This is a genomic window from Brevibacillus sp. FW306-2-1A-C05A (genome assembly GCF_058781555.1).
This window is the reverse complement of sequence record NZ_JBYSWV010000002.1, coordinates 115,344-173,014: the sequence shown is the minus strand read 5'-3', so window position 1 is coordinate 173,014 and position 57,671 is coordinate 115,344. Positions and strand designations below refer to the sequence as shown.

Annotated in this window: 51 protein-coding genes, 2 pseudogenes and 1 riboswitch (2 of these 54 cut by a window edge); of the genes and pseudogenes, 21 read left to right on the top strand and 32 right to left on the bottom strand. The window is 53.6% G+C overall.

The annotated features are described in order from the left end of the window. The 7 genes and pseudogenes from AC3WJN_RS03720 to AC3WJN_RS03690 all read right to left on the bottom strand — a co-directional run. Nucleotides 1-660, bottom strand: partial view of a TRAP transporter substrate-binding protein gene (locus AC3WJN_RS03720; protein WP_005835150.1) — the 5' portion only. It extends 411 nt beyond the left edge of the window; only the first 660 of its 1,071 coding nucleotides appear in the window; it begins with the start codon at nucleotides 658-660; its stop codon lies beyond the left edge, outside the window. Nucleotides 661-738: 78 nt separating this feature from the next. Then, on the bottom strand, nucleotides 739-1,509 hold the full coding sequence (locus tag AC3WJN_RS03715) for an SDR family oxidoreductase (RefSeq protein WP_005835152.1): 771 nt from the start codon (nucleotides 1,507-1,509) through the stop codon (nucleotides 739-741). After that, on the bottom strand, nucleotides 1,506-2,930 hold the full coding sequence (locus tag AC3WJN_RS03710) for an aldehyde dehydrogenase family protein (protein WP_007779291.1): 1,425 nt from the start codon (nucleotides 2,928-2,930) through the stop codon (nucleotides 1,506-1,508). Before AC3WJN_RS03710 ends, AC3WJN_RS03715 begins: the two co-directional genes overlap by 4 nt. A gap of 21 nt (nucleotides 2,931-2,951) precedes the next feature. After that, nucleotides 2,952-4,028 (bottom strand): tartrate dehydrogenase, encoded by a 1,077-nt coding sequence (locus AC3WJN_RS03705; RefSeq protein WP_007779288.1) that lies wholly within the window; start codon nucleotides 4,026-4,028, stop codon nucleotides 2,952-2,954. A gap of 193 nt (nucleotides 4,029-4,221) precedes the next feature. Continuing rightward, on the bottom strand, nucleotides 4,222-6,084 hold the full coding sequence (locus AC3WJN_RS03700; RefSeq protein WP_005835155.1) for a sigma-54 interaction domain-containing protein: 1,863 nt from the start codon (nucleotides 6,082-6,084) through the stop codon (nucleotides 4,222-4,224). After that, the gene (locus AC3WJN_RS03695) at nucleotides 6,081-7,856 is read right to left on the bottom strand and encodes a sigma-54-dependent Fis family transcriptional regulator (protein ID WP_035316868.1); all 1,776 of its coding nucleotides are present in this window, start codon (nucleotides 7,854-7,856) and stop codon (nucleotides 6,081-6,083) included. The genes AC3WJN_RS03700 and AC3WJN_RS03695 overlap by 4 nt, the downstream gene beginning before the upstream one ends. A gap of 208 nt (nucleotides 7,857-8,064) precedes the next feature. Further along, a pseudogene (locus tag AC3WJN_RS03690) lies at nucleotides 8,065-8,421 on the bottom strand (RNA-guided endonuclease TnpB family protein); the annotation flags it as partial. Nucleotides 8,422-8,557: 136 nt separating this feature from the next. Between AC3WJN_RS03690 and AC3WJN_RS03685 the strand changes: the two are divergent. From AC3WJN_RS03685 to AC3WJN_RS03670, 4 genes are all read left to right on the top strand, one after another. Further along, nucleotides 8,558-8,944, top strand: coding sequence for a hypothetical protein (locus tag AC3WJN_RS03685; protein ID WP_005835158.1), 387 nt, complete (start codon nucleotides 8,558-8,560; stop codon nucleotides 8,942-8,944). Between the two features lie 413 nt (nucleotides 8,945-9,357). Then, complete coding sequence (locus tag AC3WJN_RS03680) at nucleotides 9,358-9,630, top strand: hypothetical protein (protein ID WP_005835159.1); 273 nt, start codon at nucleotides 9,358-9,360, stop codon at nucleotides 9,628-9,630. 740 nt (nucleotides 9,631-10,370) lie between these two features. Next, nucleotides 10,371-11,891: an aldehyde dehydrogenase gene (gene adh, locus AC3WJN_RS03675; protein WP_007779273.1), complete on the top strand. Its 1,521-nt coding sequence runs from the start codon at nucleotides 10,371-10,373 to the stop codon at nucleotides 11,889-11,891. A 3-nt stretch (nucleotides 11,892-11,894) separates the two neighbouring features. After that, complete coding sequence (locus AC3WJN_RS03670) at nucleotides 11,895-12,236, top strand: DUF779 domain-containing protein (RefSeq protein WP_005835162.1); 342 nt, start codon at nucleotides 11,895-11,897, stop codon at nucleotides 12,234-12,236. Nucleotides 12,237-12,308: 72 nt separating this feature from the next. On the opposite strand, the gene AC3WJN_RS03665 is transcribed toward AC3WJN_RS03670, so the two are convergent. Beyond that, nucleotides 12,309-13,931 (bottom strand): DEAD/DEAH box helicase, encoded by a 1,623-nt coding sequence (locus tag AC3WJN_RS03665; RefSeq protein WP_007778419.1) that lies wholly within the window; start codon nucleotides 13,929-13,931, stop codon nucleotides 12,309-12,311. A 27-nt stretch (nucleotides 13,932-13,958) separates the two neighbouring features. Next, nucleotides 13,959-14,582 (bottom strand): class I SAM-dependent methyltransferase, encoded by a 624-nt coding sequence (locus AC3WJN_RS03660; protein ID WP_005835165.1) that lies wholly within the window; start codon nucleotides 14,580-14,582, stop codon nucleotides 13,959-13,961. Nucleotides 14,583-14,735: 153 nt separating this feature from the next. On the opposite strand from AC3WJN_RS03660, the gene AC3WJN_RS03655 reads away from it, so the two are divergent. Continuing rightward, entirely contained in the window at nucleotides 14,736-15,428 is a 693-nt protein-coding gene (locus AC3WJN_RS03655) for a response regulator transcription factor (protein ID WP_005835167.1), read from the top strand. Beyond that, nucleotides 15,406-17,595 (top strand): sensor histidine kinase, encoded by a 2,190-nt coding sequence (locus AC3WJN_RS03650; RefSeq protein ID WP_448793031.1) that lies wholly within the window; start codon nucleotides 15,406-15,408, stop codon nucleotides 17,593-17,595. Before AC3WJN_RS03655 ends, AC3WJN_RS03650 begins: the two co-directional genes overlap by 23 nt. Before the next feature lie 148 nt (nucleotides 17,596-17,743). Here the strand turns inward: AC3WJN_RS03650 and AC3WJN_RS03645 are convergent, their stop codons facing one another. From AC3WJN_RS03645 to AC3WJN_RS03610, 8 genes and pseudogenes are all read right to left on the bottom strand, one after another. Then, nucleotides 17,744-18,007 carry an HPr family phosphocarrier protein gene (locus AC3WJN_RS03645; RefSeq protein WP_005835170.1) on the bottom strand — a complete coding sequence of 88 codons (264 nt, stop codon included), beginning with the start codon at nucleotides 18,005-18,007 and terminating at the stop codon, nucleotides 17,744-17,746. A 20-nt stretch (nucleotides 18,008-18,027) separates the two neighbouring features. Next, entirely contained in the window at nucleotides 18,028-18,405 is a 378-nt protein-coding gene (locus AC3WJN_RS03640; RefSeq protein ID WP_007778407.1) for an HAD-IIB family hydrolase, read from the bottom strand. Nucleotides 18,406-18,540: 135 nt separating this feature from the next. Next, complete coding sequence (locus AC3WJN_RS03635) at nucleotides 18,541-19,863, bottom strand: 6-phospho-beta-glucosidase (protein ID WP_007778404.1); 1,323 nt, start codon at nucleotides 19,861-19,863, stop codon at nucleotides 18,541-18,543. After that, on the bottom strand, nucleotides 19,860-20,186 hold the full coding sequence (locus tag AC3WJN_RS03630; RefSeq protein ID WP_005835173.1) for a PTS sugar transporter subunit IIA: 327 nt from the start codon (nucleotides 20,184-20,186) through the stop codon (nucleotides 19,860-19,862). The genes AC3WJN_RS03635 and AC3WJN_RS03630 overlap by 4 nt, the downstream gene beginning before the upstream one ends. A gap of 12 nt (nucleotides 20,187-20,198) precedes the next feature. After that, nucleotides 20,199-20,945 (bottom strand): chitin disaccharide deacetylase, encoded by a 747-nt coding sequence (gene chbG / locus AC3WJN_RS03625; protein WP_007778400.1) that lies wholly within the window; start codon nucleotides 20,943-20,945, stop codon nucleotides 20,199-20,201. A 22-nt stretch (nucleotides 20,946-20,967) separates the two neighbouring features. Continuing rightward, nucleotides 20,968-22,312: pseudogene (gene celB / locus AC3WJN_RS03620) on the bottom strand (PTS cellobiose transporter subunit IIC). A 12-nt stretch (nucleotides 22,313-22,324) separates the two neighbouring features. Next, nucleotides 22,325-22,627 (bottom strand): PTS sugar transporter subunit IIB, encoded by a 303-nt coding sequence (locus AC3WJN_RS03615; protein ID WP_005835177.1) that lies wholly within the window; start codon nucleotides 22,625-22,627, stop codon nucleotides 22,325-22,327. Nucleotides 22,628-22,832: 205 nt separating this feature from the next. Then, entirely contained in the window at nucleotides 22,833-25,511 is a 2,679-nt protein-coding gene (locus AC3WJN_RS03610) for a sigma-54-dependent transcriptional regulator (RefSeq protein ID WP_492329225.1), read from the bottom strand. A gap of 236 nt (nucleotides 25,512-25,747) precedes the next feature. On the opposite strand from AC3WJN_RS03610, the gene AC3WJN_RS03605 reads away from it, so the two are divergent. The 4 genes from AC3WJN_RS03605 (at nucleotide 25,748) to lplT (ending at nucleotide 31,192) form a co-directional block, all read left to right on the top strand. Further along, a complete protein-coding gene (locus tag AC3WJN_RS03605; protein ID WP_007778387.1) occupies nucleotides 25,748-27,142 on the top strand; it encodes a sensor histidine kinase in 1,395 nt (464 codons plus the stop codon). Between the two features lie 2 nt (nucleotides 27,143-27,144). Further along, nucleotides 27,145-27,783, top strand: coding sequence for a response regulator (locus AC3WJN_RS03600; protein ID WP_007778384.1), 639 nt, complete (start codon nucleotides 27,145-27,147; stop codon nucleotides 27,781-27,783). A gap of 108 nt (nucleotides 27,784-27,891) precedes the next feature. Beyond that, complete coding sequence (locus tag AC3WJN_RS03595) at nucleotides 27,892-30,000, top strand: AMP-binding protein (protein WP_007778380.1); 2,109 nt, start codon at nucleotides 27,892-27,894, stop codon at nucleotides 29,998-30,000. 1 nt (nucleotide 30,001) lies between these two features. Further along, on the top strand, nucleotides 30,002-31,192 hold the full coding sequence (gene lplT, locus AC3WJN_RS03590) for a lysophospholipid transporter LplT (protein ID WP_007778375.1): 1,191 nt from the start codon (nucleotides 30,002-30,004) through the stop codon (nucleotides 31,190-31,192). A 135-nt stretch (nucleotides 31,193-31,327) separates the two neighbouring features. Here the strand turns inward: lplT and recQ are convergent, their stop codons facing one another. The 8 genes from recQ to AC3WJN_RS03550 all read right to left on the bottom strand — a co-directional run bounded on the left by recQ (nucleotide 31,328) and on the right by AC3WJN_RS03550 (nucleotide 40,579). Further along, nucleotides 31,328-33,103, bottom strand: a complete 1,776-nt coding sequence (gene recQ / locus AC3WJN_RS03585; protein ID WP_007778371.1) for a DNA helicase RecQ — start codon at nucleotides 33,101-33,103, stop codon at nucleotides 31,328-31,330. Between the two features lie 309 nt (nucleotides 33,104-33,412). Next, nucleotides 33,413-34,081 carry an IS4 family transposase gene (locus AC3WJN_RS03580; protein WP_255344275.1) on the bottom strand — a complete coding sequence of 223 codons (669 nt, stop codon included), beginning with the start codon at nucleotides 34,079-34,081 and terminating at the stop codon, nucleotides 33,413-33,415. A 48-nt stretch (nucleotides 34,082-34,129) separates the two neighbouring features. Further along, nucleotides 34,130-34,423, bottom strand: coding sequence for a hypothetical protein (locus tag AC3WJN_RS03575; RefSeq protein ID WP_007778365.1), 294 nt, complete (start codon nucleotides 34,421-34,423; stop codon nucleotides 34,130-34,132). Between the two features lie 666 nt (nucleotides 34,424-35,089). Beyond that, nucleotides 35,090-35,626 (bottom strand): transposase, encoded by a 537-nt coding sequence (locus AC3WJN_RS03570; RefSeq protein WP_007778362.1) that lies wholly within the window; start codon nucleotides 35,624-35,626, stop codon nucleotides 35,090-35,092. Nucleotides 35,627-35,922: 296 nt separating this feature from the next. Beyond that, nucleotides 35,923-36,327, bottom strand: coding sequence for a hypothetical protein (locus AC3WJN_RS03565; protein ID WP_005830112.1), 405 nt, complete (start codon nucleotides 36,325-36,327; stop codon nucleotides 35,923-35,925). Between the two features lie 446 nt (nucleotides 36,328-36,773). Next, on the bottom strand, nucleotides 36,774-38,162 hold the full coding sequence (gene fumC, locus AC3WJN_RS03560; RefSeq protein ID WP_005830113.1) for a class II fumarate hydratase: 1,389 nt from the start codon (nucleotides 38,160-38,162) through the stop codon (nucleotides 36,774-36,776). A 192-nt stretch (nucleotides 38,163-38,354) separates the two neighbouring features. Then, nucleotides 38,355-39,032 carry an MgtC/SapB family protein gene (locus AC3WJN_RS03555; protein ID WP_007778358.1) on the bottom strand — a complete coding sequence of 226 codons (678 nt, stop codon included), beginning with the start codon at nucleotides 39,030-39,032 and terminating at the stop codon, nucleotides 38,355-38,357. A gap of 191 nt (nucleotides 39,033-39,223) precedes the next feature. Further along, nucleotides 39,224-40,579, bottom strand: coding sequence for an MATE family efflux transporter (locus AC3WJN_RS03550; protein WP_005830117.1), 1,356 nt, complete (start codon nucleotides 40,577-40,579; stop codon nucleotides 39,224-39,226). A 282-nt stretch (nucleotides 40,580-40,861) separates the two neighbouring features. Between AC3WJN_RS03550 and AC3WJN_RS03545 the strand changes: the two genes are divergently transcribed. The 6 genes from AC3WJN_RS03545 (at nucleotide 40,862) to AC3WJN_RS03520 (ending at nucleotide 46,519) form a co-directional block, all read left to right on the top strand. Beyond that, nucleotides 40,862-42,217 carry an LLM class flavin-dependent oxidoreductase gene (locus tag AC3WJN_RS03545; RefSeq protein ID WP_005830119.1) on the top strand — a complete coding sequence of 452 codons (1,356 nt, stop codon included), beginning with the start codon at nucleotides 40,862-40,864 and terminating at the stop codon, nucleotides 42,215-42,217. Nucleotides 42,218-42,301: 84 nt separating this feature from the next. Then, on the top strand, nucleotides 42,302-42,802 hold the full coding sequence (locus AC3WJN_RS03540; protein WP_005830121.1) for a GNAT family N-acetyltransferase: 501 nt from the start codon (nucleotides 42,302-42,304) through the stop codon (nucleotides 42,800-42,802). A gap of 52 nt (nucleotides 42,803-42,854) precedes the next feature. Further along, nucleotides 42,855-43,658 (top strand): amino acid ABC transporter substrate-binding protein, encoded by an 804-nt coding sequence (locus tag AC3WJN_RS03535; protein WP_007778352.1) that lies wholly within the window; start codon nucleotides 42,855-42,857, stop codon nucleotides 43,656-43,658. A 14-nt stretch (nucleotides 43,659-43,672) separates the two neighbouring features. Beyond that, nucleotides 43,673-44,344, top strand: a complete 672-nt coding sequence (locus AC3WJN_RS03530) for an amino acid ABC transporter permease (protein ID WP_007778349.1) — start codon at nucleotides 43,673-43,675, stop codon at nucleotides 44,342-44,344. 12 nt (nucleotides 44,345-44,356) lie between these two features. Further along, entirely contained in the window at nucleotides 44,357-45,109 is a 753-nt protein-coding gene (locus tag AC3WJN_RS03525; protein WP_005830126.1) for an amino acid ABC transporter ATP-binding protein, read from the top strand. Nucleotides 45,110-45,133: 24 nt separating this feature from the next. Further along, nucleotides 45,134-46,519 (top strand): MmgE/PrpD family protein, encoded by a 1,386-nt coding sequence (locus AC3WJN_RS03520; RefSeq protein ID WP_005830128.1) that lies wholly within the window; start codon nucleotides 45,134-45,136, stop codon nucleotides 46,517-46,519. An 81-nt stretch (nucleotides 46,520-46,600) separates the two neighbouring features. On the opposite strand, the gene AC3WJN_RS03515 is transcribed toward AC3WJN_RS03520, so the two are convergent. The 7 genes from AC3WJN_RS03515 to AC3WJN_RS03485 form a co-directional block, all read right to left on the bottom strand. After that, on the bottom strand, nucleotides 46,601-48,310 hold the full coding sequence (locus AC3WJN_RS03515; protein WP_005830130.1) for an adenine deaminase: 1,710 nt from the start codon (nucleotides 48,308-48,310) through the stop codon (nucleotides 46,601-46,603). A gap of 17 nt (nucleotides 48,311-48,327) precedes the next feature. After that, nucleotides 48,328-49,389, bottom strand: coding sequence for an ABC transporter ATP-binding protein (locus AC3WJN_RS03510; RefSeq protein ID WP_007778343.1), 1,062 nt, complete (start codon nucleotides 49,387-49,389; stop codon nucleotides 48,328-48,330). A gap of 16 nt (nucleotides 49,390-49,405) precedes the next feature. Further along, on the bottom strand, nucleotides 49,406-50,194 hold the full coding sequence (locus tag AC3WJN_RS03505) for an ABC transporter permease (protein WP_005830134.1): 789 nt from the start codon (nucleotides 50,192-50,194) through the stop codon (nucleotides 49,406-49,408). 5 nt (nucleotides 50,195-50,199) lie between these two features. Next, nucleotides 50,200-51,021 carry an ABC transporter permease gene (locus AC3WJN_RS03500; protein WP_005830136.1) on the bottom strand — a complete coding sequence of 274 codons (822 nt, stop codon included), beginning with the start codon at nucleotides 51,019-51,021 and terminating at the stop codon, nucleotides 50,200-50,202. A gap of 26 nt (nucleotides 51,022-51,047) precedes the next feature. Further along, on the bottom strand, nucleotides 51,048-51,980 hold the full coding sequence (locus AC3WJN_RS03495; protein ID WP_005830139.1) for a nucleoside hydrolase: 933 nt from the start codon (nucleotides 51,978-51,980) through the stop codon (nucleotides 51,048-51,050). Nucleotides 51,981-52,058: 78 nt separating this feature from the next. Further along, complete coding sequence (locus AC3WJN_RS03490) at nucleotides 52,059-53,132, bottom strand: ABC transporter substrate-binding protein (protein ID WP_007778336.1); 1,074 nt, start codon at nucleotides 53,130-53,132, stop codon at nucleotides 52,059-52,061. A gap of 321 nt (nucleotides 53,133-53,453) precedes the next feature. Beyond that, nucleotides 53,454-53,804 carry a hypothetical protein gene (locus tag AC3WJN_RS03485; protein ID WP_025848092.1) on the bottom strand — a complete coding sequence of 117 codons (351 nt, stop codon included), beginning with the start codon at nucleotides 53,802-53,804 and terminating at the stop codon, nucleotides 53,454-53,456. A gap of 219 nt (nucleotides 53,805-54,023) precedes the next feature. Then, a riboswitch (SAM riboswitch) is annotated at nucleotides 54,024-54,126 on the top strand. A gap of 122 nt (nucleotides 54,127-54,248) precedes the next feature. Between AC3WJN_RS03485 and AC3WJN_RS03480 the strand changes: the two genes are divergently transcribed. The 5 genes from AC3WJN_RS03480 to AC3WJN_RS03460 form a co-directional block, all read left to right on the top strand. After that, on the top strand, nucleotides 54,249-55,082 hold the full coding sequence (locus tag AC3WJN_RS03480; protein WP_005830145.1) for a MetQ/NlpA family ABC transporter substrate-binding protein: 834 nt from the start codon (nucleotides 54,249-54,251) through the stop codon (nucleotides 55,080-55,082). A 40-nt stretch (nucleotides 55,083-55,122) separates the two neighbouring features. Continuing rightward, on the top strand, nucleotides 55,123-56,181 hold the full coding sequence (locus AC3WJN_RS03475; RefSeq protein WP_005830147.1) for a methionine ABC transporter ATP-binding protein: 1,059 nt from the start codon (nucleotides 55,123-55,125) through the stop codon (nucleotides 56,179-56,181). Then, nucleotides 56,160-56,822, top strand: a complete 663-nt coding sequence (locus AC3WJN_RS03470) for a methionine ABC transporter permease (RefSeq protein ID WP_007778332.1) — start codon at nucleotides 56,160-56,162, stop codon at nucleotides 56,820-56,822. Before AC3WJN_RS03475 ends, AC3WJN_RS03470 begins: the two co-directional genes overlap by 22 nt. A 155-nt stretch (nucleotides 56,823-56,977) precedes the next feature. Beyond that, nucleotides 56,978-57,418 (top strand): hypothetical protein, encoded by a 441-nt coding sequence (locus AC3WJN_RS03465; RefSeq protein ID WP_005830151.1) that lies wholly within the window; start codon nucleotides 56,978-56,980, stop codon nucleotides 57,416-57,418. Further along, nucleotides 57,406-57,671 carry the 5' portion of a YxcD family protein gene (locus AC3WJN_RS03460; protein ID WP_005830153.1) on the top strand. 34 nt of this gene lie beyond the right edge of the window, so 266 of the gene's 300 nt are visible here — the first part of the coding sequence; the start codon lies at nucleotides 57,406-57,408; its stop codon lies beyond the right edge, outside the window. The genes AC3WJN_RS03465 and AC3WJN_RS03460 overlap by 13 nt, the downstream gene beginning before the upstream one ends.

Below are 57,671 nucleotides of genomic sequence, written 5' to 3'. Positions count from 1 at the left end.
CATCGGCGTCGGCTTGGCGCCCAGCGTCTCGAAGGCAGCGAGGTGAATCGGATTTTCCTGGGTGCGAATCTTCATGCCGGAGACGTCCTCCGGCTTCTTGATGTCTTTCGTTCCGTTCGTGATGTGGCGGAAACCGTTTTCAGCCCAAGCCAGGCCAACGAGGTTGGCGCTTTCCAAGTTTTTCAGCATCTCTTCTCCGACTTTTCCATCGAGCACCTTGTACGCTTGCTCGCGGCTCTCAAACAGGAAAGGCAGGTCGAGCACGCCCAGCTTGGCATAAAAATTCGTGACAGGCGCGGTTGACGTAATCGACATATCTGCCGTTCCAAACGTCAGTGCCTCTGTCAGCTCCCGCTCGGCCCCGAGTTGGCTCAATGGATACACCTCGATTTTCACTTTTCCGTTCGAACGCTTGTCTACATCCTCGGCCATCTTTTTCAGCGCCAGATGGTACGGGTGATCTTCGGTCAAGGAGTGCCCCGCCTTGAAGACATAGCTTTGCCCGTCGCTCGACGGCGCTCCCGTTTGCGCGGCTGGCTGTCCCCCGCCTTGTCCGGAAGGCTGGGCGGCCTGTTGACCGCCTCCGCCTCCGCATGCCGCCAGTAATAACGAAACAGACATGATGCCAGATAGCACGAAACTCCACTTCTTTCGAGACATATTGCAATACCCCCTATTTGTGTTTGTTTGTTTTTAATTTATTTAATAATATGAAAATTCCGCTCATTTGACTAGCTACTAGATTCCTCTTCCACCGTCCACATTCATGACCTCGCCCGTCACGATTTTCGACAGATCAGATGCCAGGTACAGGGCGGCTTGCGCGATATCCTCCGGCTGAATCAGCTCCCCCAGCGGAACGCTACTGATGAAAATATCTTTTTTCCCGGCTTCTACCTCTGCTTCGTCCCCGTTGATGAATTTGCCCAGCATCGGCGTCTCGGCCGGGCCCGGATTGATGACATTGACCCGGATGTGATGAGGGGCCAGCTCGATCGCCAAAGCCTTGCTCAGCATGATCGCCGCTCCTTTGGAGGCGCAGTAGGCGTTGAGGCCAGGCCGCGCGCGAATCCCGGCAATCGAGGCGATGTTGATGATGCTTCCTTTGTTTTTCGCTTTCATATGCGGAACCGCATGCCTGGTCGTCAAATAGATCGATTTGGTATTGACGGACATGATCCGATCCCATTGGGCGAGCGTCAGCTCCTCGATAGGGGTGAACGCCTGTGGCACTCCGGCGCAATTGACCAGCACATCGGGCGCTCCGTAGACATCGAGCGTTTCCCGGACGAGCGCGGCTACGCTCTCATCGTCAGCTACATCGGCTTGCACCGCGTGGCCGCTTCCTTCCGGCAATTCGGCGACCACCTGCAAAGCGGCTTCTTCGTTTAGATCAGCGAGGATGACATTGGCTCCTTCTGCGGCAAACAGCTTGGCGATCGCTTTTCCCATCCCTGACCCGGCACCTGTTACCAGCGCGGTTTTTCCTTGCAGCAGTTGTCCGTTCATAGATTAATCACCACCATTCTTTCGTCGGTCATTTCTTCTACGGCGTAGCGCGGGCCTTCCTTGCCCAGTCCGCTGTTTTTCACGCCGCCATACGGCATGACGTCGTTGCGGTAGGTCGAGACGTCGTTGATGACGACACCGCCGTATTCCAAGGTACGCGCCGCTTTCATCGCGACATTCAGATCGCGGGTGAAAATTCCCGCCTGCAAGCCGTACTCCGAATCGTTGGCCTGGGCAAAAGCGTCCTCCAGATCGCTGTACGGAATGATCGTCACGACAGGAGCAAACACTTCCCGGCACACGACCTTCATCTCCGGCTTCGTATTGACGAGCACCGCCGGATAGAAAAGAGCGCCTTCCCGTTTGACTGGCAAAAGCGACTGCGCCCCCTGGCTGATCGCTTCCTGCACCCATTCCTCCGTGCGTTTGGCTTCTTTTTCGCTAATCATCGGCCCTACGTCTGTTTCCGGGTCTTCCGGATTGCCTACTTTCAACTGCTTGACGTGCGCGATGTACAGCTCGCTGAACTTTTCCACCACGTCCTCGTGTACGTAAATGCGCTGCACGGCGATGCACGCCTGGCCTGCGTTATGAAAGCTGCGCGCGGCTGTCTGACGGGCCGCCAGCTCCAGGTCTGCATCGTGGTGTACGAGATTGGGCGAGTTGTTGCCAAGCTCCAGCGCCACTGGACGCATGCCGCTGCGCTCCTTGATATGGCGGCCCACCTCGCCCGACCCGGTGAAGGTGTACATGGCGATGCGTTCCTCATCCAGCAGCCATTCTCCCACCTCGCTGCCTGCGCCTGTCACGATGTTCACATACCCTTTGGGCAGGCCCGCTTCCTCCAATACGTCCAGCAAAAGAAAGGTCGCGATCGGCGTGACCGTCGCCGGCTTGACTACCAACGTATTTCCCGCGGCGAGCGCCGGAGCGATCTTGTGCGTGCTGAGCAAAAGCGGGTAGTTGAACGGAGTAATCGCTCCGATGACGCCTTTAGGTACGCGGATCGTAAAGCCCAGGCGATTTTCCGAGCCTTCCGTCGATTGCAGCGGAATCATTTCGCCGTGAATTTTTTTCGCTTCCTCCGCCGACAGGCGCAGCGTGTTGATCGTGCGATCCAGCTCGTTCTGCGCGTCCTTGCGCGTTTTCCCCACTTCGCGAATCAGCGACAGCTCCATTTCCTCGCGGCGCTCCTCCATCAGCGCGGAAGCCTTCAGCAAAATTTGATAGCGCTGAAACGGCGTCAGCTTATCCTGCTTGAACGTCTGCCAGGCCGCTTCTACCGCCGTCGTGACGTGCTGCTGTTCGGCGCGGGCGATATGCGCGATGCACTCGCCGCTGTATTTGTGAAAAACGGGAATGTAGCTCTCTGTTTTGATCCATTCTCCGCCGATGTACAGGTCATACGTTTTTGGTTCCATGCTCCTTTTCCTCCCTTGTTTTTATCTGGTTGCCAGGTAGATGTGCCGGACAAGCTCGTCTCCCACTTCCTTTGTCGTCGCCTTGCCCCCGAGGTCAGGCGTCAGCACCTTGCCCTCCTGCAGCACTTGTTCGATCGCGTTCATAATGACGGCGCTTGCATCCGGCAAGTCGAGGTGGTCCATCATCATGCTGAGGCTCCACACCTGTGCGATCGGGTTGGCGATGCCTTTTCCGGCGATATCGGGCGCAGAGCCATGAATCGGCTCAAACATGGACGGGTATTTGCGCTCGGGATTGATGTTCGCAGACGGTGCCAGCCCCAAGCCGCCGACAATCGCTGCCCCAAGGTCTGTCAAAATGTCTCCGAACAGGTTGCTGGCAACCACCACGTCAAACGTCTCCGGGCGCGTGATAAAGTAAGCGGCCAATGCGTCGATATGATACAGGTTGGTCTGAATGTCTGGGTGCTCCCGGCTGATTTCCTTGACGATCTCATCCCAGAAAGGCATGGAATGGTTGATGCCGTTGGACTTGGTCGCCGCCGTCACGCTCTTTTTCGGCCGCTTTTCCGCCAGCGCGTACGCGTATTTGAGAATGCGCTCGGTGCCGTAGCGAGTAAATACGTTGTTTTGCACCGCCATCTCGTACGGCGTCCCCTGGTGCATCCGCCCGCCCATGTTGGAATACTCGCCCTCTGTATTTTCCCGGACGACGACGAAGTCGAGATCGGCGTGCCCTTTGTAGCGCAGCGGGCTCTCCAACCCTTTGAGCAGCTTGACAGGCCGCAGGTTCACATACTGCTGGAAGGCACGGCGAATCGGCAAAATCAGCTCCCACACCGACACGTGATCCGGTACTTCCGGCGCCCCGACAGCTCCCAGCAAGATCAGATCGTAGTCCTTCAATGTATGTAGTCCATTTTCCGGCATCATCCTGCCATGCGTGAGGTAGTACTGGCAGTTCCAGTCCATGACGTCACGGGTAAAGCGAATCCCGCCGTGCGCTTCTTCCAGCGCCGCCAAAACCTTCAAGCCTTCGTCCATCACCTCTGGACCAATACCGTCTCCCGGAATGACTGCAATCGAATAGTGAAGCAATCGACTCCCCCCTAAATGATCTAAATTTTTTGACTATATGCACCAGATAGTAAATGCACGTTTGATGCCAAGCAGGCGCAATCGCGTTAACGCGGTAAAACGCTTACATTTTGTCTCGACTGTCCACGCCGTCTCGATGCTTCCTCCCTCATAAAACAACAAAGTGTTGCAACACAACGTTGCAACACTTTGCTCACTCCAGACGATACTGTTTCATTTTCCGCCACAGTGTAGTTCGATCCATGCCCAATGCCTTTGCCGCAAGAGTCTTGTTGTATCTCGTCTGCTGCAGCGCGCTGGCAATTTGCTGCGCTTCGGGGTTCCGCTCTGCTTCGCTTGCTTCCGGCGGCACGGGCAGCCTGCCGTCGTGCCCTCCCTTTTGCCTCGCGAACAAAAAGCCTGCGTCCTCCTTGCCGATTCTTCCCCCTTTTGCCAGCAGCACCATCCGCTCGACGACATTTCTCAGCTCCCGCACATTGCCGGGCCACGAGTAACTCTGAAACAGCGGGTAGATGTCTTCATCGACTTCCTTGATCTTTTTCTCGTGCTGCTCGTTCATCTCGCGAATCATGCTCTCGACCAGCAGCGGAATGTCGCTCAGGCGCTCCCGCAACGGAGGGACATCGAGCCTGAGCATGTTGATGCGGTAGTAGAGATCGGCGCGAAACTGCTCCTTCTCGATCTCCTTGGCCAGCTCGCGATTCGTCGCCGCGACAATCCGCACATCGACGGGAATCACTTTTTCGCCGCCGACGCGACGCACGCGCCTCTCCTGCAGGACGCGCAGCAAGAGCACCTGAATGCGCAGCGGCATCTCCCCGATCTCGTCCAAAAACAGCGTGCCTCCGTGCGCCAGCTCGAACAAGCCCGGCTTGCCGCCCTTTTTCGCCCCTGTAAAAGCGCCATCCTCGTAGCCGAACAGCTCGCTCTCCAGAAGCCCCTCCGGGAGCGCCGCACAGTTCACCGCCAAAAACGGCCCGACAGCTCGTCCGCTTTCCAGGTGGATGCCTTGGGCAAACAGCTCCTTGCCCGTTCCCGATTCCCCTGTAATCAGCACGGTCGCGTTCGTTTTCGCAAACAGCGCCGCCTGCTCCTTCGTTTCGAGGATGGCAGGCGAGGAGCCGACGATGCTGTCCAGGCGGTATCTGGCTGACAGTCCGTTGTCGTGCAGCTTTTTGCGCAGCGTCATCTCCATCTTCTGAATGTCGATGATTTCCTTGAAGTTGGACACCGCCCCCACAACCTGATCCTTGACGATCACCGGAATGCGATTGATGACGATGGAACGGTCGCGCACCGTCGCGATTTCGCCCAGCTCCTCCCTGCCCGTCTTCAGCACGCGCAGCATGTCAGAGTGCGGGATGTAGTCCGTGATCGGTTTGCCCAGCACATCTCCGGACAGCCCCAGCAGCATTTTGGCATGCTCGTTGACCAGCGTAATCTGGCTGTGCCGATCGACGGCGATCACCGCGTCATGAGCCGAGTTTACGACGGCTTCCATCTGATGCTTTTCGCGCAGCCGCTCCTTTGTGTAAGTGACCAGCGAGGCTGCCTGCTGCACCGCTTTGCGCAAGGTGGCGAGCGAAGGCTCGACGGGATGCCACTGCTGCGAGGCCGGGTGCAGCGCAAAAGCATGGCGGTTCCAGATCGGCACGAGATAGACAGCCTGCTCCTGCGGATACGCCAGCTCTTTTGCGCAGAGAAACGTGCAGTCTGGCTGCGGTTGCCCCTCTTCCAGAGCGTACTCCTGCTGCAACCAGCTTTTTTCTTTTTGCGTGGCGCACACCACGACGACCTTGTGGCCCCGCCCTTCATCCGGAAGCGTTGCGATAGCCCGGCGCACGTCATTCATGTCTATCGACAGGCTGACGACGGGCAACGAGAGCGCCTCCAGCTCCTCGCTGTATTTTTCTGTAGTGATGGCAACAAACGGGTTCATCATCTGGTCGAGAATGGATTTGATCGAGTAAAAATATCCGATGTTTTGCCCGCTGTTTTCCAGCAGCGCGGTCATTTTCCGCTCCAGCTCCTTATCCAGCCTGTACAGGGCGATCATGGTTCCTCCTGGTTGACGGGCGCTGTCAGATGGTATTCCGCCATTTTGCGGTACAAGGTGTTTCGCCCGATTTGCAGCAGCTTGGCGGCCCGGCTCACATTGCCTCCGCTCGAATCAAGCGCCCGCTTGATCGCCACAAGCTCGGTTTCCCGCAAGGATGGGACCGCATGCACAGGCTCCGCCTCTTCGGTCAAGCCTTCAAGCTGGATGTGCTCCTCGCCAATCTCCCCGCCGTCGGACAAAAAGGCAGCCTGCACCAGCACGCCCTGCAACTCGCGAACGTTGCCCGGCCAGGAGTAGGCGGCGAGCTTTGCTTTTGCCTCCGGGAGCAAGACGTATGGCTGTCCCATGGCGATTTGCTGCATCAAATGTTCGGCCAGTTGGACGATGTCGCTTCGCTTGCGCAGCGGCGGCAGGTGGATGGAGACGCTTTTGAGCCGGTAGTACAAATCCGCCCGAAAGCGCCCCGCCCTGATTTCCTCCGGCAAATTGCGGTGCGTGGCGGCGATGATCCGCGCATGAATCGGCCGCGACTGGTTGCTGCCTACAGGCGTGACGACCTTTTCCTGCAACACGCGCAGCAGAGCGGCCTGTCCGCGCAAAGACATGTCCCCGATCTCATCCAAAAAGATCGTCCCTTTCTTCGCCGCTTCAAACTTGCCGATTCTTCCTTCGCGATTGGCCCCGGTAAACGCCCCGCTTTCGTATCCGAACAATTCGCTTTCGATCAAATTTTCTGAAATCGCACTGCAGTTCACGGCGATAAAAGGCTCCTGCGCTCGCGGCCCTGTCTCGTGAACCATCTGTGCGAACAGCTCTTTTCCGGTGCCGCTCTCGCCGAGAATCAGCACGGGAAAATCAACCTGCGCCGCCTTTTGCCCGAGCATTTTCGCCTGCAAAAAGAGCGGGCACGATCCGGCGAGACGCGGAAACGGCTTGAGTGCAGGCATCGGCTTTTGGTTTGGGGCAGCCGCAGCGTTCCTGGAAGCACCGTCTGTTGCAGCTTGCGCCCCCCAGAAACGCTGGCGGTTATCCTGCACATCCCGTCCGGCGCGCTCCTGCTCCGGGGACAGCCGCGTTCCCAAAGCGTCTTTTCCCAGCCGCTGCTTGGCCAATTCGTTCAAGCCCACGATCCGCTCGTCCCTGTCGAGAGCTACGAGCGGCACTTTTCCCTGGCTGCTTTTCACGGCCGTGCTGCCGGGCAGGGCAATGACCCGCTCGGCGTTGGCATACAGAAAGCGATTTTGCAGGGCTTCCGCAATCATGCAGGCAATCGTCAAGGCAAACGGATGCGTGTACTCCTTGCGCGTGCTGATGTCGATGACGCCAAGCAGCTCGCCCGTCGGTGAAAAAATCGGCGCCGCCGAGCAGGAAAGAAAGCGGTTCTCCAAAAAGTAATGCTGGTCGCCCTGCACGGAGATCGGCTGCTGCGCGATCAGCGCCGTTCCTATCGCATTGGTTCCTTTGTAATCCTCCGTCCAGTTCGCCCCGATCTGCAGTTGCACCTTTTGCGCCTGATTGGCAAACACAGGGTCCCCGACGGTGTGAATGATATTGCCATCCCGATCCGACAGCAAAGCGATATGCTCTGTCGACAGCAAAAAAGGAGCAAGCTTGTTGAAGAGCGGGAGGCTTTCTTGAATCAGAGGGTGATTTTCCTGAATGATTTCTTTGATTCGTTTGCTGGAAATGATCTGGTCATTGGCTTTCTCCCAAGCTTTGAGGTTCGATTCCTGGCAGCGCTTCCAAGATTGCTGGACAATCGTTGACAACACTCTTCCCTCCCTCAAAAATCATTCTCTATCAGTATAGCATGATTGAGACTCCCACGGCTAAAGCCGCAAGCTGAAGCCTTTCGGTATCAGTGGGATTCTTGGGTGGATTCTTGGGTGGTAGTCGGAAGTACATTTCTGCTATCCGTAGTTCCCCCAAGTTCAGGGCTGTCTCATCAGCCCGTCCTAAGACAGTGCCTCTAGCATCTTAGGCTGACAGATTGTTACCATCTGTCACAGGTTGACGTATGATATTGATCGCTCCAACCCGATCACGATGCGTTTTGAATCCGCATGAACATTCGTATCTTCTGTCTTTCGCTTTATTCTTCTCCCCGCAGACAGGACAAGTTTGAGAAGTGTAGGCAGGATTGACCTCCACAACTTGTATGCCTACAAGGGTTGCTTTATTGGAGATGAATTGTTGAAGCTGATAGAACGTCCAACTATGCAGATTCTTGGCGTTTTTACGGCTTGTTCTTGCCGTCTTGCGAATATTCTCTAGTCGCTCAAGTTTGATGATCGACACGCCTTCCTGAATGGCTGTATGGACAATGTGACGACTAGCTAGTGATATGGTTGATGGATTATACAAATAATTCATATTAAACAGAACATAAAACAAAATATAAGAAAATATTTACAAATTTACCAATAAGCTATAATGTTGTTATATACCAAAAAATAGGAGTGATTGAACTGTGTTTAAGAAAAAATCAATTGCTATTTTATGCACATTAAGTCTACTGGCTATGTTGCCATCCCTTTCGTTTGCAAAAGAAGATTATAGTGAGTCACTGAAACTCCTTGGCGCCGAAGATCAAGAGGTCGTTGTAAACATCGCCGAAGAAGCCCAAGGCATGGTCACAAAAGAGCAAATCGAACAAATAGTAGAGCAAGCTGGAGATGCTAAAAGTATAACTATTCATAAAGTTGGTAAAAACACTGATGACAAAATAAAACCAATGTACCTATCTGATGTAGTTAAGCGGGTAGAAAGTTCCAATAACCCTACAGCAGCAGTGCAAATTATTTCTGTTCCAAAGGGAAGACAATTAAACTTACTACGACCCAAGCAAAGAAAGTAAATTCCTCAGCAAGAGTTAAAGCTAGTGTTTCTGTTGGGAATGGCCCAGCATCCGTCGGCGAAGAAGTAGAAAGCACTTTGACTACAGAGATATCGACAACATACACAACAGAAGAAACTTGGACTGGACCAGCCGAAAGTTCATCATATGTTTCAAGAATTTATTATTGGACAGGATTCTATGACAGAGGAACTTGGAAAGTAGATGAGATTAACTGGCTTACTGGAAAAGTAACTAATACGTATACTGGATCTTATACTGAACCTACCCATTATATTGAATGGTCTAGAGATTTCAAGTAATATACAATTATATGGAAGAGTAGCATAATGTTACTCTTCTTTAATTTTTTGTATAAATCCTTTTGCTTCTGTTTTGAATGAATGACTTGCTCTATACGAAGGAGGCTGTTTATGTCTAAGTTGCAAGGAGTTTTGTTGATCGTCTCGGCTTTTGTTGCTGGGTCTTTAACTTGGGCAATAATTTCTACGGCACAAACAAGTGAATCTCTACAGGACTACAGGGTCTTTTTTAGGGATGAGAACGGGAGTGGATTAGTCCACGTCACGACTACTGCTCAAGGTGACCTATGGATCTATAACGCAGGTGCTCAGGAGATCTACTACATAGATAATCCGAAAGAATCTAAACAGATTAACATCCTAAAGAAGAAAATCGAGCCCTAAGTATATAGAACAAATCATTCGGAATCCTGTACGCGATTCCGTTTTTTTCTTTATAGAAAAGCATATTCGGTTGGGAAAACTATTCATTCCGTCCCTTGTCCCCCCTTTTCTCCTATGAAGAATAGTAAGTTGATTGGTCCGGGACTAGTCAGTGGCGAAAGGACAAGAGTCTAACGTTAGCCTTTTTATATAGCGTTTACGAGAAAATGGACGGTTAGACAACGGCTTTACATGGATCGACTCGTTTGCCATAAGCTGCATGACTTGCCTCACTGGTTAGCTTAACGCATGGAACTACCTTTGTAGGTCATTCCGTTCTTTAGTCATTTGAAAGCGGAATTCAGCTCAGAAAATCAGTTTATTTTTTTTGCATTTAAAACAACATTAAAATTCAACAGAGCCAAATAACAAGAAAAGCACTCGCACAGGTCCTGTGTGTTTGCCCTGCCCATCCTATGAGGGGATGTTCGGGCAAAGCCGTCTTTCCTCCCACGCTGAAAACCGTAGGCTTTCAATAGGCGATTACTGCGAAGCCTCGCGCAAAAAGCAGATATTTGTCAGATGCTCCCAAAATTATTGCAAACTGTCCCAAAACGGAACAATGCCTGCTCCATTTTGGAACATTTTTGGCGTGTTTCGTCTGCGAAAACGCTGTCATTTCAAGCCTTCCGGCGTTTGGTACAGGATTTGCTTTTAGAGAAGGTTGTAAAGAAAAAGGTGATATAAGAGGAGGCGCTCGCATGATCTATGCTCAACCCGGCCAAGCCGGATCCAAGGTGACTTTCAAGACTCGCTACGACAACTACATTGGTGGCAATTGGGTACCGCCAGTGAAGGGTGAATATTTTGAAAACGTCTCTCCTGTAAACGGCAAGGTCTTTTGCGAGGTTGCCCGTTCGACGGCAGAAGACATCGAGCTCGCACTGGACGCCGCCCACGAGGCAAAAGCTGCTTGGGGACGCACCTCGGTTACACAACGCTCCAACATCCTCCTGAAAATCGCAGACCGCATGGAAGCCAACCTGGAGCTTTTGGCGACTGCCGAGACATGGGAAAACGGCAAGCCCGTCCGCGAGACGCTGGCTGCTGACATTCCGCTCGCTATCGACCATTTCCGTTACTTCGCCGGAGCTATCCGCGCACAAGAAAGCTCTCTCGCTGAGATCGACAACGACACGGTTGCTTATCACTTCCATGAGCCGCTCGGAGTCGTCGGACAGATCATTCCGTGGAACTTCCCGCTCCTGATGGCGACGTGGAAGCTGGCCCCGGCCCTGGCCGCAGGAAACTGCGTCGTGCTCAAGCCTGCCGAGCAAACACCTGCTTCGATCATGGTGCTGATGGAGCTGATTGGCGACTTGCTGCCTCCAGGCGTCGTCAACGTCGTAAACGGCTTCGGTCTGGAAGCGGGTAAACCGCTGGCATCGAGCAACCGCATCGCCAAAATCGCCTTTACGGGTGAGACGACAACCGGACGTCTCATCATGCAATACGCTTCCCAAAACATCATTCCGGTGACGCTGGAGCTGGGCGGAAAATCTCCGAACATCTTCTTCCCGGATGTGTGTGCAAAAGACGACGCGTTCCTCAACAAAGCCATCGAAGGCTTCGTGCTGTTTGCGCTCAACCAGGGCGAGGTTTGCACGTGCCCGTCCCGCGCCCTCATTCACGAAAGCATTTACGATCAATTCATGGAGCGCGCCCTGAAACGCGTTGCCAGCATCAAGCAGGGCAACCCGCTCGATACAGAAACAATGATCGGCGCCCAAGCTTCCCTGGAGCAAGTCGAAAAAATTCTCTCCTACCTCGACATCGGCAAGCAGGAAGGCGCAGATTGCCTGATCGGCGGCGCGCGTGCGCAGCTTGAGGGCGATCTCGAAGGCGGCTACTACATCCAGCCGACCGTGTTCAAGGGCCACAACAAAATGCGCATCTTCCAGGAAGAAATCTTTGGTCCGGTAGTCTCCGTGACGACCTTCAAAGACACGGAAGAAGCGCTCTCCATCGCCAACGACACCTTGTACGGTCTCGGCTCCGGCGTATGGACACGCGATATGAACACTGCCTACCGCATGGGCCGCGAAATCCAGGCTGGCCGCGTATGGACCAACTGCTACCACGCTTACCCTGCGCACGCTGCGTTCGGCGGATACAAAATGTCCGGTATCGGTCGCGAAACACACAAAATGATGCTCTCTCACTATCAGCAAACCAAAAACCTGCTGGTCAGCTACAGCGACCAGGCACTGGGCTTCTTTTGATCGATGAGCCAGCCTGAGAAAGTGCTCGCTACCGATGCTGCCCTGCAGTTGATCGAACGGCTGCGCGCCAAGCATGGCGACTTGATGTTTCACCAGTCAGGGGGCTGCTGCGACGGCAGCTCTCCCATGTGCTACCCGCTCGGCGAGTTTCTCGTCGGCGATCAGGATGTGCTCTTGGGTGAGATCGGCGGCTGCCCGTTTTACATGGGCAAAGCACAGTACGAGTATTGGAAGCATACCCAGCTCATTATTGATGTAGTCGAAGGCCGCGGCGGCATGTTCTCGCTTGAGGGGCCAGAAGGAGTGCGCTTCCTTACGCGTTCGCGCGTCTTTCCTGACAGCTAAATGCACAACAAAAGACCGTTCCTGCCTGTCTCACGGCCGGAACGGTCTTTCTTTTTCCCCGCTTTGCTTCACTCAGCGCTTCTTGGCCCTTCGAGCGGTGCTGCCGCGTTTTACTGGTGCCGGGCCTGGCCGTTTTCCTGATGTTTTTTTGCCGTCAAAACGTGCGCTTCCGCCTGCTGCCCGCTCGCTGCTCTGCCCTTGTTTCGTCGCACGCCCTGCTTTGCGCTGGTCATCCCGATCCGGTTTGGTCATGCGAGCGCCTTGCTGCTGGCGATCGTCACCGTGCCGCCCGCGTTTTCCGTTCCCTCGCTTCCCTTGGCTGGCCTGTTGCTTAGTCTCAGCTTTAGCTGGTCTGCTCGCACGATGCTCGTCCTCAGCCCGGGCTTGCCTGCCACTACGATGCTCGTCCCCAGCTCGGGCTGGTTTGCCGCCACGATCCCCGTCCCCAGCTCTGGCCGACCTGCCCCCGCGCTGCTCGCCTCTGCCTGCGCTCTCCTGCCCCTTATGCTGCTTCTTTTGCTGCCTCTTTTGCTGCTTACGCTCCTCGTGCTCCCCGAAATCCGCCGTCCGCTCACTCGCACGCCGCTCCAAAGTCATGGCGATCCCTTTTTCAATCTCTGCGAGCTGCGCCCGATCCTTCGCCGCCACCAATGTGTAGGCCACGCCCTTCTCCTTGGCCCGGCCCGTTCTGCCGATGCGGTGAATATAGCTGTCTACGTCCTCCGGGATGTCGTAGTTGAATACGTGTGTGACTCCCTCGACGTCAAGTCCGCGAGCCGCCACGTCCGTTGCGACGAGAAACTGGATTCTGGCTTCGCGGAAACGCTTCATCACGTCCTCGCGCTTCGCTTGTGACAAATCGCCGTGCAGTTCGTCAGAAATATAGCCGAACCCTTGCAGGGCGGCGTTCAGCGTGCTTGCCCTGCGCTTGGTCCGGCAAAAGATCACTGCCAAAAACGGGCGTTCCTCGTCAAGCAAGCTGCGCAAGGTAGACTGCTTCGCCCGGTCCGTTGTCTCCACGACGATCTGCCGGATATCCTCCAGCGTGATCCGCTTGCCTTGCACGTGAATATCCTCCGGGTTTTGCATGAACCGCTTGGCCAGCGCACGCACCTGTGGCGTCATCGTCGCGGAAAACAGCATGGTTTGCCGATCAGCAGGCGTCTGCGCGAGAATGTCCTCCACCTCGGGCAAAAAGCCCATGTGCAGCATCTGGTCCGCCTCATCCAGCACGAGCATGGAAACGGTCGACAAATCAATCGTTCCTCTTCTTATATGGTCCAGCAACCTGCCGGGAGTAGCGATCACGACCTGTTTTTTGCCCGCCAGCTTGCGCAGTTGCCGATCGACGTCTTGTCCGCCATATACGGCAAGCACATGCACCTCGTCCACGGCCGCCGTCAGCTTTTGCACCTCTGCCGTAATTTGCAGCGCAAGCTCCCGCGTAGGCGTGAGGATCAGCGCCTGAACGTCGTTTGTCTCGGGATCGACTTTCTCCAAAATCGGCAGGAGAAAAGCAAGCGTTTTGCCCGTCCCCGTCTGTGCCTGGGAAATCGCATCTTTGCCTGTCATGAGGACAGGAATTGCTTTTTCCTGGATCGGAGTCGGTTCCGCAATCCCGTTCGCCTGCAGAGCGTCTATCCATTCTTTTCGTATGCCCAATCTCAAAAAATCAGCCAGTTTCGCCATCTCCATTCATTACGTATCCAAAACCATACAGGATTATTTCGTACAAACCGCCATCCCGATAAAATAACGCACGCCGTCACGAGGCTTTTCAAACGTCGGCCCTCGCTGGTAGTAAATCTCCACCTGCGAAAACCGGACGAACAGCTCCTCAAACTCGGCGGGGGTCAATTGATGCACATGAAAAGGCTCGCTCGTCTGCATGCCTCTCCCTCTGCCAAACGGACTGGACAAGACCAGCGTTCCGCCCGGCTTCAGCATGCGGTACAGGTTGTTCATGAACAGCAGGTCGTCGGCGACGTGCTCAATCGTTTCAAAGCTCAAAATGGTATCAAACAAGCCCAGCTTCTCCGGGAGCAACGGATCGAGGGCATCGCCCTTTTGATACGTAATCTTTTGATGATGGTATTCCCGCTTCGCATAAGTGATCGTGTCGTCATCGTTGTCGACGCCGATCAGCTCGGTCAGCTCCCGCTTTCGATCCTTTGCCACCATGTGGCAGCCGTAACCCGTACCGCAGGCGATATCGAGCACTCTACCTTTGATATACGGCGTGGCAAAATAATAGCGGGCAATATGTTCCAGCAGCATGCCATTCGTCGGCTTCAGCAGCTTGGGGATAATCCTCTCCCCGGTCCATTCCAGCAAGGCCATCACCATTTTCTCGTTTTGACTTCCTCACATCTTACCTTATTTTCGGGCCAGATCCTATCTCGGGCGTATATTAAGAAATTTGTAAGAGATTTCTATGCTGTTTTGTCAAACCTGGGCGTTAAGATAGAACCATGAATGCATTCACAAGGTGGGAAAACAATGACGACTTATCACGTCCTCGTAGTCGACGACGAGGAAGAGATCCGAGACGCAATCGAAATTTACTTGAAAAACGAATCGTTAGTCGTGCATAAAGCAAGCAATGGCGTGGAAGCATTGGACGTTTTGGAGCGGGAAGAAATTCACCTCATTATTTTGGACATCATGATGCCGCAAATGGACGGGATTACGGCTACGTTTAAAATCCGCCAGGACAAAAACATCCCGATCATCATGCTTTCTGCCAAATCGGAGGATACGGACAAAATTTTGGGCTTGAACATCGGAGCCGACGACTATGTGACCAAGCCTTTTCATCCGCTGGAGCTGGTGGCCCGGGTCAAATCCCAACTGCGGCGCTACACCAACCTCGGCAACTACAAAACGACCGAGGATGAAATCCAGGTCCGCGGCTTGTCGTTGAACAAAAGCACGAAAACCGTCACTGTCGACGGCAACGAGGTGCGGCTGACAGCTACGGAGTACAAAATTTTGGAGCTGTTGATGGAAAACAAGGGCCGGGTCTTTTCCATCGAGGAAATTTACGAGCGCGTCTGGCGCGAACCGTATTTGAACGCGGAAAACACCGTTGCCGTCCACGTCCGACGCATTCGGGAAAAGATCGAGATCAACCCGAAGGAACCGAAATATTTGAAGGTGGTATGGGGAATTGGATACAAAATCGAAAAATAGCCGCTTTACGCTGCCTGCCCTGTTCGCCCTGGTAGTCAGCCTCTCGCTGCTGATGCTGACCGCAGCAGACGTTTACCAAAACCGCGAGTATTTGCAAAAAGACTCCTACTTCCAGAGCGAGAACTTCAACAGCGAAGTCAGGCTGTTCGTAGAGCTGGTGAAAGATGTTCATGTAGACTTCGCCGGCTACGAGCGCAAAACACCGGAAGAAAAGCTGGGCAAAGCGACAGTGGAGCAATTCCAGCGCGAGCGCGAGGATGCCTTGCGGGAAGTCAGGGAAAGACTGGAAAGTGAATACGCCCACGAGATCGAGAACGCCAGAAACGCCTCCGATACGAAGGAGCTTGACAGGCTCGTGACTGAACAAGCAGCCAGGCTGAAAAAGGCGCTCGAGAAAGAAACGGCCAACTGGGATCGACAGTTCCAACAGATGGTCGCGGAAAAGGACGCCGAGTACGAAGAGCGAAAAAACAGCCTTGCGCTGCGAACCGGCTCATTCAAATACTATGTCAGAGACAACAAGACGGGCAAAGTGTACACCAATATGTCCCACGAGCCTTCCGAAACAGAAGTGAGTAAAAACGCCCGCTATGCAATCCGTTTTCCGGAAAACTCCTATCAGAAATACGGAGAGTTTGCCGATATCAACCGTACTTATCAATTGAGTCAATGGAGCGGAATCTTTTACGTTCCGAAAAGCCCGGAAGGCTACAGCCAGATTCATGCCGATGCCGTCTATTTCGATTCCAAACGGGAGCGGCTGCTCGGAGAATGCGCCCTGCTCACGGTGACGCTGCTCGTGACTGCGCTGCTGCTCTGGTATTTGAAGCTAAGCCGCGCCGCCGCACAGCCGATTGTCGTCAAAAGCCTGGCACTGTTCCGGCGCATCCCGCTCGATATTCGGATTATCATGCTGCTCCCGATTGGGGTCGCGTACCTGGCTCTGATTTTCAATTTGCGCTTTTTCTTTTTCTTCTTGCCGATTGACGCCGAGCATTTCTTTACACTCGGGATCATCTCCCTGTTCACTGCCTATTTGCTGCTGCAAGCTCTGGAAGCATGGCATATGTACCTGCACCCGGGATCGCTTCGCGAGCAATGGCAAAGAAGCTTGTTCATCCGGCAAAAAGTGCTCTTGCGGGAAAGCTACACCAACCGAAGCCTGTTTTTCAAAGTCTCCCTGCTGTTCATTTTGACCGTTGGCTTTGGCATGAGCGTAGCGCTCGGCTTGGTCGCCATGGTAAAGGCCTCTGAGGAATTGTTCTCCCTCTCTTTTTTATACGGCTTGTTCTACCTGGCAACCGTCGTCCCTTACGTCCTGCGTCGCCTGGGGCTCATGAACCGCATCATGCTGGGAGCCTCCGAGATGTCAGCCGGAAATTTGGATGCAACGATTGAAAAGATTCGTAAAGGAAACCTCTCCAATCTCGCTCACTCGCTCAACAACATCAAGCTCGGATTAAAGAGTGCGATGGAGGAACAAATGAAGAGTGAGCGCATGAAATCGGAGCTGATTACCAATGTATCGCACGATTTGAAAACGCCGCTCACCTCGATTATCAACTATGTCGATCTGCTTAAACGGGAAAACCTGACAGCAGACGAGATCAAAAGCTATGTCGATGTATTGGACCGCAAAACGGCCCGCTTGCGGGTGCTCATCGACGACCTGTTTGACGCGGCGAAAATGTCCAGCGGAGCTGTAGAGCTGCACATCGAGCAGGTGAACGTAGCATCCCTGCTCAACCAGGCCATCGCGGAGTTCAGCGAAAAGATCGAGCAGTCGTCCCTCACCTTCCGCGTCAACGTCGAGCAGCCGAAAATCGTGGCACCGCTTGACGGAAAAAAGACGTGGCGCGTCTTCGAGAATTTGATTGGCAACGCCTTGAAATACTCCTTGCCCAACACGCGTGTCCTGATCGATCTGTACGAAAAGCCGGGAGAAGTCATCATGACGATCAAAAACGTCTCTGCCTACGAAATTGACTTCGACGCCCAAGAGCTTTTCGAGCGGTTCAAGCGTGCCGACCAATCGCGCAACACCGAAGGCTCCGGCCTCGGACTCGCGATTGCGAAAAGCATCGTCGAGCTGCAAGGCGGCCGCCTCTCCATCGAAATTGACGGCGATTACTTCAAGGTGATGGTCGTGTTTCGCAAAAACGCCTAGTGCCTGCCTGCCTTTTGTCGGGACCCTGTCGTCCCCAGCGCTGCACTGGCAAACCCGCATGCGAAGCATTGCCCGAAAATGACGAAAAGCCAATGCCCATTTGTTCGGGCACTGGCTTTTTTGATTTGCTCCTGCACTTTTAACGCTACTAGATGGCGAAATTTCGCTCAAACAACGACCGCAGAGCCGTTGCCGCCTCCTGTTCGTCGACGCCCTCCACCTCAAACGTCATCTCGTCCCCGGTCTTCACGCCCAGCGCCATGACGCTGAGAATGCTTTTGCCATTGGCCTGCTTGTCGTTGTAGATCATTTTGACTGACGAGCGGTATTGGTTGAGCAGGTTTACCAGGACAGAAGCCGGACGGGCATGAAGGCCGCCACTTACGGTAATTTCGACGCTAAAACGGACCATTGCACTCCTCCTTTTCTGCCTCATGCATCGTGTATGGTGAAAAACTTGCGGATGACAGCGGCCACGCCGTGCTGGTCGTTCGTGTCGGTCACGTAGCGGGCCAGCCGCTTCACATCGTCCGGGGCGTTGCCCATCGCCACGCCCATTCCGGCATATTGCAGCATTTCCGCATCGTTGTAGTTGTCGCCGACGGCTACGATTTCTTCCGGACCGATTCCCAGCTTTTCTGTCAGTACCGCGAGTCCGCTTGCTTTGGATACCCCTTCCGGCAAAATCTCCAGATTGCGCTCGCCGGATGCCGTCACTCTGATTTTTTCCAGACTGGCGCGTTCCAGCTCCCGCCTGGCCGCCGCGATTCGCTCCGCTTCTCCGGTAACGAATATTTTGGGGGCGCACACTTGCTTGGCCCGGACGTACTCCGCGAGCGCTGACGCCGGCTGGATTTTGAGCGGATACCGTTCCTGCTCAGGGCAAGCAGCTTGTATCTCATGCTCCTGCCCCGCCTGCTACGCCGTTCCACCAGTCTCCCACCTTCACGTCACCGGCTTGAAAAACTGCGGCAGATACTCCTTGTGCGCTTCCAGCATTTCATCGAGAATTTGCTTCGCGACCACGTCGGACGGCACCAGCGGGTTAATCGCCATCGCCAGCAGCGCCTTGTGGTAATCGCCCGTGACAGCCGCCTCCGCCGCTACCCGTTCGAACGACTTGATCTGCTGCACAAGCCCGCGCACAGGCACAGGCAAATCGCCTACGGCCAACGGAATCGGCCCTTCCTTCGTAATGACGCAGTTCACCTCGACAGCGGAATCGTCAGGAATGCTCGCAATCGCGCCATTGTTGCGGACGTTTACGGGCTGAATATCCCGGCGGTCGTTGTAAATCGAGTGGATCAGGTTGCAGGCCGCCTCGCTGTAGTACGCTCCCCCGCGCTTTTCCAACTGCGGCGGCTTGATGTTCAGGTCGGGATCTTCATAGAGCGCAAACAGCTCCGCTTCCACCCGCTTGACCACTTCTGCACGCGTGCCGTTTTTGCTCGCTTCTTCCTGCTCGTGCGCAAGCATGGTGCTGGTCTGATAGTAATAGCGATGGTACGGGCAAGGAAGAATGCCCAGCGCCTTGATGAAGTCTTTTTCCCAGCCGAGGTCGAGTATGTTTTGCATCGTGATTCCCGATTGCTCGCCCGTCAGCTTGTCGATTACTTGCGAAGTGACATTGTCGCCATCCACGTACACTCCAAGCCCGAACACCATATGGTTCAGCCCGGCAAAATCAATGTGCACCCGCGACTGCTCGACACCCAAAATCGTCGCGACGCCCATTTTCATCCCGATCGGAACATTGCACAGCCCGATGACCTTGCTGCGGTTCGCATGCCGGAGTACCGCCTCTGTCACCATGCCAGCCGGGTTGGTGAAGTTAATCAGCCAGGCATCCGGGCACAGCTCCTCCATGTCGCGGCAAATATCCATAATGACCGGAATCGTGCGCAATCCTTTGAACAGCCCGCCCGGACCGTTTGTCTCCTGCCCGATGACCCCGTACTTCAGCGGGATGCGCTCATCTTTAATCCGCGCGTCCAAAAGCCCCACGCGCATTTGTGTCGTGACAAAATCGGCTCCCGCCAGCGCTTTGCGCCGATCCAGCGTCAGGTGCACCTGAATCGGCACCCCGGCCTTTTCCACCATGCGCTTTGCCAGCGCCCCGACGATTTGCAGCTTTTTCTCCCCCTCGGGAATGTCCACGAGCCACAGCTCGCGCACGGGCAGCTCGTCGTACCGTTTGATGAAGCCCTCTACCAGCTCCGGCGTATAGCTCGATCCTCCGCCAATCGTAACGATTTTGATTCCGCTCACACTCCTGCCTCCTTCCCTGCGTGGACATGGCTGTACAGCTCGACAAACTCGCTGGCCAAATCTTTGATCGTCATCGCATTCATCAGATGATCCTGCGCGTGGATCAACAGCATGCTGATCTCAGGCTTCTCTCCCGCGATTTCCTTTTGAATAAAAGCGGTTTGATGATGATGGGCCCGGCTCAGCTCTTCGCCAGCTCGCCTCAGCGCATCCTGTGCGCCTGCCATGTCTTTGTTTTTCGCCAGGGCGATTGCTTCCATCGCCAGGCTTCTCGCGTTTCCTCCGTGCAAAATCAACTGAAAAATAACGTCTGTATGGTCCACATCAATCTCCACCTATCCGAGTTCTTTATAAGTTACCAGCCGTACATTGCGCTTTTGCACGTACTCCTTTATCTCTTGTGCGGTCAAAATGTGCAGCTCCCGCGCGCGTTGCAGCGTGTACGAGCTGCCTGTCAACACCTCTTCGTCCAAATACGCCGGATGTGTCATTATCTCCGCCACATCGCAGTCCGCAAGCTCCTCCACCACGTCGATAAACGACTGCGTAGTCAGGCCGTCTCCGTAAAACCGTTCGGAAAAGCCTTCTGTCGTCATCACCTCCGGATGCTCTGCCCGCGCTTCGGGCGAAAACGACCACGGATACCGAACCGGAACCTGGTATTCTTTTGCCAGGCCAAGCACAATCGGCAAGACCGCGGCATGGGCATGAACGTGGTGATGGCTGTCGATATGCGTCAAAGCAAGACCTGTTTGCAAATACTTTTCCAGTTGGCTGCGCAGCTCCCTTTCCACTTCCTCCGGCGACGCCAGGCTCAAATAATCGTGTCCGCGCCGAAAGCGCCCGTGCTCATCTGTCAGCGACGGCACGTTTTGGCTGACCGGGAAGCCGCAAGTGAGCACCAGATGGATGCCTACCCCGAGCGTGGGCGTCTTTTTGGCAAGCTGAACCGCATGCTCGAACCCGTTCATGTTGACCATGGCCGTCGCAGAGGTGACGACACCCGCCCGATGCGCCTCGATGATCCCCAGATTCACCCCTTTGGAATACCCGAAGTCATCTGCATTCACAATCAGCTTCATATCATGCCTCTCCTCCGGGAAATTACATATTTACGACTTTGTCGGGAGCGGCATGCGCCTGTTCCTCGTTCAACTTTTGCTTATCCCACAGACGGAAGAACGGGTAGTAGATCAACAGCGAGATGACGAAGTTCACGAGTTGGAGCACGCTGCCCGAAAGCTTCCCGCCAGTAGCCAAATATCCGCTGATAATGACCGGAGTCGTCCACGGTACAGCGACACCGCTCGGCTTTGCTACCCATCCCAGCGACATCGCCACATAGCTGACAATGACCAGCACGACTGGGGCGAGGATAAACGGAATAATCAAAAGCGGGTTCATGACGATCGGCATGCCGAAGGTGACAGGCTCGTTGATGTTGAACAGGCCAGGGCCGATGGAGAGCCGACTGATGTTTTTCATCTGCTCGCTGCGCGCCCGAAACAGCATCAGGACGACGAGCGCCAGCGTCGCGCCGGAACCGCCCGCATAAATCCACAGGTCGAAAAACTGGGTGGTAATCACGTTGGGCAGTTCGGCATTCGGATTCGCCTGGAACGCCGCCCGGTTTTGGTCCATCAAGGTGAGCCAGATCGGGCTCATGATACCGCCGACAATCGCCGCTCCGTGCAGGCCGAGCGACCAAAGCAGTTGGACGAGCAGCACGCAGACAATCGCTCCGATCAGACTGCTGCCGAGCGCGCTCAGCGGACCGACCAGCAAGTCAGACACGATGTTGTGGATGCTTTCAAACGAGGTGTTTTCAATCAGAATGCGCAGCAACCAGACGACCAGCAGCACGGCCGAAGCGGGAATCAGCGCCACGAAAGAACGGGAGACAGCAGGCGGAACCCCGTCCGGCATTGTGATGACGATTTTCTTTTGAATGATTTTGCGGTAAATCTCCGTGGACAACACGGCCAAAAGCATCGCTACGAACAGCCCTTGGCTTCCCATCAAGGCGACAGGAATGACTCCGCCTACCTCTTGCGCTGCCGTTGCACCTTCCGGGGGTGAACATCGTCTTGTAAGGGGTCGCGAGCAAAAAGGAAGCGACCGAGATCGCACCTGCTGACAGCGGATCGACCTTGTACTTTTCCGCCAATCGGTACGCCACCCCGAAGCTGACGATCAGCGCCATGATGTCAAACGTCGCGTTCACCGGATACAACAGCTTGGTCAGCCATTGATCGCCGAAGATTCCGCTCATGAACTCGCTGTAACCAGGGATAGGAATAAAACCGATGATGAGGAAAAGAGAGCCGATAATGAGCAAAGGCATGGTAAGAATGATTCCGTCGCGAATCGCCTGCAAATGCTTCTGCTCCGCGATCCTGCCCGCGACAGGCATCACGCGGTCTTCCAGAAAAGAAATAAACCCTGCCATACGCATCCCCCTCTACTGTTTTAGACGAAGCGCAAATTCCAGCACGTTTTTCCCGTTCAGGGAGCCGTAGTCAACCGTGCTAATCACATCGACCGGAATCCCTCTCGCCGCCCCTTCTTTTTTCATTTCCGCCAGCTTGTAGCGGACTTGCGGGCCCAGCAGAAGCACCTGTGCCTGGTCAATATGGTGCTTCACCTCATCTGCCGACACCGCCCAGATTTTCGCTTCCAGCCCTTTTTCCCGTGCCGCCTGCTCCATTTTTTGCACGAGCAGACTCGTTGACATCCCCGCTGCGCAGCATAGCAAAATATTCAATCCAGCTTCCTCCCCTCAGTTGGTTATGTCCTTTTCCTAGAGCAAGTCACGTGCCAAAACACCCTTTTTGTATGCGCTTTCAAAACAAAGCGCATCGTTATCGCGTTTGCCGGGCAGCCGCATTCTGGGCAGGCGAGTAGTGTTTGAATGTAAGCGCTGTAGTGTTTTGTTAACAGGGACAAATTGGCAAAAATTAAAACACTAGCTACGCCAGTGTTTTGTTGTGTATGAAAAAATTCATGACAAAGCATACATCGTCCTCGCTGAAGACCACGTCGTATTTGTCCTCCAACGGCTGCAACTCATGGCGAATCAGGCTGTACAGCTTGCGGTTTTCCGCCAAAAACGGCACCTTGTCGGTATAGGCTACGGAACGCTCCCCGGCTTTCAGCCGATCCACCAGGCAGCAGATGTGCAAATACCCCCCGATTCGCGTATCGAAAACCAGCTTGTTGCCAAGCCGCTCCTCCATGCGCGCCACACACGTCCTGACGTCGTCGAGAACGTCTTGGCCCCTCACCATTTTCAGGTGCTCCCTGAGCGATTCCTTCATCTTCACATAAGCTTCTTCCAGATCAATCAACTGCTGGATATCGGACAGCGCCTCGCCGTTCACCACATCGTCCATGCTGTGGCAGCGCAAGTCGCGATCCAGCATGTAGTTGCTCACGACGCACAGAACCGTCCGCTCCTCCTTGAGCTTTTTCAACCGGCTTTTCGCCTGCGCTTTGTCCATGAGCTGCAGCGGAACAAATTCCAGCAGCTTCTCGTCGTAGCGCAGCTTCGATTCGAGCAGCTTTTTCAAAAACAGCGCGCTGCCCTCGCCGGACAGGCAGGCCGCTACGATCGTCAAGGCAGGCACCGCCTTGTCTGCCACCTCTTTGGGTAACTCCTCCCGCTGCCCCATCGAAATGCCGACGACATCGCGGTACACTTCGTCCAGCGAATGCCCCAGCATCGCTTTGCGCGTCGCCTCGATCACATGCGGAGTGCTCACCATCGGCACCACCTTCACCGGAATGCCCAGCTCCTTTTCGATGATCTCCCCGAATCCAAGCAGCGAGCCCATGTCGACGAGCAAAAGCAGCCCGGCTGCGCTCCCGATTTCCCGCGCTGTCTTGATCGCTTGCTCCAGGACGACCAGCGAGTCTTCCTCCAGCGGCAGGTCGATGGCACGCGCGTATTGGGTGACCAGCAGGCGGTTGGTCACGTCGACCATCGCCGTCGCTCCCCCGCTGCCGTGCGTGATGACCAGGACACCGATCGTTTCCCGCTCCTCCTGCATGCTCTCGTCATCCAGCACGAAAAACATGGTCAGGTAGCCCGCTTCGCCAATGGGCAAGTCCATCAGCAGCGCTTCCTCGATCATGCGCACGCACTCCAGCGCTACGGCAAACTCCTTTTTGTATTTGAGCCGCACGCTGTTGATGTGCGGATGGACGATTTGCTTTCCTTGCGACAGCCGCTCCTTGGACGTCTGGATGTGCAGCGCCAGGCCGAAGATGACCTTTTGGCTCAAAATTTTCTCTAGCTTCGCCTCGGCATAGCGCACGATGTCTTCGACGAGGTGAATGATGATCGGATCAATAATCCGCGCCATGTCGCCTTTGTTGATGCGCTGATGAACCCCTTTGATAAACGTGGTGAAGTAATGCTCGATATCAAATTCCAGTTCTTCCTCGCTGACCCCCTGGTTTTGCAACTCGTATATTTTTTGCTCGATCTTTTCGTAGACGCTGTCGGCGGCATTCTCCGACTCGCCGCCAAACCAGATGCTTTCCTCGGACGGCTGCACCACAAAGCATTTGTGCTCGGTGCCAATCAGCTCCTCCAGCTCCTGGCGGTAGTCTTTTGCCAAAAGCAGCCCTTGCTTGACGTGATGCGGAACGTCCTGAATCGAGACGTGCAGCAGATTTTTTTTCAAGGAAATAAACTCGGCATAAGCGCTGGCGCAGGTCAGTTGGATATCCGTCTTCAACTGGCCGATATTGTTCGGGCAATGATAGCAGAGAAACGCTTGCACCACGCTTGCCGATACCTGAATTTCCCGTCCCAGCCGAAACGCTTCTTCGCGAAAAATTTCCATGACAAGCCCCAAGCGCTCCTCCATCCCCCGCTCCACCAGGGAGGGCAGCTTGATGACCATCGGGATGCGGCGCATGAACGTCTTGAGCAGGCTGGATTCCGGGTTTTCGGTCGTTGCCATGACGATTTGCACCTGCGCGGAACGCTCTACCTCTGTTTCTCCGACCCGGCGGAACGTCCCTTTGTCCATGAACGTAAAAAATATTTCCTGCCCCTCTGCTGGCAAGCGGTGAACCTCATCGAGAAAAAGAATCCCGCCGTCCGCCTTTTCCGCCAGCCCTTTGCGGTCCATCTCCGCTCCGGTGTACGCCCCTTTTTTGACGCCGAACAGTTGGCTTATCAAAAGCTGCGGGTTGTTGGCGTAGTCGGCGCAGTTAAAAACGACAAAGGGCGCCCCCTTGTCCAGCCGGCCAATATCGACGGCAAACTCGTGAATCATCCCCGCAAACCACGACTTGCCTACTCCCGTTTCGCCCAAAATCAGGCAGTGCATCCCGCGCGGCGGGTACAGCACCGCTGCCTTTGCCTGCTCGATGCGGGTAATCAGGCTTTTGTTCGTCTTCGCCAGCCTGTCCAATGCCGTTTGCGCCAAATAAAGCGAGTCATTCGCTTTTTTGACATAAAACAAGGTAGGACGCCCCTCTTCTTTTTCAATGCGGCCTTCCTTCCATAAGCGGTTCAAATCGCTGCTGACATTGGCGCGGCTAAGGCCCAGGAGCTCGGCCAGCTCGCCTGCGCTGATTTTTTTATCGGGACCGGACTCAAGCAGCTTCTGGTAAATGAAATCGACTCGTTTCACCACTGTTCACCTGCCACTCAACTGATTCGTTTTCATTTCCACGCTACACTGGAAAAACCTTCTTACCTATGAATATGCTGGATGGACATGCCTCATCCCGGCAAAATAAACAGCCACCCTTCTCTGAGAAAAGGATGGCTGCTTGCCTATTTTTTGGAAACCGATTCATTTTCGTTTTCTGCCTCCCAGGTACGCTATAATGGGTGTAACATGACTGACACAGGAGATCGCTTGCCATGATGGTTTTCATCTTATTCACCATATGGGCGCTAGGTCTATTGGTCCTGTTCACGGACCCGAAACGCACGTCGATCCGCTGGGCCTGCGCCACTGCCTTTATCGGAGGGGGCGGCTTCCTCTCGGCGGTCATTGACGAGACGATCATGCCGCTCTGGGCCGATGCTTTTACCATGAATGCCGGGACGGAGCAGACTTTGCTTTTTCTTAGCCGCCTCTCGTCCTTTATTTGCCAGGTCGGGTTGCCTTATTCGTTTCTCATGTTCGCCGTCCATTCGGCGGAGTTTCTCACCCGGAGAACAAAGCTGATTGCCCAGTTCGCCGCGCTCTGCCTCCCGGCGCTAATGCTCGCGATCACCCCCATTTATCCTGTACTGGCCTTCAATTACTGGATCATGGTGGCATGGGTCATTCCTTTTTTTCTGATCGCCTGCACTCTGCTGATCGTACAGTACCGGAACGAGAAAGACCCACTGGTCAAAAAGAACAGCTTTTTCACGAACGTGTTAATCATCGTCCCGCTCTTTTTCGTCTTTATCTTCATCTACATCATGCGCATCCAGAATGACTACGAAGCATGGCGCTACAACATGCTGGTCGTCGCGATCCAGTTCATTTTGATTGTTGCCATTAGTTTGAAATACGGCTTTTTGGGCGTCCGGCTCCGCGTGGAAAAAAGACGTCTGGACAGCACGTTGCGCGCTCTCACGTCAGGAGCGCAAATCATTAATCACACGATCAAAAACGAAGTGGGGAAAATCTCGCTGTACGCCGATCGGATCGAATCGTACGCGGAGGAAACAAACCAGCCGAACCTGAAGGAAGACGCGCTCGTCCTCCTGCAATCCTCCCAGCACATGCTCGACATGATGAACCGGATTCAAAACCAGCTTCGCGACGTCGAGCTGCGCGAATCCCCCAGCGCGCCTGGCGAGATCATCAAGCAAGTCATCCAAAACTTGAAGCCTTACATGGAAAAGCATCAGGTGCTGGTGGAATGCGAGCTGGATGAGAGCCTCCACCTGTACGGCGATCCCGTGCAGCTTCGTGAAATTCTCACCAATTTGTGCATGAACGCGATCGAAGCGATGAAGTCCGGCGGCAAGCTCACCCTGCAACTGTTTTTGTCCAACCGTCACCTCGTCATCGCCATCGCGGATACGGGTACAGGCATTTCCAAGGAAAATTTGCCGCATGTGCTCGACCCTTTTTTCTCTACCAAACGAACCGGACAAAACTTCGGCCTTGGACTTTCCTATTGCTATAACGTCATGCAAAAGCATCAGGGAATGCTGGAGATATACAGCGAGCCAGGAAAAGGAACGACGGTGTTTTTGTTCTTCCCGAAAAAACGAGTCATCACAAGCTCTGCCCAAACAGAAGGGAGGATATGAACATGGAGACTATCAAAGTATTTCTCGTCGAGGACGACCCTGTCTGGCGAAAAGGATTGGTCGACTACCTGAACAAAGAAGCAGACCTCACCGTCGTCGGCGAGGCGGGCACAAAAGCGGAAGCGATCGAGCGCTTTTTGGCAGCAGGAGCCGATGTCGTCCTGATGGACATCAACCTGACCGAGAACAATCTCGACGGAATCGAAACCGCGATGGAGCTGATTGCGCTTGAGGCAGACTGTAAAATCATCATGCTCACGTCCTTGACCGCCGAAGATGTGATTGTCGAGTCCTTTTCTGCTGGCGCCGTCAATTACATCAGCAAGTCCAGCTTCAAGGAAATTCCCGACGCCATCCGCGCTGCCCACAACCAGCAGTCCGCGATTCACCCGACAGCAGCGGCTGCCTTGCGCAACGAGTTTTTGCGCCTGAAAAACGAAGAAAACCAGAAGCTGCTCTCCCCCGCGGAGAAGGACATTCTGCAACTGATCCACCAGGGAAAGACGCAGACGCAAATCGAGCAATCGCTGCACATCACCAAGCGGACCATCAAAAACCACATCAACCGCATCCTGAAAAAAATGGGCGTCAAAACGAGCAAAGAAGCGGCCGCAAAAGCGAGCCAGAAAAAGCTATTCTAGGTATTATGACCAGGTACCAATGAATGTTGGTACTTTTTTTACTTCCCCCACTCCTTACAATGAGGACTATAAAGCAACGCCATTATCCTTTGAAAAGGTGTGGTCTACATGGTCCTCATTCATGCCTTCCTGAAAATGATTTTGCTGCTGTGGTTTCGGCCTCGCATTCACGGTGTAAACAAAATCGACCTGACGAAGCCGTCACTTATCATTCCCAATCACGTCTCCCTGCTCGACGCGGTACTCCTTTCCTTTTGCTTGCCTACGGGAGCTACCTTTGTCGTCAACACCGGGATCGCCAAGCGGTTTGCCTTTTTCCTGCGCTTCCGCAAACACATCGCGATCGATCCGCTCAACCCGTACTCGATCCGCCACATGCTGCGGGTCATCCGCAAAGGAGAAACGCTGGTGATTTTCCCGGAAGGCCGCATCACCACAACGGGCGGCCTGATGAAAATTTACAGCGGCGTCGGCTACCTCGCCATGAGAACAGGCGCAACCGTCTACCCGATCGCGATCAACGGCCTGGAGCGCTCGATCTTCTCTTATTTGCAAGGCAAGCTGCGCCGCTCGCTGTTCCCTGCTGTTACGATGACCGTCGGCACGCCGTTCACCATCGCTCGCGACGAAAACCGCTCGATGCGTGAACAAAAGGCGTCGGCCAACGACCTGATCCTGCGCACGATGCAGGAGGAGCTGTTCCAAAGCCGGATGAAGCAAAACGTCAACCTGTTCGATGAAGCGCTGGCAGCCGCCCGCCTTAACGGGCCGAAAATGGAGATCGCCAAAGACCTGACCTCGGCCATCAATTACCGCACCCTGCTCATCGGCAGCTATCTGCTCGGCAACAAACTGCAACAGCCCTTAATGGGGAAACCGGTCGTCGGCGTATTTCTCCCCAACTCGGTCGGGCACCTGGTTACTTTGATGGCGCTGTTTTGCATCGGGAAAACACCTGCAATCCTGAACTTTTCGCTCGGCATCCGTTCGCTGCTCGACTGCTGCGAGACAGCCCGTATCGATACGATCCTGACCTCGCGCGCCTTCATCGAAAAAGGCAAGCTGGAGCACATTATCGCGGGCCTTTCGCCGAGCATCCAGATTATTTACCTGGAAGATTTGAAAGCATCGGCCACCGCTTTTGACAAGCTGGCTGCCCTCACCGCGTATGTGACAAAGAAAAAAGCCGCGAAGAGTGCCAATGAACTGATTCTGTTCACCTCCGGCAGCGAAAGCAAGCCAAAAGGCGTCGTGCTGACGCACACCAATCTGTACGCCAACATCCAGCAAGTGACCAGCATGATCGACATTACGAGCCGCGACAAGTTTTTCAACGCGCTGCCGATGTTTCACAGCTTCGGACTGACTGCTGGCACGCTTTTGCCCATCATCAAGGGCATTCCGGTGTATCTGTATCCGAGCCCGCTGCACTACAAGGCGATTGCGGAGCTGGTGTACGATCAGAATGCGACCATTTTGTTCGGGACTTCGACGTTCATGGCTGGCTACGGACGGATGGCGCACCCGTACAACTTCTACTCTTTGCGCTATGTGTTTGCAGGCGCAGAAAAGCTGAAGGACGACGTGCGCAAGCTGTGGATGGATAAGTTCGGCGTGCGGATTTTCGAAGGTTACGGCGCGACCGAAACCGCTCCGATTCTCGCGCTCAACACGCCGCTCGCCAACAAGCCTGGAACAGTAGGTCGACTCGTGCCCGGCATGAGCTATCGGCTGGACCCGGTCGCAGGCATTGACGAAGGCGGAGAGCTGCTCGTCAAAGGCCCGAACGTCATGAAAGGCTACCTGATTCACGGCAAAGGCTTCGTGCCCGCCGGGGAATGGTACCACACAGGCGATCTGGTGACGGCTGACAAGGAAGGCTTTCTCAGCATTCAGTCTCGCCTGAAACGTTTTGCCAAAATCGGCGGCGAGATGGTGTCGCTCAATCTGGTGGAAGAGCTGGCAATGCAATGCTTCGGTCACTCCGGCTTTGCCGCGATCACCGTCAACGACCAGCGAAAAGGCGAGCGCGTCCTGTTGTTTACTACAGATGAAACCGTTCAGCTCAGTCAACTGCGCGCGTATTTGACGGAAAAGCAATACTCGCCGCTGCTCATTCCCGGCACGATGCAGGTCATCAAAACTCTGCCACTTCTCGGGAGCGGAAAAACGGACTACGTCAGTCTGAAGCAACTGGCGGAAAGTGGAGGAAACTGATGTGAAGATGCGACTACAACCGCTCCAAGCCCTGTATTTCACGCAATTTCTCTCGGCCTTTGCCGACAACATGATTTTGTTTGTCATTGCCAACCTGCTGCGGGAGAACGGTTTTTCTCCCGCAATGCTCGCACTCGTTTCCATTTCCTTTTTTCTGCCGTACGTTTTTCTCGCTCCGCTCGTCGGGCCTTTTGCCGACAAACACGCCAAATCGTTCGTTCTGGTGATCGGCAACCTGATAAAAGCACTCGGTGTCGTGCTGCTGTTCGTCATCGATCACTCCAGCATTTTGCTGTTGATGCTCTGCTACTTTACGGTGGGGGTCGGCGCGGTTGTCTACTCGCCTGCCAAGTACGGCATCCTGCCGGAGCTGACTCGCAATGAACAGGAGCTGTTCCAGGCCAACGCGCGGATTGAGGCGTACACGATCGTCGCGATCTTGACCGGAATCGGCGGGGGCGGAGCGATCGCCTCCATGACAGCGCCGCTGTTCTCTTCGAGCATCTGTCTTGCCCTCTACCTGTTGTCGCTGGGCATGACCTTTTTCATCCCGCGCATCCGGGGGAACGCCTCGATTCGTTACGGTACGGAAGCACGCCGCTTTTTCATCGACTTCCAGCACCTGATGAACCGTGCGGAAACGAGCTTTGCGCTGATCGGAACCGGGGCCTTCTGGATGAGCTCGGCTGTGCTGCGGGTCGCCGTGCTGGCCTGGATACCCGCCGCACTCGGGATTAACCCGCAAAGCTTTTCCGTCTCGCTGATCCTGGCTACGACGTCAATCGGGATCATCATCGGCGCTTTTCTCGCCCCGCGGCTGATTCCGCTGTCCCGGTTCACCCGCTCAGTCGGCTACGGCTTCGGCATGTTTCTCATCATCGTGTTGTTTCCGTGGATTCACGTAACAGTTATTGCGATCTGCCTGCTGCTTCTGGTCGGGTTCATGGGCGGGGTGTTCATCATTCCGATGAATACGATCTTGCAGGACGAGGGCAAAAAGATGGTCGGCTCCGGCAAGACGATTGCGATTCAAAATTTTATCGAAAACTTTTTGATGGCTGCCGGGTCGGGGATTTACTACCTGGTCGTATTCCTGGGCGCCTCCATCTCCGTTGCTATCGTCGCCCAAGGGTTGCTGCTTCTGGCTTTTCTGCTGTATCTGATGAAGCATCGCAGTCGAATCGCGGGCTAAAGCGGGGGAAAGAGAAGACTGCTGCGTGCGTGAGTGGATGGCGCCAGTGCATAAAGTAGCAAAAGCCGTGATAGTCAGCGTCACGGCTTTTGTTTTGACCACCGCTACAATAGCGAAAAGCCGTGACAGTGACCGTCACGGCTTGACAGCGGCGTAGTTTTGCAAACATTCCAGGAAGAGGTGGCCGTACTTGTCGAACTTGGCTTCGCCCACACCTTTGATCTTGAGCATCGCCTGCTTGTCGGTCGGGCAGAGGCTGCTCATTTCCTTCAAAGTGCTGTCGTGGAAAATGACGTATGGCGGCACGCCTTCGCTCTGTGAGATTTCCTTGCGCAGCGAACGCAACTGCTCGAACAGCTCGTCGTCCTCTGCGAGCGCCACAGGGCGGAGCGAGATTTTTTGCACGACGCGCTCCTCGCCCTTGAGCACTGGCAGCGCCCGCTCTCCCAGCTTCACAGTCGGGTACTGGCTTTCCGTCACCTGCAAGTATCCTTCGGCAATGAGCAGTTGGATCAGGTCGGCGATTTCTTTTTCCTTGTACTCCTTCATCAGCCCGTAGGTAGGAAGCTGATCGAACCGGAACTGCGTGACCTTCTTGTTTTTCGAGCCTTTGAGTACCTGGGCGACCAGTGCCGCGCCGAAGCGCTCTCGCATCCGTTTGACGCAGGAAAAGATTTTTTGCGCTTCGAGCGTGATGTCGGTCAGTTCGGTTTCATCGGTGCAGTTGTGGCAGCGCCCGCACTCAGGCGCATCCGCCTCGCCGAAATACTGCACGATGTACTGCTGCAGGCAGCGCGGCGTCCGGCAGTAGTCGACCATGGCATACAGCTTTTTGTACTCGTGCTCCTTGCGTTCGTCGGTCAACTGGTTTTGCTCGATAAAAAACGACTGGGTCTGGATGTCCTGCGGCTGGTACAGCAAAATGCACTCGCTCGGCTCGCCATCGCGCCCGGCGCGTCCCGCTTCCTGGTAGTACGCCTCCAGGTTTTTCGGCATGTTGTAATGGATGACGTAGCGCACATTGGACTTGTCAATGCCCATCCCGAATGCATTGGTCGCGACCATCGTGCGGACGTCATCGAACAGGAACGCTTCCTGATTCGCCGCCCGCTCTTCCTCTGACAGCCCGGCGTGGTATTTGGTGACCGAAAAGCCGCGCTTCGCAAGGTCGGCGTGCAGAGCATCGACGTCTTTTCGCGTGGCGGCGTAGATGATTCCGGCATGCTGCCTGTTGGCTTTCAAATACGCCTGGATAAAGCCGCGGCGGTTTTCTCCTTTGCGCACCGACAGGATGAGGTTGTCGCGGCCAAAACCAGTGATAAAGAGACGCTCATCCTCCAGGGAAAGCTGGCGCTTGATATCGGCGGTCACTTCCGGCGTCGCCGTCGCTGTCAGGGCTGCGACGATGGGACGCTCTGGCAGCGTGCGCAAAAAGCGGGCGATCTCCAGGTAGCTGGGGCGGAAATCGTGGCCCCATTGCGAGACACAGTGCGCCTCATCGACAGCGACGAACGAAATCGGCACATTGCGGATCAAATTTTGAAACGTTTCCGACTCCAGCCGCTCAGGAGCGATGTAAAGCAGCTTGTACTCCCCGCGCGCCGCCATCCGCAAGCGCTCGCGAACCTCGCTGTAGTCGAGCGAGCTGTTGATCTGTGTCGCCGCAATCCCCATGTTGACCAGCACATCTACCTGGTCCTTCATCAGCGAGATAAGCGGCGAAATGACGATCGTTACGCCGTCGAAAAGCATGGCCGGTACTTGATAGCAGATTGATTTTCCACCGCCGGTCGGCATGATGCCTATCGTGTCATGGCCTGCCAGCAGGCTCTCGATAATCTTCTTTTGTCCTTCGCGAAATGATTCGTAGCCAAAGTATTTTTGCAAAACTTCCTGTGCTTTATGGAGCAAAGAGAATCACCTTCTCTTTCGATAGATTGGTTTATTCGATTCTATTTAGTGTAAACATAGGTGCTGGGACAAAACAAGGGGAACCGCGTCACACGAAAAACGGTTTAACCCCTTAAAATTAGAGCCTTTCTCTTCATATGACTCTCTTCTTCTTCAACCACCTGGGAGCGCAAGAAAAAATCTGATTTTTCTGAATGCTTTCTTCGTTTTCAAATGGTGAAAGAACGGAGTGACCCACAAAGGTAGTTCCGTCCATTTTGGTATTTATATGCAGTTATACTAGATGCTACACAACAGGTTCTTTCCCGTTTATGTATCAAGCTTTCTTCGCTTCGACGTTAATCGCTCCCACCAAATTTGGCTATCCTCCCAGAGCATGACACGTAACCACCGGTAGGCTTGCAACAAGCTCGCTTGGCCAGCGGAGAAGATTTTGACCAAGAAAAGTAAGCAAAAGGCGATCAGCACAATGAAAACTTGGTTCAGAACGGCTTCTTGGCTTTTCCCGTAAAACGAAGTAATCTTCACGTGCTGCCTCAACCATTTAAAAAAGATTTCAATGGCCCAGCGACTTCGATGCATCTCACTGATCCCTTGGGCAGATAACTCCCATCGATTCGTAATCAGCAGAAGGGAGTTTCCCTGTGAATCGGTTGTCTCGATGAGGCGAAGGACATGGTTCATGCGATTTTGCTGTGTCCCTATTTGTACATAACCATTCCTTTTGATGGAACTCCCTTCGGAAACAGGACGATCAAACAGATAGCGAATCGCTGCCTTCTTCTTTGCTCGCGTAACGAAGAAGATCCGGCGTTCACAGAACGCGTCAAACTTGGCGTAGTCCACAAATCCCCGATCAAACACATACGTCGTACCAGGATTGTCTACAAGCGTGTCAAGTTGAGTCCGGTCATGAACACGCGCTGGAGTCAGTTGGATGGTTTTTCTGTAAAGGATTTTTTTGTGTCCTGCGTAAATACAAAATTTTTTGGTTATTTCGACAACATTAATGCAACGCTAGTGGTTTCATCTTTCGTTTAGGGGTTCTATAGAAACAAGTTTCGGCAATCCTATAAAGCTAGACTCATACTCTACAAAATATTCTTCGTTCGCTTTAATTAATTTCGTAATAACCTTCGGGACATCAATAGTTGTTTTCACGTTGAGCTGATCCTCAATTACTATGAAGTCATTGCTAACCTCTTTTACTTTTACGATGGCTACTGTCTTTTCCTTAAAATAAATACTCCATATTAGTAAAAGCCCCATCATTACAAGAAACAATGTACCCAAAAAAACAATAAGTTTTTTCTTTTTCATTTACATATCCCCTTCATTTTACAAATATTGACACATTTCCATAATATGGTTACGGTCCAAATATACCATACATTAGGAGGTTTTCAAAATGTTTCCCTTTTCAAGAAAAAAATCATAGCTTCTCTAGTTGCAACTGTTACACTGACTAGCTTGATCCCATTTACTGTAGGTGCTGCCAGCAAAGACTTTAAAGAGATTGAAGAAGAGGTTAGTTTTGACATGGTTAAGGTCAGCGATCTCGATGTAAGAGTTTATGAAGACGGAAGGATTAAAGGTCTCGGAAAATCAAAATCCCAAAATATTTCAAAAAACGAACGAAAAAAAATACTTAGGGCGTCGTCTACGATTAATATTCTCATCGGCTGCACCTCCGCACGAATCTGAGTCATTACTGACCACTATAGCAAAAATGTTTAAAGAAAATCTAAAGAGTGCGTGGGAGAGATTAATTCTGGCAGTGGGATGCGGGGTAGGGGCTTGGGAGGATGATGTAAGTTGTTGCTACGATGTAGTTCGCTTGATCGGGACTTTCGGTGGGCGAGGAAAGAGGCGAAATCGCTGTAGCTTCTTGGGCTCCCTGCTGGGGGTTGGACTGCCCGGCTCCGGGGAAAAAGCGAAACCGCGTCCAAAAGTGGTTGATTCAGGTAGCCGCTCAGAGTTGGACGCTCATACTTCTTTGTAATGCTCTTCGAAGTTATTAAGTTTTCGGTCCAAGTCCATAACCGGTGTAGCGATGTCTTTCAGATAATGATACTGGCAGTATTGATACGGGACGTCGGGGAGCAATGTTTCAAAGGCTAGTCGAATGGATTGTTGCCCATCACTTACAATGCCAATAATAGGGTAACCCAATTCTACGATAGGGCGAATCAGGTTCTGTAGTTCCTCTGATGATCCGCTTTTCAGATTCTTGGCAGCTAGTACCGTCCCACTAAACACTTCACGGATGACATATAAAGTTTCATTCCCTTTTTTTGGTTGCACACCATCCATGGAAAGCATCAATCCTCCGTTTTGTGAACTTACATGATGCAACACTTCGCGTATATGTTGGTCTACACTGGCTCCAAGGAGAGTAAGATAACGCTCGTAAAGCATTTGAACATTGCGGTCTGTCGTTCTCACACCACGTCTGTTTAACTCTTCCGCAATCTCTTGTCGGGTCATGTGATTCTGGGGAATAATTCGATTTTTTGGACGCATAAAAACCTCTGTTCATCAAGGAATGGTTACTCCATTACTTCGATCCACAGAGGTAATTTCCTGTGTAGTATGTTTATTCCATTGTAGAAAAAAGCAAGGAGCCCCAATACACTTTTATCTCCGAAAAATCTTGGAGCAAAAAGGGGCTCCTTTACTATGAAAACTTCGAAACGAGTTGATGGTTTTAAGAAACATCTCAGGTCTTAGAAAATGAGGATATCAAGAGATAGAAGAATATAGTTTGAAAAAGGTCGAAGCCAGATTTGTTACTACGACGACAGCTAACATTCTCTCTATTATTTTACCGCTGTAAATGTTACAACAGTTGAATATGAAGTATGCACTTTCTTATCTTTAACCACAACCTGAACCCTCATATTATGATCTGCTGCATACAATACTTCATTTTGAAGTTGTGCATTAGCAGAAAGTGCTGTAGCCGCCATTGCTACTGTTGCTCCAGGCCCTAAAAACCCGATCAGAGTTTCAGCAATTGTCGCACCTCCACTTGTCGCACCTCTCATAATACTAGCCATATACTTTACTTGATCTTTTGAAAGATAATAAGACCCAAGTACAATGTACTCGTCGCTACTTGCGGCGTATGCGCTTTGATTAGCTATATTAGCTACAGGCAAAACACCAGTGATTCCAAGGGTTAAGGAGAGCACTGCAGCAGTACTTTTAAAAGCTTTTTTCATTTTTATAACCTCTTTTCGATTCGATATGATCTCACGCAACTTTTATTCCTACTCTTTCTATCTCTCTTTTCGTAGACCTTACTTTGAAGTGTACCAATGCTATACAATATTTTTCCAACTCCAAAAAAAGCATTTTTCAGACAATTTCAGCTATTAATTCCAAAAAATGATAATATACTCCCAAATCCTTGGAATTACATTAAAAAAACCCTTTTTTCTAAAATGATACAAAGCGGCAAAAGTTTTTGAAATCCTTCCCACGGTATAGAGCCTCGATACTAGTAATCTACATTCCACTGAGAACTAACGAGTGTTTCAGTTCTACAGTGAAAGGCGATCACTGAGAGAGAATAAAAAAAAACTGACGCCTATGAATGGAGTCAGCCAAGTGGCCTAGCAGCCAAAATTTTTATTGTTTCTTGCCATCATCGGCTCTGTGAATCCCACTATTCCTTCGGATGAATCATCTGCTCAGGACGCACGATTTGGTCGAATTGCTCCTCGGTCAGCAGGCTGCTCTTGATAGCCGCTTGCTTGAGCGTGATGCCTTCTTTGTGCGCCAGCTTGGCTACTGCCGCTGCGTTTTCGTAGCCGATATGCGGGTTCAGCGCGGTTACGAGCATCAGGGAGTTGTTCAGGTTTTCCTGGATGACAGGCAAGTTCGGCTCGATGCCGACCGCGCAATGGTCGTTGAACGACTTCATGGCGTCTGCGAGCAGTCGGGCCGATTGCAGGAAGTTGTAGATGATGACAGGCTTGAACACGTTCAGCTCAAAGTTCCCTTGGCTTGCGGCAAAGCCGATCGCGGCATCGTTGCCCATCACCTGGCACGCCACCATCGTAATCGCTTCGCTTTGTGTCGGGTTGACTTTTCCTGGCATGATCGAGCTGCCCGGTTCGTTGGCAGGGATGACGATTTCGCCGATGCCGCAGCGCGGTCCGCTCGCCAGCCATCTGACGTCGTTGGCGATTTTCATCAGGTCGGCTGCCAGCGCCTTCAACGCTCCGTGTACGTGAACAAGCTCATCGTGGCTGGTCAGCGCGTGGAATTTGTTTTCGGCGGTCACGAATTTTTTGCCGATCGCTTCGCTGATTTCCGCAGCGACCATTTCACCGAAGCGCGGATGGGCGTTGATGCCGGTTCCGACGGCCGTACCGCCAATCGCCAGCTCACGCAAATATTCGTTGCTTTCCTGAATCATTTTCTCTGTTTTTTCCAGCATGCGCACCCAGCCGCTGATTTCCTGGCCCAGTGTCAGCGGGGTGGCATCCTGCAAATGCGTCCGGCCGATTTTGATGATGTCTATGTAGGCTTCGCTTTTTTCCTTGAGCGTCTGCTTGAGCAGCGCCAGCGCAGGCAGCACTTGGTCCTCAATGGCTACCAGTCCCGCCATGTGCATAGCAGTCGGGAACGTATCGTTGGAGCTTTGCGATTTGTTCACATCGTCGTTGGCGTGAATCCGCGCGCTGCTGCCTTTTTCCTCCAGCAACTGGTTGGCGCGGCGAGCGATGACTTCGTTGACGTTCATGTTGGATTGGGTGCCGCTTCCGGTTTGCCAAACAACCAGCGGGAAGTGCTCGTTCCATTTTCCGGCGATGACTTCGTCGGCTGCCGTTACGATCGCTTCGGCCTTTTCCGCGTCCAGCTTGCCCAGCTTTTGGTTCGCCAGGGCCGCGCTTCTTTTCAGGATGGCAAACATGCGGATGACCTCAAGCGGCATTTTCTCCTCGCCGATCTCGAAATTTTGGAAGCTGCGCTGCGTTTGCGCCCCCCACAACTTGTCCGCAGGCACTTTCATTTCACCCAACGTGTCTTTTTCGATCCGAAATTCCATCTCGCATCCTCCTCTATGAATGATTGCCTCTTTTATCATGTCCACTTTTTCCATTTTGGAATGAGAGCAGACGTATTCATTTAAAATGATAATGATTTTCATTCTTGTTATCAAGAGCAGAAGTGTTCCTCGCATGCAAAAAGACCGCAGCGCCATCTGCAAACGGTCAGCTACGGTCTTTGTTTCTACCCCTTATCTACTCTCTACCTCAACAGAAATGACGTGATCGACAGCTTTCAGCAAGCTGTAAATGTCGGTCGTATATGTGTTTTCCGAAGCGGTAATCATCATTTCCAACTTTTGCAATCCGTTGTCCAGGTCTTTGACCTTGACCCGTTTTACCTGCAGGTCGATGTGCTTGATCTGTTTGAAAACGCCGTCCAGATCGCCGCCCCCTTCGACGACAATCTTGATCGACAAATCCCGCTGCCGCAAAGACTCGGGACCGATCCATTTGAGAATGAGCGGAAACAGGTTGATCGCCAAAATAATCAGGATGGTCGCTGTCACCGCCTCAAAGTAATACCCCGCCCCTACGGCAATACCCAGTCCGGAGGCAGCCCAGACCATGGAAGCCGTGGTCAGCCCGGAGATTACATCGTTGCTTCTGCGCAAAATCACGCCAGCTCCGAGAAAACCGACGCCGCTCACGATTTGCGCGGCCAGGCGCAGCGGGTCCATGTTGGTGTGTCCAGGCAAGGAGAACCGATGTACCGACTCAATCGAGACAATCGTAATCAGGCAGCTCGCCACTGATATGACCATACTTGTTTTCACGCCAAGCGGCTTATGCTTGAGCTGTCTGTCCATCCCGATCAGCAAGCCCAGAAACATCGCTATCCCCAGCTTCATCAAAAAATCATACGTCATTCGCTTCTCCTCCCCCTTTCAATGTCAGCTTTTCTCCCATCACTCTATTAGAAAGTATATACGCTCTCCTTGAAAAATAGGAGAGAAATTTTTCATGGCTGCTCATAGTGTAAGCTGGCCCTTCTGTCTTCATGCAAAAAACGGGAAACCCCTCATCCGGAGTTTTCCCGCTTTGCTTGCGCCACGCTTGGTTACGAGACGCTGCGTATCATGCGTTTTTGCAGGGACAGCAGGCGTCCGAACAGGAAGATCGCGCCTGCCGCCAAGCCTGTAATCAGCCCGATCCAGTAGCCAAAGGCAGCCAGCGAGGTGTACTGCGCCAGGACGTACCCGAGCGGCAGCCCGATGACCCAGTACGAGACAAGGGCGACGATAAACGTGACCGTAACGTCCTTGTAGCCGCGCAAAATCCCCTGGATCGGCGCCGCCACCGCATCGGAAATCAAAAACAGAATCGAGTACATCAAAAAGTGCTGCGTAAGCTCCAAAACCTCGATGTCCGTCGTATAAAATCCGGCAACCTGCCTGTTGAACAGCAGCAAGCCTGTGCCGAACAGCAGGGCAAGTCCAGTGGCGATGCCGATGCCCAAATAGCTGTACTGCTTGGCGTCGCGAAACCGCTTCGCCCCGACCTCGAAGCCGACCACGATAGTCAAAGCCATCGAGATGCTGAGCGGAACCATGTAAATAAACGAAGCGAAGTTCATCGCCGCCTGGTGCGCCGCAATCGTAATCGTGCTGTACTCGCTCATGAACAAGGTAACAGCGGCAAAAATGCTCACTTCGAAAAAGATCGAAAAGCCGATTGGCAAGCCGAGCTTGAGCAGCTCTTTCCACGCGCTCATGGAGACGCGGTAAAACTTGCGGAACACCCCGAAATCGGTAAACGGCTGCACGCGCTGCACGACAACCAGGCTAATCAGCAAAATGCACCAGTAAGTCAGCGCCGAGGCGTAGCCCGCCCCGATTCCGCCCAGGCGCGGCAAACCGAAGTTGCCGAAAATCAGGGCGTAGTTCAGCACGACGTTGATTGGCAGCGAGAGCAGCGTAATGAACATGGTAATTCTCGTCTCCCCCAACGCGTCGATGAAGCAGCGAATGACCGTGTAGAGAAACAAAGGCACAATCCCGATGGCTATCGCATGCAGGAAGCCGCGGGCAATGTGTCTGACGTCGCTTTCGAGCTGCATGCTGTTCAACACCGGCTCAAGCGCCAAGCCGCCGACGATCAGCACCCCGATGGCAATCGCCACTCCCAGGTACAGTGCCTGCATGACCGTGTAGGGCACCTGGTCTTTGCGCTGCGCTCCGATCATTTGCGCCACCATCGGCATCACTGCCATGAGAATACCCGTCAATCCGGCTTGAATCGGCGTCCAGAGGCTGGCCCCGATCGCCACTCCGGCCAAGTCAGTCGGACTGGCGTGCCCGGACATGATCGTATCGGCAAAAGTCATGGAGAAAAGCGCCAACTGCGATATAAGGATGGGCAGCAACACCATCAGAAACTGCCGCCACTTTTCTTTTAACGAATAAGTCTCATGCATGATTGTTCTTCCTCATTTACATTAGAAATATCTACACCATTAATATAGTAGAAACGTGTTGAAAAGCACTGCAAAAAGCTTCTCTATGCACTTTAGCACAAAATGAAAGTCTAGCATAAGAAAATTGCAGACATCGCGAAAGAAAACTCACTGTTAAAATTTTTTATATACATTGACAATGGTGCGCGAACAGGCGTATATTTTAAAACTATAAAAACCGACTATTTAAATTGGAATTGTGCACTTTGATTCCTACCCACAACCAAAGGAGCGTAGAAGGACATGGCACAGGCCCCCAAACATCTGAAAATCGGCGTTTTTCTCGCCGGCACTGGTCATCACGTCGCATCTTGGCGTCACCCTCATGCGCAAACCGACGGCAGCATGAACCTCGCCTATTTTCAGCAACTGGCGCAAACAGCCGAACGCGGCAAGCTGGATATGCTGTTTCTCGCGGACAGCCTGTCGATCAGTCCCGACTCCCATCCGAATGTGCTGGCACGCTTTGAACCGTTTACGCTGTTGTCGGCGCTGTCTGCCGTCACTTCGAAAATCGGCCTGGCCGCCACAGCATCTACGACGTACAGCGAGCCTTTTCATATCGCCCGCCAGTTCGCTTCGCTCGATCACATCAGCAACGGCCGTGCAGCGTGGAATGTCGTCACCTCCTCGATCGAATCGACGGCCTTGAACTTTAGCGGAGAAAAGCATCCCGAGCACAGCCTGCGCTATCAGCGCGCAGAAGAATTTGTCGAGGTCGTAAAAGGACTGTGGGATTCCTGGGAAGACGACGCCCTCATTCGCAAGCAGGAATCCGGCGTTTTTTTCGATCCGGCCAAGTTGCATGAGCTGCAGCACCGCGGCGAGTTCTTTTCCGTTCGCGGACCGTTGAACGTAGCCAGACCGCCCCAGGGGCATCCCGTCATCATTCAGGCAGGGTCTTCCGAGCCCGGTCAGCACCTGGCCGCCCGCACAGCGGAAGTCATTTTCACGGCGCAAAACAACTTGCCGGACGCCCAAGCCTTTTACCAAAGCGTGAAGGCAAAAGTCGTCTCCTACGGCCGCTCTCCTGACGAGGTGAGCATCATGCCGGGAATCTTCCCGGTTCTCGGCGATACGGAAGAAGCCGCACAGGCCAAATTCCAGCAGCTTCAAGAGCTGATTTTGCCCTCTGTCGGGTTGAAAATTCTTTCCAGCTATCTCGGCGGCTTCGATCTGACGCCGTATCCGCTCGACGGTCCGCTGCCAGACATCGACATCCCGGAGACGAACAGCGTAAAAAGCCGCTTCGAGCTGGTGCTGAACCTGGCGCGCCGGGAAAAGCTGACGATCCGCCAGCTTTATCAGTACATCGCCGGATCGCGCGGCCACCACATCTTTGTCGGGACGCCAGAGCAGCTTGCGGACAAGATGGAGGAATGGGTGCAGCAAGGCGGCTGCGACGGCTTCAATCTGATGCCGCCTCTTTTGCCAGAGGGTCTGGACGTGTTCGTCGATGAGGTCGTGCCGCTCCTTCAGCAGCGCGGGCTGTTCCGCACCGAATACGAAGGCAATACGCTGCGCGAGCATCTCGGCTTAAAGCGCCCTGCCAATCGTTATACGAACCGGCAAGCCAACGGGACACACGTATCCAGCTAAAACATAAACGCCGCAAACGGCCAGCCGATGCCGACAAACGTATCGCCTGGACCCGTTTGCCGCGAGAAGTGCGAGGGAGACAACATGACAACAACTTTCCGTCTGGCAACCGCTGACGATGCAGCAGAGCTGCTGGACCTGACGCTGCGAGCCTACGCTCCCATCCGCGAGTTGGGCATTCACTTTGCCGCAGCCACAGCCGACCTGGCACTCGTCCAGAAAAATATCCACAACAACGCCTGCTACGTCCTGGAGGAAGCTGGGCGGATTCAGGCAACCGTCTCGCTGCGCATGCCTTGGGGACCTCAGCCCGGACCGTTTGGCCTTCCCCATATATGGTGGTTCGCCGTCGATCCGGCCATCGGCAAAAAAGGCGTCGGCTCCACTCTCTTGACATGGGTGGAGGAAAGCATTGTCCGGGATACATTGAAGGCTCCTGCCGTATCGCTCGGCACGGCCGACAAGCATCCGTGGCTATCCGCCATGTACGAGCGCAGAGGCTATGTGCGTGCCGGAGAAGCCGATCTCGGCCGCGGCCACACGACGATCTTTTTCCGCAAAGAGCTGTACACGCCACTGCCATAGCTCAACGGGCGCAGCACTCCCCCAAAAAATCAACCAACTAGGAGAGATTCACATGAAAAAACATAAAGGCATCCTCGCGATTACACTCGGCCTCTCCCTCCTGCTCGCTGCCTGCGGCAGTGGCGGCGAGCAGGCTGCATCAGGCGCCCAGGAGGAAAAAGTTTTACGCGTAGGCGCAACAGGCCAAAGCTACCCGTTCGCTTACAAGGAAGGGGAAAAGCTGCAAGGCTTCGACGTCGAAGTTGCAGAGACAATCGCAGCGAAGCTCGGCTACAAAATCGAATGGCACCTCGCCGAGTTCAGCGGCGTGATGGGCCAGCTTGAAACAGGCCGGATTGATACGGTCGCCAACCAGGTAGCCGTTACGGATGAGCGCAAGCAGAAGTTCAACTTTTCCCAAACCTACGCTTACGCCGGAACGCAAATCATCGTCAAAAACGACAACAACGACATCCATTCCGTCGCCGATCTGAAAGGAAAAACCGTCGGAGCGGTGCTCGGCTCGAACCATACGAAAAACTTGCAAAAACAGGACCCGAACAACGAAATCAACATCCGCACCTACGAGACGCAAGAAGGCACGCTCAACGACGTCGCCTACGGCCGGATCGACGCCTACATCAACGGACGCAGCGTGCTCCTGGCGCAAATCGAAAAAACCGGGCTGCCGCTGAAGCTGGCCGGAGATCCGATCACCTATGAGGAAGTAGCCTTCCCGTTCCCGAAAGACGAGAAACACGACCAACTGCGCACAGAGTTTGACAAAGTGCTCACAGAGCTGCGCGATAACGGCACCCTGAAGCAGCTCTCAGAAAAATATTTCAAGGCTGATGTTACGGCGCCAATCCAGAAATAGGCGGTGCGTGCACGATGAATTTTGACGGGCAATACATGCTAGAGGTTTTCCCTACCTTGCTCAAATATTTGCCGCTCACGTTGGTAATGGCGGTCGTCGCGATGATTTTCGCCATTGCCATTGGGCTTGTGCTCGCTCTCATCACGAAAAACCGGGTACCCGTGCTCTATCAGCTCGCCAACGTGTACATTTCCTTTTTTCGCGCCACGCCTACGCTCGTTCAGCTTTTTCTGATCTACTACGGCTTGCCGCAGCTTTTCCCGTCGTTTAGCGCGATGAACGCCTTGACGGCAGCGATTATTGGCTTGAGCATCAAAAATTCGGCTTATTTGGCGGAGATTTTCCGTGCCGCCCTGGACTCTGTCGAGAACGGCCAGCTTGAGGCGTGTCTGGCTGTCGGCATGACCAAGGCCCAGGCGTACCGTCGCATCATCCTCCCGCAAGCGACACGCAATGCCATCCCCGCCTCGGGCAATACGTTTATCGGGCTGGTGAAGGAGACGTCTCTCGCCTTTACGCTCGGGGTCGCCGAGCTGTTCGCCCAAGGAAAAATGATGGCGTCTGCGTCGCTGAAGTTTTTCGAAATCTACCTCGCCGTCGCGATTGTGTACTGGGCGTTGACGATCGTCTACAGTCTCCTGCAGGAATGGCTGGAAAAACGACTGAGCAGGCCATATAAAAACTAGCGAGGGATTGCCATGATTAAAGTAACGAATCTGCGCAAGCAGTTTAACGATCTGGTCGTGCTGGACGGCATCGACATCGAAGTGGCGCAGGGCGAGGTCGTCGCCATCATCGGCCCTTCCGGCTCAGGAAAATCAACGCTTTTGCGCTGCCTCAACCTGCTGGAAAGCCCGGACGCCGGACGAATCGAAATCGGGCAGGCCACACTGGACGCCCAGAAATACTCGCGCAAGGAAGCGCACCACCTGCGCCAGCAGACCGCGATGGTTTTTCAAAACTACAACCTGTTCAAAAACCGGACCGCGCTGCAAAACGTCACGGAATCGCTCATCATCACGAAAAAGATGAAGCAGAGCGAAGCGGACAAAATCGGCAGGGCGCTTCTGGAGCAGGTCGGTCTGGCGCACAAGGCCGACAGCTACCCGATCACCTTGTCAGGGGGCCAGCAGCAGCGCGTTGCCATCGCCCGCGCGCTCGCTGTCGACCCGCATGCGATTTTGCTCGATGAGCCGACCTCCGCGCTCGATCCCGAGCTGGTGGCAGAGGTTTTGCAAGTCATCAAGGCGATTGCGGAAAAGCGCACGACCATGCTGATCGTCACGCACGAGATGGCTTTTGCCCGCCATGTAGCGGATCGCATCATTTTCATGGCGGATGGCAAAATCGTCGAGCAAGGAACCCCCGAAGAACTGTTTGACCGCCCGCAAAACCAGCGCACGCAGCGGTTTTTGCTGCAAATAAACGCCCCGGCCTCCTTCATCTCGTAGGCGGGGAAAGGGAGTGGCCCTACCGTGACACATGTACATGCGAGCACAGGACGAGACAGACGGCTGACAGAGAAGCTGGCTGATCTCGTCGTTTCTTCTCGCCCGGAAAACGACGCTGCCGCCATGGCAGCAGCGCGGCTGGGAATTCTGGACTACCTGGCTGCCAGCTTTGCCGCGCGCGAGGATGCGGGCCTGGCGAAGCTGTGGAGCATTACCGAAGCAGAAGGCGGCCGCGCCGAAGTTCCTGTCATCGGGCAACAGCGCAAGGCCAGTTTTCTTTCGGCTGCCCTGTTGAACGGCTACATCGGGCACGCGCTCGATTTTGACGACGTGCATTCCGATGTGCGCGGCCATCCCAGCACAGTGATTTTGCCTGCGCTCATCTCCGTGGCCGCCGTGTCTTCCGTCAGCGGCCAGCGGTTTCTCGCCGCCTATGTCATCGGCGTCGAAGTCATGGCCCGTCTCGGGCGCGCGATTGGGGACGCCCATTACATCAAAGGCTGGCACAATACGTCTACGCTCGGGGTGATCGCAGCCGCAGTTGCGGCAGGCTACGCCAAAGGCTTTTCTGCCGAACAGTTACAAAAAGCGATCGGCTTTGCCGCCACCCAGGCGAGCGGCCTGCGCGCGCAATTCGGCACGGAAACAAAGCCGCTGCACGCAGGGCTCGCCGCCCAGTCTGCCTTGCTTGCAGTCAGACTGGCGGAAGCAGACTTCGGAGGCAGCTCGCAGGCGCTGGACGGGAAACACGGCTTTTTTGCCGTCTACGGAGATCCCGAGCTGGCAAACTCCGTGCTGCTGCAAGACTGGGGCGCCTCCTGGCGAATCGTCACGCCGGGACTCTGGTTCAAAATTTATCCGTTTTGCTCCGCTGCCCATCACGCTGCGGACGCGGCTGTTCGCCTGGCGGCGCGCCACGCCTTTGCGCCTGCTGAGCTGGAGGCGGTTCGCATCATTTTTCCTCCCGAGGGGGACGCTGCGCTCGTCGAGAGAGAGCCGCGCACGGGCGAGCAAGGGCGCTTCAGCGTCGAGTATGTGGCGAGCCTCGCTTTGCACAGACGCTCGCTGTCTTTGGAAAGCTTCACGGCAGCGCCGATTGCCCCGGACATTCTCGCCTTTTTGCCGCGTGTACAGCGGGCCTACGACAGCCAGATCGCGCCCGCGCCGGAAGCGGTGCCCAAAGGGCGTTTTACCATCGTCGAGATCACGACAAAAGCCGGACAGGTGTATCGCGAGCGCGTCGATCGTCCGCGCGGCGCTCCGGGCAATGCGCTGACCGCAGCAGAAGTGCAGCAAAAGCTCGCTGACGTGCTGACAGCCGATCCCACGCTTGCCGAGCGGTTGGCGAGCACGACTGCCTCGCTCGCGTCAGAGGCCGATACGGCACACCTCTTGACGCTGCTGGCATGAACAATGCATTGCCGATGCACATGCAAATATGCAAATAACCCCGGGAGCACATCTGCTGTTCCCGGGGTTTGCTATGTCGTCCTACATCAAAAGCAGCGGCACGACTTTTCCTGCATTCACATCAATCAGGCCCAAGTCGGTCAGCTTCAGCGCAGGGCTGACTGGCAGCGAATGCGTGCTGATCGACATGATCGGGTTGTAGTGCTCGTACCCGAGCGATTCCATGGCCCGGCGCAGCTTCTCGACTTCCTTCGCCGTCTTCTCCAACGGTTCCTCTGTCAAAATACCGCCGACAGGCAAGAGCAGGTTGGCGATTACTTTGCCGTCCTCGACTACGCAAAAACCGCCCTGGTTGCGGATGACCTCGTTGGCTGCCACCATCATGTCGTGCGGATTGTGGCCGACGACGAGCAAGTTGTGGTTATCGTGCGAATAGCTGGTCGCTACCGCTCCGCGCTTGATCGTGTCGCCGCTGATTAGCCCGTAGCCGCGGTTGCCGTTTTTGCCGTAGCGCTCAAAGACCGCGATCAGGCCGTACGGGCTTTCTTCCCAGCACACCTTTCCTTCCCGCACCTCGACGATCCCGCGGTGATCCTCGGTAAACGTCGAGCCATTCTGGACGAGCATGACACGGCATGGATAGCGGTTGTCCGGCGCATCTGTAGTGACCTGGAAGTCGCTCTCTGTGAGCGGCGACAGCTTGATGCTCTCGTAAAAATGCGCCGGGAACTGCTTCGTCCGCGCGACCTGACGGTATTGTTCGCGGGCGTCGAACGCTTTTTGCCCGTTTTTGTACACTTGCTCAATCACAAGCTCGCGCAAATCCGACACGAGTACAAAATCGGCAATCTTGCCCGGAGCAATCGCCCCGCGATCCGTCATGTTCATGCGTCTTGCTGGTGTAAACGTACTGGCGTAAATAGCGCGCTCCGGCGGCATGCCCATGCCGATCGCCTTTTTCACGATATGGTTCAGATGGCCGCGCTTGTACAGCGAGTCGGTCATCACATCGTCCGTCACAAAGCAAAAATGCTCGGAAACATCTTCGCGGATCAAGTAGTCCATGACTTCTTCTGTCATTGACTTTTCCTGAATCTCCAAAAACATGCCCGCCGCGATTCTCGCTTCCATACCTTCCGCCGTCTGGTGCGTATGGTCGGAGTCCACGCCCGCGTAAATGACGCGATGCAAATCCAGGTCAAGCAGCTTCGGCACGTGCCCCTCGACGACCAGCTTCGGATACGTTTTGCGAATGTGCTCCAAAATCCGGTTCGTTTTGCAGTTCTCGTCGCGGATGATATCCACGTAGTTCATGATCTCGCCCATGCAGACGATGTCGCCGGAGGCCAACAACTCGTCCATGTCGGCAATTTCCACGGACCCTCCAGTCGTCTCCATCGAGGTCGCCGGAACAGAGCTTGGAATCGCGTACTTCATGTCTACTACGCAGTCCTGGCTGGCGCGGATCATTTCCTTGACCCCTTCGATTCCGAACACGTTCGCCATCTCGTGCGGCTCCGGCACGATCGTCGTCACTCCGTTTTGAATCAATCCGTAAGAAAACGTCTCCGGGGTTACCATCGTGCTTTCGATATGCAGATGGATGTCGACCAGGCCGGGGATCATGTAGCGGCCTTGGCCGTCGATGATCTCGCTCGCTTCAAACGTCTCGGCATTCCGCTCGCCGATGTAGAGAAAGCGCCCGTCCAGAACCGCGACGTTTCCTTCCCGGAACTGTTTGAAATAGCTGTTGAACACTTGTACGTTTTGAATCAATAAATCAACTTTCACAAAAAGCCCTCCTGTCTTTAGTCCACGAGCACCACTTTGTCTTTCGGGAACAGCAGGTTGACCTTTTGGCCGCTCCGATAAGGGGTCTCCATTTCCTGGTTGACGGTAAAGTCGCCCAGCTCTGTTTCCACGACGTACTGATAGCTGCGGCCCAAAAACGTGCTGACTTTGACGCTGCCGTGCAAACGGTTCATGCCTGGCTGATCGGCCTCTTCGGTCGTCACCAGCAGATCGTCCGGACGCATCGCGCATTTTTTGCCGGTAGGACTTGCTGTTCCAGGGTGCTTGGCTGCTACGAACTGATGGCTGCCCACGCGCAGTCCGATCTCTCCGTTCGCTTCCGTGCGCTCGGCGAAGTCGATGAAGTTGGTAAAGCCGATAAACCGCGCGATAAACTCGGTCTTCGGATATTTGAAAATCGTCGCCGGGTCGTCCAGTTGCTCGATAATTCCTTTGTTCATGATCGCCACCTGGTCGGAGATGGAGAAGCACTCCTCCTGGTCATGCGACACGTACACTGTCGTAATGCCCAGCTCCTGCTGGATGCGGCGAATTTCCACGCGCATGTTGATCCGCAGGTTCGCATCGAGGTTGCTTAGCGGTTCGTCGAACAACAGCAGATCAGGCTGAATCACCAGGGCACGGGCAATCGCCACGCGCTGTCTTTGCCCGCCGGACAGCTCCTTGGGGAACCGTTTTTCAAAACCGCCAAGACTGACAACCTCCAAAATTTGCAGGACGCGCTGCTTGACCTCTGCTTCATTCACCTTGCGCAGACGCAGGCCGAACGCCACGTTGTCGAAGACGGACAAGTGCGGAAACAAGGCGTAGCTCTGAAACACAAACCCGAAGTTGCGCTTGTTGACCGGCACCCGCGTATAGTCCTTGCCGTCAAACAGGAAGCGGCCGTCCTTTGCTTCCAGAAACCCCGCGATCAGGCGCAGCGTCGTCGTTTTGCCGCAGCCGCTCGGCCCCAGCAGGGAGATGAGCTGGCCCTTCTCGATATTCAGATTGAAGTTTTGCAAAATGTACTGATTGTCATAGGCAACCGATACGTTTTCCAGCGTGAGCAATGCCATATGTTTGATGCCTCCGTTATCGTTTTGTAAAGTAGGAAAGCCCCATCAATCGTTCGATGATGAACATGAGAACAGCCGTAATCATCATGAGCACGACAGAAATGGCAGCGATCGTCGGGTCGAAGTTGTTTTCCACGTAAGTCAGCATCTGGATCGGCAGCGTGCTTACTCCCGGTCCGGTCATGAACACAGAGATATCGACGTTGTTGAAAGACTCCAGAAAAGCAATCAGAATCGCCGCAATAATTCCGGAGCGAATGTTAGGCAAAACGACCTTGAAAAACGTCTCCAGCCGGCCAGCGCCGAGACTGAGCGCCGCCTCTTCAATGGCGAAATCGAAGTTGGACAGGCTGGACGCGATGACGCGAATGATAAAAGGAAGCATCAGCACCGTATGGCCGACGAGCAGCCCGGCGTAAATCGGCAAATGATAGACGACAATGACGTATTTCAGCATGGCAAAGCCCATGACAATTCCCGGAATCAGGACAGGCGAGATGAAAATGCCGTTCAACAGCCCTTTGCCGCGAAACTGGAAGCGGCTGAGCGCATACGCCGCCGGAATCCCGAGCAAAAGCGCCAGCAGATTGCCCAGTAACGATACGAGCATCGACGTCTGGAACGTCGTCATGAACATTTCTACGTTAAAGATGTTTTCATACCAGCGCAGGGAGAAGCCTTCCGGCGGGAATTTCAGGACGCTCCCAGGCTCAAACGATGTAAAGGATATGATAATGAGCGGCCCGAGCAAAAAAGCAAAGACGAGAAGGGTAAACAGGGCCAACCCGCGATTTTTTTCCTGCATAGCTTCTACCCCTTCGGATTTAGTTTCGTCGCCAGCTTGTTCATGAAGGAAATGACGACAAACGTAATGACGATCATGATCGTGGCAATGACCGAAGCCATGTACCAGTCGTTTAGCGTAATCGCGTTCTGGTAGAGAAACGTCGAGATGACGCGTTGCTTCCCGCCCAGCAGCGCAGGTGTAGTGTAGGCGGTCAGGCTGCCGACAAACACGAGAATGCTGCCGATGATAAGCCCTGGCACACTAAGCGGTACAATCACCTGGCGGAACGCCGTAAATTTGGACGCGCCAAGGCTTTCGGCCGCTTTGATTAAATCCGGGTCGATGTTTTCCATCACGCCCACCAGCGTAATGATGATGAGCGGCAGGAACAGATGGATCAGACCGATCATCATCGCAGTCGGGGTGTACAAGATTTCCAGCGGTTTTTCAATCAGTCCGATCGACAACAGCGAGCTGTTCAGCAAGCCTTTTTTGCCGAGAATAATCATCCAGGAAAACGAGCGCACGACAGAGCTGGTCAGCAGCGGGAAAATCGCCAATGCCAGCAAAATCCCCTTTTTGCGCGGGCCTAACTTGGAAATGTAGTACGCAGCCGGAAAGCCGAGCAGGATGCAGGCAATGGTCGTGACGAGACTGACCTGCAGCGTCGTCAGCAAAATTTTCATGAAATACTTGTCCGTCAAAAACTGCATGTAGCCTTGCAGGGTAAAGCTTCCTTCATGGAAAAACGTGGACGCAATCGTCAGCACGATCGGAATGACCATGAACAGCGTCAAAAACAGCACACCAGGCAGCAGCAATAAATAAAGACCCTTTTTTCTCATTCAATTAACTCCTGTTCACGGTATCGTCAGGCTTTCAATGCGCCGAGAAAACGCGCAAAGAACGCATCTGCATCTACGTCCAGACAGACGTTCATGTTGGGTTCTTTTTTCAGGCGGTTCTGAAAGTCGCAAACCGTTTGCCCGTCACAAAGCTCGCTTTTCGTTTCGATATCGACATACAGCTTCTTCGTCGTCACCAGCGAACGGTCCAGCGCGACCGCAACAGCCAGCGGATCGTGCATGGCGCAGGCGCGCACGCCGTTGCGTTCAAAGTAGCGGTCCAGGTAATCGGACGTGCTTTGCTTCACGTAGCGGCCGATGGGCGTATCGCCCAGTTCCTTGATATGTTCTTCGGTAAGCAGGACTCGTCGTGTGACATCCAGCCCGACCAATGTCAATTGCGGAAATCCGGCGTGAAACACTACCTTGGCTGCTTCCGGATCGACGTACATGTTGTACTCCGCCACCGGGGTCACATTTCCGTGCTCGGTCACTACCCCGCCCATAAAAATGACTTCCTTCACCTGCTTGACCAGCTCGGGGCACCTTCTGACAGCCAAGGCCAGATTCGTCAGCGGCCCTGTCATGACAAGCGTGACTTGCCCGGGACGAGCCAGCACTTGCTCGCAAATGAAATCAGGCGCAAAGCCTTCCCGCGGCTGCGTCAGCACCTCCGCATCCCGCAGTGCCCCGCCAAGCCCGTCCTCGCCATGAATGCGATGCTCGAAAAACAACGGACGAAAAAGCGGCTGGGAGGCTCCGCGTACGACAGGAATCGTTGCTCCCACTTGCAGGAAATCGAGAATTTTGCACGTATTTTCTGTCGCTTTGCCAAGGGATACGTTGCCGTTTACGGTAGTGATTCCGATCAATTCACATTGACCGCTCTTGATAGCCAAAATAATTCCCAGCGCGTCATCAATTCCGGTATCGACATCAAGAATGATTTTTTGCTCCACGAGTGGTCCTCCTTCAGTTGAAACAAACAAGGGTATATCCGCCTGACGTCTATACCCTTGTCCTGTTTCAAGCGCTTGTTATTGGGTAATTTCGCGATTCCAGCGATCAATCCACGCCTTGGAATGCTCGTTGACGAACTTCATGTCCAGCTTGCGCAGCTTGTTCACTGTCTCTTCGCCGTAAGTCACGCCTTTTGCTTCATCGGCTGTCAGCTCCACAGACGTGTTTACAGGAGAGTCTACTTTTGCTTTCGCTGTTTTCTCCTGAACTTCCTTGCTCAACTGATAGTTGATGAAGTCCTCGGCCAGTTGCTTGTTTTTGCTGCCTTTGACGATGTTGACGGTGTTCATTACGGCGTAGCCACCGCTTGCCGGAGCGACGAATACCGCTTCTGGCACGGCTGCCTGGATGTCTTTGAAGTACATTTCCATGATCGGACCCACTGCGATTTCTTCCTGGCTGAACATGTTCACGTACTCGGAAGTTTTGTCGTAATACTTCACAACGCCTTTATTCGCTTCTTTCATTTTTGCAAACGCCTGGTCTTCGTTAAACTCTGCGCTACCTGCTACCATCGAAGCGCTGTCGAGAATCATCGGGCCTGTGGTGGACGTGATGTTCGGCAGTGTCAGCTTGCCTGCCAACTCAGGGCTCCACAGGTCTTTCCAATCTTTGATCTCGGTTGTGACCAGCTTCGGATTGTAGGCAATCCCGAATTGTCCGATCGTGTAGGCTGGACCGTAGTCCTCGCCCAGCGGCGCTTTGGCGATATCGTAAATCTGGTTCAGGTTCGGAATGCGACTGCGGTCGATTTTTTCAAATACGCCGCTGTCGATTCCTTGCTGCGCATAGTAGTCGGAGAGATAGATCAGATCGACGTCGGAACTGCCTTGGCGGATTTTGTTCAGACGCTCGGCGTTGTTTCCGATTTCGAGCACGATTTTCACGTTGTGCTCTTTTTCAAATGGTTCGTAGATTTCTTTGCGGAAAAAGTCTTCAGAAAAGCCCCATGTAGAGATTACCAGCTTTTGCGGCTCGCCTTTGGCAGCTTCGCCTGCTGCTCCCTCCTGCGGTTTGTCGCTGCTGCCGCAGCCTGCAAGCACCAGAGACAGCATGGAAGCAGAAAGTATTCCTGTCAGCATTTTTTTCATCGTAATGTTCCTCCCGTTCGGCTTATAAATGACGAATGATTCCATCTCATAGAATGAAGTGTTTTCTCGTTTTTATACTGCGTGTCGTGAAACCCCCTACTGTTTCCCTCGTTCGGTGATTTTATTCATCAACCACCCCCTTTGCCAAGCGTTGAGAAGCTGAAAAAGAAAAAAGAAAAGCACCCTTGAATAGAACGATACATTCTAAACAAGAGCACTTTTCTTCGTAAACAAAGAGAAGCGACACCCGTTTCACACCATTTTCACGGTCTTCCCTTGAGATAAATCAAAAGGGAAAATCCGAACGAATGGGGCAAGTATTTAATTTTCCGAGCCGCTCACAATCACATTCGTAATCGCCCACTGCGTAGGCGCGTCATAGTCTCTTAGCACAGCTTCCAGCTTCAGACCCATCTCTTCTTCCAGCCGTTCTTTCAGTTTCCTCTTATAAAGAAGAGACATGCGAAAATCGACTTCGAGCTTCAGGGCCGGGGCTTCGCCTTCAAGCGCGGCAGAGCGCGGTGAACGGCGATGCTTGGCGTGGAAGGTAATCAACTGATTCTCAATGGTCACTCTCAGCAAAGTCGTTCCAAATCCGAACAACTCTTTCGCTATCTCATTATAAATGGCAGACAGCTTTTTTCTCGTTTCATTCGTGTCTGTTAAACTCATGACATCACCCGCGAGAGCTGTTATCGGATTCGTTGCTCCCATTATACATATGATTTCTGGCTAGAGCAAGCAAACATTCGTATTTAGATCATTTTTACATTTTTCAGTCAAAAATTCGTTCGGAAAAACAATTGACAGGTCGAAATCGGCAAGCTATAATCCAACTAACCTAATATGAATTGTAGGCAATTTGCTTTGACCGAATTTCATAAGCCACTTCTCTTATAAAGAGAGGTCGAGGGACTGGCCCTATGACACCTCGGCAACCTATCCCACCGATATGGTGCCAAATCCAGCGGAAATCAATTCCGACAGATAAGAGAGGCATTGACCACTGTGAATGTTGCATGCGCAGTTACAAGCCTCTTCTTAGCGGAAGAGGCTTTTTGTTTTCCCGGTTACTATTTTCAAGATATACAAACACCAAAGAAAAGGGGAATTTTCATGAAAAAGACAGGCTTATTTCTCACTTCGCTTCTGCTAGCTGCTTCTCTCGTTACGGCGTGCGGCGGCAAACAGGAAGCGGCTCCCGCAAACGGTGGAGCTGCTGCTGAACAGCAAACCAAAATCAAGGTCGGCGTGACAGGCGGCCCTCACGAAGAAATTTTCAACAAAGTAAAAGAAGTCGCCAAAGGCCAAGGAATCGACGTGGAGCTGGTTGTGTTCAACGACTATGTGCAACCGAACCAGGCTCTCGATAAAGGCAATCTCGATATGAACAGCTTCCAGACCATCCCGTTCCTGGCCAAGTTCAATCAGGACCACAAAACCAAAATCGTCGAGATCGGCAAAGGCGTAACCTTCCCGATGGGGCTCTACTCCACCAAGCATAAAAAAGTAGAGGACATCCCGGAAGGCGGCGTGGTCGGCATCCAAAACGACCCGACGAACCGCGCCCGCGCTCTGTTGCTCTACCAGGCTGCCGGACTTATCAAGCTCAAAGACGGCGTGAAAGACAACGCGACTCCGCTGGACATCGTGGAAAATCCGAAAAAACTGCAATTCAAGGAGCTGGAGGCAGCGTTTTTGGCTCGCTCGCTCGGCAACGTGGAAGTCGCTTCGATCAACACCAACTTCGCCATGGAAGCAGGCTATTCGCCGAAAAAAGACGCGATCTTCTCGGAAACGTCTGATTCTCCTTACGTCAACATCATCGCCGTCAGAGAAGCAGACAAAGACAACCCGACCTACAAAAAGCTCGTGGACATCTACCGCTCGGAAGAAGTGAAGAAGTTTATCGACGAACACTTTGAAGGAGCCGTGCTGCCGTCCTGGTAAAAACATGCCGGGAACAACCGACAACAAGGAGACACTCGTGATGATACAGCTAACTGATATTCATAAAACGTACAAGGTAGGAGCCAGGCAGGTCGAAGCCTTGAAGGGCGTATCTCTGAACGTGGAAAAAGGGCAAATCTACGGCGTGATCGGCTTTAGCGGAGCGGGGAAAAGTACCCTGCTCCGCACGATCAACCTGTTGGAAAAGCCGACGAGCGGCTCCGTAGTCGTCAACGGGCAAAATCTGCTTGAGCTGAAGGAAAAAGAGCTGCGCCAGGCGCGCAAAAAGATCGGCATTATTTTTCAGCACTTCAATCTGCTTTCCTCCTACAACGTCTTTGACAACGTGGCGGAAATATTGCGGATGAACCGAGTGCCAAAGGACGTTATCAAGCGCAAGGTAGAAGACTTGCTGCGCCTCGTCGGTCTGGCGGACAAGGCAAACGCCTATCCTTCCCAACTGTCCGGCGGGCAAAAGCAACGGGTAGGCATTGCCCGGGCACTCGCCACCGATCCGGAAATTTTGCTGTGCGACGAAGCGACATCTGCTCTCGACCCGCAGACGACCGAATCGATCTTGGAGCTTTTGCTCGACATTAACCGCAAGTTCAATCTGACAATCGTGCTGATTACCCACGAAATGCAGGTTATCAAAAAAATATGCGACCAGGTCGCGATCATGGAAAACGGCGTCATCATCGAGCAAGGGACTGTGCTTGATATTTTCAGCAATCCGCAGCAGCAGACGACGCGCAATTTCATCAAGACGATTTTTGACGATGAAGTGCCGGGTGAAATTTTGGCCAAAATCAAGCCGTCCGGGCCTGTCTCGAAAATACTTCGCGTAGCTTTTCGCGGGGATGCCGCGCTCGATCCGGTGCTCGGCACGCTGTCCGCGCGTTTTCCGGTCAGCACCAACTTGCTGTACGGCTCGATTACTTCCATTAAAGGAACGGCGCTGGGCATTCTGCTGCTGCATATCTCCGGGGAGGAACGGGCGATTGAGGACGGCATTGCTTTTCTGCGCGAATCGGTTTACAGAGTGGACATCGTCGAACGAGAGGAGGGCACGCACTCATGGACCGCCTTACTGAAATGATTCCTGTCTTCGGACAGTCCTTGCAGGAAACTGTCATCATGGTGGGCATCGCGCTGTTCATTGCGACGCTCATCGGCATTCCGCTGGGGATTCTTCTCGTCGTTACCCAGGGCAACCATCTGTTTCCGAACAAATTCATCTACCACGCACTCAATACGATCATCAACATCGTGCGCTCGCTGCCTTTTATCATCCTGATGGTCGCGATCATCCCGTTCACCGAGCTGATCGTCGGTACCTCCATCGGCATCGAGGGCGCCATCGTCCCGTTGATCGTCTACACGGCTCCTTATATTTCCCGCTTGATGGAGACGGCGCTGCACGACGTGGACCGCGGCGTCATCGAGGCGTACCAGGCCATGGGAGCCTCGCGCCGACAAATTATTTTTCGCATCATGCTGCGCGAGGCAAGACCGGGCATCGTGCTCTGCCTGACGATTGCCACCATCGGCCTGATCGGCGCGACCGCGATGGCCGGAGCCGTCGGAGCGGGCGGGCTGGGCGATCTGGCGCTGCGCTACGGCTACCAGCAATGGGATATCGAGGTCATGATAATTACCGTCATCATCCTCGTCGTTTTGGTGCAACTGATCCAGTCGCTCGGCAACTGGGCGGCTCGCAAACTGAAAAAAAGCGCATAGCGAGAAAGCCCTTGGCTGCTGCTGCACGTCAGGGGCTTTCGTTTTGTTTTCTTCTTCCATCCAGCAATGTTCACCGAATGTTTGGTGGAAAAGCTCCAAATATTCATGTACACTTATATGTAACTCAATGAATAGAGAGGGGCTACTCAAATCACATGAAAAAACTCATCATGCTGTTGGTCGCCGTTATGCTCGTACTCGCTCCTGGCGGATTCACAGATCACGCCGATGCAAAAGGCTACAAGTCTGGCAAAAAGTCGTTCAATTCCAATACAGCTCCAACGAACACGCAAACTCCAACCAAAGCCGATTCGAATGTAAATGCCTCTACCAATAAAAGCACGACAACCAATACACCGGCAACTGCTGCTCCGACCAAAAGCAGCGGCGGCTTCATGAAAGGCCTTCTCGTCGGTGGACTGGCTGGATTGCTGTTCGGTAGCCTGTTTGGCGACATGGGAGCTTTGGGCGCAATCTTCGGCTTCCTGATTAACATGCTGGCGATTGTGGCTGTGATCGTCCTGATCCGCAAAATCTTCGTCTACTTCAAAACGCAACGCGCGAAGAAACAGGAACTGAACGCATGGAAAAGATAACATTTTCGGAGCAAATGCTCATCAACGCCATCTGCCTGCATGTGGCGAGCAAAAAGCAAGTTCAGCCGCAAGACGTAGAAGTTGAGCTGATGTGGGACGAAGACTACGGCTTTTCCGCTGAAGTTTACGCCAACGGTCGCAAGCAGGTGTTCGTCGAGATCAACCTGATCGAAGCCATCCGCTTCTATCTGGAGACGCAAATGCAACGCAACCCGTACTCTGCGGGTATCGAGCTGGTACTGGATGACGAGGA

What these genes read in the sequence shown, in the direction of transcription:
- AC3WJN_RS03550 (WP_005830117.1), bottom strand. Translation starts at nt 40,579, where the DNA reads ATGCATGAGACTTATTCGTTAAAAGAAAAGTGGCGGCAGTTTCTGATG.
- AC3WJN_RS03575 (WP_007778365.1), bottom strand. Translation starts at nt 34,423, where the DNA reads ATGAAAAAGAAAAAACTTATTGTTTTTTTGGGTACATTGTTTCTTGTA.
- AC3WJN_RS03710 (WP_007779291.1), bottom strand. Translation starts at nt 2,930, where the DNA reads ATGGAACCAAAAACGTATGACCTGTACATCGGCGGAGAATGGATCAAA.
- fumC (WP_005830113.1), bottom strand. Translation starts at nt 38,162, where the DNA reads ATGGAATTTCGGATCGAAAAAGACACGTTGGGTGAAATGAAAGTGCCT.
- AC3WJN_RS03715 (WP_005835152.1), bottom strand. Translation starts at nt 1,509, where the DNA reads ATGAACGGACAACTGCTGCAAGGAAAAACCGCGCTGGTAACAGGTGCC.
- AC3WJN_RS03670 (WP_005835162.1), top strand. Translation starts at nt 11,895, where the DNA reads ATGAGCCAGCCTGAGAAAGTGCTCGCTACCGATGCTGCCCTGCAGTTG.
- AC3WJN_RS03485 (WP_025848092.1), bottom strand. Translation starts at nt 53,804, where the DNA reads ATGAGTTTAACAGACACGAATGAAACGAGAAAAAAGCTGTCTGCCATT.
- AC3WJN_RS03525 (WP_005830126.1), top strand. Translation starts at nt 44,357, where the DNA reads ATGATTAAAGTAACGAATCTGCGCAAGCAGTTTAACGATCTGGTCGTG.
- chbG (WP_007778400.1), bottom strand. Translation starts at nt 20,945, where the DNA reads ATGAAGCTGATTGTGAATGCAGATGACTTCGGGTATTCCAAAGGGGTG.
- adh (WP_007779273.1), top strand. Translation starts at nt 10,371, where the DNA reads ATGATCTATGCTCAACCCGGCCAAGCCGGATCCAAGGTGACTTTCAAG.
- AC3WJN_RS03595 (WP_007778380.1), top strand. Translation starts at nt 27,892, where the DNA reads ATGGTCCTCATTCATGCCTTCCTGAAAATGATTTTGCTGCTGTGGTTT.
- AC3WJN_RS03545 (WP_005830119.1), top strand. Translation starts at nt 40,862, where the DNA reads ATGGCACAGGCCCCCAAACATCTGAAAATCGGCGTTTTTCTCGCCGGC.
- AC3WJN_RS03655 (WP_005835167.1), top strand. Translation starts at nt 14,736, where the DNA reads ATGACGACTTATCACGTCCTCGTAGTCGACGACGAGGAAGAGATCCGA.
- AC3WJN_RS03475 (WP_005830147.1), top strand. Translation starts at nt 55,123, where the DNA reads ATGATACAGCTAACTGATATTCATAAAACGTACAAGGTAGGAGCCAGG.
- AC3WJN_RS03565 (WP_005830112.1), bottom strand. Translation starts at nt 36,327, where the DNA reads ATGAAAAAAGCTTTTAAAAGTACTGCTGCAGTGCTCTCCTTAACCCTT.
- AC3WJN_RS03490 (WP_007778336.1), bottom strand. Translation starts at nt 53,132, where the DNA reads ATGAAAAAAATGCTGACAGGAATACTTTCTGCTTCCATGCTGTCTCTG.
- AC3WJN_RS03555 (WP_007778358.1), bottom strand. Translation starts at nt 39,032, where the DNA reads ATGACGTATGATTTTTTGATGAAGCTGGGGATAGCGATGTTTCTGGGC.
- AC3WJN_RS03530 (WP_007778349.1), top strand. Translation starts at nt 43,673, where the DNA reads ATGAATTTTGACGGGCAATACATGCTAGAGGTTTTCCCTACCTTGCTC.
- AC3WJN_RS03645 (WP_005835170.1), bottom strand. Translation starts at nt 18,007, where the DNA reads ATGGTCCGTTTTAGCGTCGAAATTACCGTAAGTGGCGGCCTTCATGCC.
- AC3WJN_RS03465 (WP_005830151.1), top strand. Translation starts at nt 56,978, where the DNA reads ATGAAAAAACTCATCATGCTGTTGGTCGCCGTTATGCTCGTACTCGCT.
- AC3WJN_RS03535 (WP_007778352.1), top strand. Translation starts at nt 42,855, where the DNA reads ATGAAAAAACATAAAGGCATCCTCGCGATTACACTCGGCCTCTCCCTC.
- AC3WJN_RS03480 (WP_005830145.1), top strand. Translation starts at nt 54,249, where the DNA reads ATGAAAAAGACAGGCTTATTTCTCACTTCGCTTCTGCTAGCTGCTTCT.
- AC3WJN_RS03600 (WP_007778384.1), top strand. Translation starts at nt 27,145, where the DNA reads ATGGAGACTATCAAAGTATTTCTCGTCGAGGACGACCCTGTCTGGCGA.
- AC3WJN_RS03605 (WP_007778387.1), top strand. Translation starts at nt 25,748, where the DNA reads ATGATGGTTTTCATCTTATTCACCATATGGGCGCTAGGTCTATTGGTC.
- AC3WJN_RS03700 (WP_005835155.1), bottom strand. Translation starts at nt 6,084, where the DNA reads ATGATCGCCCTGTACAGGCTGGATAAGGAGCTGGAGCGGAAAATGACC.
- AC3WJN_RS03570 (WP_007778362.1), bottom strand. Translation starts at nt 35,626, where the DNA reads ATGCGTCCAAAAAATCGAATTATTCCCCAGAATCACATGACCCGACAA.
- AC3WJN_RS03510 (WP_007778343.1), bottom strand. Translation starts at nt 49,389, where the DNA reads ATGGCATTGCTCACGCTGGAAAACGTATCGGTTGCCTATGACAATCAG.
- AC3WJN_RS03540 (WP_005830121.1), top strand. Translation starts at nt 42,302, where the DNA reads ATGACAACAACTTTCCGTCTGGCAACCGCTGACGATGCAGCAGAGCTG.
- AC3WJN_RS03680 (WP_005835159.1), top strand. Translation starts at nt 9,358, where the DNA reads ATGTCTAAGTTGCAAGGAGTTTTGTTGATCGTCTCGGCTTTTGTTGCT.
- AC3WJN_RS03500 (WP_005830136.1), bottom strand. Translation starts at nt 51,021, where the DNA reads ATGAGAAAAAAGGGTCTTTATTTATTGCTGCTGCCTGGTGTGCTGTTT.
- AC3WJN_RS03470 (WP_007778332.1), top strand. Translation starts at nt 56,160, where the DNA reads ATGGACCGCCTTACTGAAATGATTCCTGTCTTCGGACAGTCCTTGCAG.
- AC3WJN_RS03660 (WP_005835165.1), bottom strand. Translation starts at nt 14,582, where the DNA reads ATGGTGATGGCCTTGCTGGAATGGACCGGGGAGAGGATTATCCCCAAG.
- AC3WJN_RS03505 (WP_005830134.1), bottom strand. Translation starts at nt 50,194, where the DNA reads ATGCAGGAAAAAAATCGCGGGTTGGCCCTGTTTACCCTTCTCGTCTTT.
- AC3WJN_RS03665 (WP_007778419.1), bottom strand. Translation starts at nt 13,931, where the DNA reads ATGGAGATGGCGAAACTGGCTGATTTTTTGAGATTGGGCATACGAAAA.